This is a genomic window from uncultured Veillonella sp. (genome assembly GCF_963524655.1).
Classification (GTDB): domain Bacteria; phylum Bacillota; class Negativicutes; order Veillonellales; family Veillonellaceae; genus Veillonella.
This window is the reverse complement of the sequence record NZ_CAURHA010000015.1, coordinates 1-40,504: the sequence shown is the minus strand read 5'-3', so window position 1 is coordinate 40,504 and position 40,504 is coordinate 1. Positions and strand designations below refer to the sequence as shown.

Annotated in this window: 37 protein-coding genes; 26 read left to right on the top strand and 11 right to left on the bottom strand. The window is 39.2% G+C overall.

The window, feature by feature from the left end:
- Positions 1-3 precede the first annotated feature (3 nt).
- A complete protein-coding gene (locus tag RYM16_RS04560; protein WP_009352018.1) occupies positions 4-954 on the top strand; it encodes a 2-hydroxyacid dehydrogenase in 951 nt (316 codons plus the stop codon).
- A gap of 14 nt (positions 955-968) precedes the next feature.
- Here RYM16_RS04560 and RYM16_RS04555 read toward each other — a convergent pair whose 3' ends face one another.
- Positions 969-1,532 carry a TetR/AcrR family transcriptional regulator gene (locus tag RYM16_RS04555; RefSeq protein ID WP_009352112.1) on the bottom strand — a complete coding sequence of 188 codons (564 nt, stop codon included), beginning with the start codon at positions 1,530-1,532 and terminating at the stop codon, positions 969-971.
- Between the two features lie 200 nt (positions 1,533-1,732).
- Here RYM16_RS04555 and RYM16_RS04550 point away from each other — a divergent pair, with 200 nt between their 5' ends.
- Positions 1,733-3,628: a cation-translocating P-type ATPase gene (locus tag RYM16_RS04550; RefSeq protein WP_314982574.1), complete on the top strand. Its 1,896-nt coding sequence runs from the start codon at positions 1,733-1,735 to the stop codon at positions 3,626-3,628.
- Positions 3,629-3,747: 119 nt separating this feature from the next.
- Here RYM16_RS04550 and pflA read toward each other — a convergent pair whose 3' ends face one another.
- The 3 genes from pflA to pflB all read right to left on the bottom strand — a co-directional run bounded on the left by pflA (position 3,748) and on the right by pflB (position 6,969).
- Positions 3,748-4,524: a pyruvate formate-lyase-activating protein gene (pflA, locus tag RYM16_RS04545; protein WP_105097698.1), complete on the bottom strand. Its 777-nt coding sequence runs from the start codon at positions 4,522-4,524 to the stop codon at positions 3,748-3,750.
- A 12-nt stretch (positions 4,525-4,536) separates the two neighbouring features.
- A complete protein-coding gene (gene grcA3, locus RYM16_RS04540; RefSeq protein ID WP_005387698.1) occupies positions 4,537-4,776 on the bottom strand; it encodes an autonomous glycyl radical cofactor GrcA3 in 240 nt (79 codons plus the stop codon).
- A gap of 75 nt (positions 4,777-4,851) precedes the next feature.
- The gene (gene pflB, locus RYM16_RS04535; RefSeq protein ID WP_314982572.1) at positions 4,852-6,969 is read right to left on the bottom strand and encodes a formate C-acetyltransferase; all 2,118 of its coding nucleotides are present in this window, start codon (positions 6,967-6,969) and stop codon (positions 4,852-4,854) included.
- 376 nt (positions 6,970-7,345) lie between these two features.
- Here pflB and RYM16_RS04530 point away from each other — a divergent pair, with 376 nt between their 5' ends.
- The 11 genes from RYM16_RS04530 to RYM16_RS04480 all read left to right on the top strand — a co-directional run bounded on the left by RYM16_RS04530 (position 7,346) and on the right by RYM16_RS04480 (position 18,912).
- Positions 7,346-8,212: a DMT family transporter gene (locus RYM16_RS04530; RefSeq protein ID WP_314982570.1), complete on the top strand. Its 867-nt coding sequence runs from the start codon at positions 7,346-7,348 to the stop codon at positions 8,210-8,212.
- A 193-nt stretch (positions 8,213-8,405) separates the two neighbouring features.
- Positions 8,406-9,428, top strand: coding sequence for an ATP-binding cassette domain-containing protein (locus tag RYM16_RS04525; RefSeq protein WP_314982568.1), 1,023 nt, complete (start codon positions 8,406-8,408; stop codon positions 9,426-9,428).
- On the top strand, positions 9,428-10,099 hold the full coding sequence (locus RYM16_RS04520) for a methionine ABC transporter permease (RefSeq protein ID WP_005381510.1): 672 nt from the start codon (positions 9,428-9,430) through the stop codon (positions 10,097-10,099). Before RYM16_RS04525 ends, RYM16_RS04520 begins: the two co-directional genes overlap by 1 nt.
- 54 nt (positions 10,100-10,153) lie before the next feature.
- Entirely contained in the window at positions 10,154-10,978 is an 825-nt protein-coding gene (locus RYM16_RS04515) for a MetQ/NlpA family ABC transporter substrate-binding protein (protein ID WP_287291944.1), read from the top strand.
- Positions 10,979-11,382: 404 nt separating this feature from the next.
- A complete protein-coding gene (locus RYM16_RS04510; protein WP_227283292.1) occupies positions 11,383-12,849 on the top strand; it encodes a DASS family sodium-coupled anion symporter in 1,467 nt (488 codons plus the stop codon).
- 148 nt (positions 12,850-12,997) lie between these two features.
- Entirely contained in the window at positions 12,998-13,282 is a 285-nt protein-coding gene (locus RYM16_RS04505) for a PACE efflux transporter (RefSeq protein WP_227283291.1), read from the top strand.
- A 58-nt stretch (positions 13,283-13,340) separates the two neighbouring features.
- Positions 13,341-13,844 (top strand): ECF transporter S component, encoded by a 504-nt coding sequence (locus tag RYM16_RS04500; RefSeq protein WP_314982566.1) that lies wholly within the window; start codon positions 13,341-13,343, stop codon positions 13,842-13,844.
- Positions 13,845-13,995: 151 nt separating this feature from the next.
- Positions 13,996-15,129: a PLP-dependent aspartate aminotransferase family protein gene (locus RYM16_RS04495; RefSeq protein ID WP_314982564.1), complete on the top strand. Its 1,134-nt coding sequence runs from the start codon at positions 13,996-13,998 to the stop codon at positions 15,127-15,129.
- Positions 15,130-15,139: 10 nt separating this feature from the next.
- Positions 15,140-16,324: a MalY/PatB family protein gene (locus RYM16_RS04490; RefSeq protein WP_314982561.1), complete on the top strand. Its 1,185-nt coding sequence runs from the start codon at positions 15,140-15,142 to the stop codon at positions 16,322-16,324.
- Positions 16,325-16,403: 79 nt separating this feature from the next.
- The gene (gene metA, locus RYM16_RS04485; protein WP_314982559.1) at positions 16,404-17,363 is read left to right on the top strand and encodes a homoserine O-succinyltransferase; all 960 of its coding nucleotides are present in this window, start codon (positions 16,404-16,406) and stop codon (positions 17,361-17,363) included.
- Between the two features lie 277 nt (positions 17,364-17,640).
- Positions 17,641-18,912 carry an O-acetylhomoserine aminocarboxypropyltransferase/cysteine synthase family protein gene (locus tag RYM16_RS04480; RefSeq protein ID WP_314982557.1) on the top strand — a complete coding sequence of 424 codons (1,272 nt, stop codon included), beginning with the start codon at positions 17,641-17,643 and terminating at the stop codon, positions 18,910-18,912.
- Positions 18,913-19,361: 449 nt separating this feature from the next.
- Here RYM16_RS04480 and RYM16_RS04475 read toward each other — a convergent pair whose 3' ends face one another.
- A complete protein-coding gene (locus tag RYM16_RS04475; RefSeq protein ID WP_314982556.1) occupies positions 19,362-19,946 on the bottom strand; it encodes a PepSY domain-containing protein in 585 nt (194 codons plus the stop codon).
- 353 nt (positions 19,947-20,299) lie between these two features.
- On the opposite strand from RYM16_RS04475, the gene RYM16_RS04470 reads away from it, so the two are divergent.
- Positions 20,300-20,866: a biotin transporter BioY gene (locus tag RYM16_RS04470; RefSeq protein WP_273298700.1), complete on the top strand. Its 567-nt coding sequence runs from the start codon at positions 20,300-20,302 to the stop codon at positions 20,864-20,866.
- A 183-nt stretch (positions 20,867-21,049) separates the two neighbouring features.
- On the opposite strand, the gene RYM16_RS04465 is transcribed toward RYM16_RS04470, so the two are convergent.
- The 4 genes from RYM16_RS04465 to RYM16_RS04450 form a co-directional block, all read right to left on the bottom strand.
- Positions 21,050-21,814, bottom strand: coding sequence for a TIGR03943 family putative permease subunit (locus RYM16_RS04465; protein WP_273298701.1), 765 nt, complete (start codon positions 21,812-21,814; stop codon positions 21,050-21,052).
- 23 nt (positions 21,815-21,837) lie between these two features.
- Positions 21,838-23,373 carry a permease gene (locus RYM16_RS04460; RefSeq protein WP_314982554.1) on the bottom strand — a complete coding sequence of 512 codons (1,536 nt, stop codon included), beginning with the start codon at positions 23,371-23,373 and terminating at the stop codon, positions 21,838-21,840.
- Complete coding sequence (locus tag RYM16_RS04455) at positions 23,370-24,239, bottom strand: GTP-binding protein (protein WP_314358421.1); 870 nt, start codon at positions 24,237-24,239, stop codon at positions 23,370-23,372. Before RYM16_RS04455 ends, RYM16_RS04460 begins: the two co-directional genes overlap by 4 nt.
- A gap of 342 nt (positions 24,240-24,581) precedes the next feature.
- Positions 24,582-26,030, bottom strand: a complete 1,449-nt coding sequence (locus RYM16_RS04450) for an aminoacyl-histidine dipeptidase (RefSeq protein WP_314982577.1) — start codon at positions 26,028-26,030, stop codon at positions 24,582-24,584.
- Between the two features lie 315 nt (positions 26,031-26,345).
- Here RYM16_RS04450 and RYM16_RS04445 point away from each other — a divergent pair, with 315 nt between their 5' ends.
- The 3 genes from RYM16_RS04445 to RYM16_RS04435 are packed head-to-tail and all read left to right on the top strand — an operon-like array spanning position 26,346 to position 29,589.
- On the top strand, positions 26,346-27,797 hold the full coding sequence (locus tag RYM16_RS04445) for a nicotinate phosphoribosyltransferase (protein WP_314982552.1): 1,452 nt from the start codon (positions 26,346-26,348) through the stop codon (positions 27,795-27,797).
- Positions 27,798-27,805: 8 nt separating this feature from the next.
- Positions 27,806-28,573 (top strand): NAD(+) synthase, encoded by a 768-nt coding sequence (gene nadE, locus RYM16_RS04440; protein WP_009352127.1) that lies wholly within the window; start codon positions 27,806-27,808, stop codon positions 28,571-28,573.
- A gap of 38 nt (positions 28,574-28,611) precedes the next feature.
- Positions 28,612-29,589, top strand: coding sequence for an asparaginase (locus tag RYM16_RS04435; protein ID WP_009352004.1), 978 nt, complete (start codon positions 28,612-28,614; stop codon positions 29,587-29,589).
- 329 nt (positions 29,590-29,918) lie between these two features.
- Here the strand turns inward: RYM16_RS04435 and RYM16_RS04430 are convergent, their stop codons facing one another.
- Entirely contained in the window at positions 29,919-30,695 is a 777-nt protein-coding gene (locus RYM16_RS04430) for an adenosylcobinamide amidohydrolase (RefSeq protein WP_009351950.1), read from the bottom strand.
- Between the two features lie 165 nt (positions 30,696-30,860).
- Between RYM16_RS04430 and RYM16_RS04425 the strand changes: the two genes are divergently transcribed.
- From RYM16_RS04425 to yfbR, 3 genes are read left to right on the top strand one after another with little or no spacing between them, the layout of a single operon-like run.
- Positions 30,861-31,790 carry a mechanosensitive ion channel family protein gene (locus tag RYM16_RS04425; RefSeq protein WP_009352206.1) on the top strand — a complete coding sequence of 310 codons (930 nt, stop codon included), beginning with the start codon at positions 30,861-30,863 and terminating at the stop codon, positions 31,788-31,790.
- 23 nt (positions 31,791-31,813) lie between these two features.
- On the top strand, positions 31,814-32,671 hold the full coding sequence (locus RYM16_RS04420) for a D-alanyl-D-alanine carboxypeptidase family protein (protein ID WP_274204601.1): 858 nt from the start codon (positions 31,814-31,816) through the stop codon (positions 32,669-32,671).
- Positions 32,672-32,697: 26 nt separating this feature from the next.
- Entirely contained in the window at positions 32,698-33,288 is a 591-nt protein-coding gene (yfbR, locus tag RYM16_RS04415) for a 5'-deoxynucleotidase (protein ID WP_314982550.1), read from the top strand.
- A 466-nt stretch (positions 33,289-33,754) separates the two neighbouring features.
- Here the strand turns inward: yfbR and RYM16_RS04410 are convergent, their stop codons facing one another.
- The gene (locus tag RYM16_RS04410) at positions 33,755-34,630 is read right to left on the bottom strand and encodes a QueG-associated DUF1730 domain-containing protein (protein ID WP_314982576.1); all 876 of its coding nucleotides are present in this window, start codon (positions 34,628-34,630) and stop codon (positions 33,755-33,757) included.
- 166 nt (positions 34,631-34,796) lie between these two features.
- On the opposite strand from RYM16_RS04410, the gene RYM16_RS04405 reads away from it, so the two are divergent.
- The 6 genes from RYM16_RS04405 to yqeB form a co-directional block, all read left to right on the top strand.
- The gene (locus RYM16_RS04405) at positions 34,797-35,579 is read left to right on the top strand and encodes an FAD binding domain-containing protein (RefSeq protein ID WP_314982549.1); all 783 of its coding nucleotides are present in this window, start codon (positions 34,797-34,799) and stop codon (positions 35,577-35,579) included.
- The gene (locus RYM16_RS04400; protein WP_024065760.1) at positions 35,579-36,034 is read left to right on the top strand and encodes a (2Fe-2S)-binding protein; all 456 of its coding nucleotides are present in this window, start codon (positions 35,579-35,581) and stop codon (positions 36,032-36,034) included. The genes RYM16_RS04405 and RYM16_RS04400 overlap by 1 nt, the downstream gene beginning before the upstream one ends.
- Positions 36,034-38,328 carry a xanthine dehydrogenase family protein molybdopterin-binding subunit gene (locus RYM16_RS04395; RefSeq protein WP_287515517.1) on the top strand — a complete coding sequence of 765 codons (2,295 nt, stop codon included), beginning with the start codon at positions 36,034-36,036 and terminating at the stop codon, positions 38,326-38,328. The genes RYM16_RS04400 and RYM16_RS04395 overlap by 1 nt, the downstream gene beginning before the upstream one ends.
- A gap of 41 nt (positions 38,329-38,369) precedes the next feature.
- Entirely contained in the window at positions 38,370-39,128 is a 759-nt protein-coding gene (gene yqeC, locus RYM16_RS04390; protein ID WP_298632922.1) for a selenium cofactor biosynthesis protein YqeC, read from the top strand.
- Positions 39,129-39,134: 6 nt separating this feature from the next.
- Positions 39,135-39,857, top strand: a complete 723-nt coding sequence (locus RYM16_RS04385) for a nucleotidyltransferase family protein (protein WP_314982547.1) — start codon at positions 39,135-39,137, stop codon at positions 39,855-39,857.
- Positions 39,854-40,504: selenium-dependent molybdenum cofactor biosynthesis protein YqeB (gene yqeB, locus RYM16_RS04380; RefSeq protein WP_314982545.1), on the top strand; the 651-nt coding region annotated here is incomplete at its 3' end. The genes RYM16_RS04385 and yqeB, both read left to right, overlap by 4 nt.

Here is a 40,504-nt window from a genome sequence, read left to right as displayed (position 1 = left end):
CTCATGAGCGAACGTGTAGTAGTGGTAAATGCAAGTAAAATGAATTACGACCAAGCATTAGATTTCTCTGTATTATCTAGTGATGTACAGGTTTATGATGATAGTACAAATGAAGAGCTTATAGAACGTATTCAAGGAGCTCGCGTTGTAGTTACAAAAGAATTACCAGTAGGGGCTGATTTGCTTTCACAATTCCCAGATACTGTAAAGCTCATCGTAGAAGCGGGGACAGGTTATAATAATATTGATCTCAACGCTGCTAAGGAAAGAGGCATCACTGTGTGTAATATTCCCGCATATAGTACAGAGCGTGTAGCACATACGGTAATCATGATGATCCTCAATTTTGCGTCTACCATGCAGAAACAAATTGGCATGCTTGCTAAAGGTGATCGCAGTAATTTTACAAAATATTTACAAGTGAGTCACACAGAAGTGAATGGTAAAACATTAGGCGTTGTTGGTGCTGGTCACATTGGTATGGAAGTGATCAAAGTAGCAAAAGCACTTGGTATGAATATCTTAGTTCATACGCGCACACCAAAGGCTGATGGTGACGGTATCCGTTATGTAAGTCTTGATGAATTGCTAGAAAATAGTGATTATATTACATTGCATTGCCCATTGAATGACCAAACTAAGCACATCATTAATAAAGAAGCCATCGGCAAAATGAAACCTAGTGCAGTCATCGTAAATACTGGCCGTGGACCTCTCATTAATGAAGCAGATCTTTGTGAAGCATTATTGTCTAAACGCATTGCCGGTGCAGGTCTTGATGTACAAGAGGTAGAACCTCCAGCAGAGGATAGCCCACTCTATACATTGGATAATGTTATTATCACACCTCATATGGGCTGGAAAGGCCTTGAAACACGTCAACGCTTGGTAGGCATCATTCGTGACAATGTACAGGCCTTTTTTAAGGGCGAACCAATTAATGTTGTATCTTGATAGAATTTAAATAATTATATAATAGGTTCTATAACGGCATGGAAGTAATGGTCTAATTTTGTAGGCGATTCTTTCATGCCGTTTTTTACCCACCATAACACCATTTCGACAAAACTACCTGAAATATGATTGATGATAAAGTCATCCGGTAGATTTGTATTTGCTTTACGGTCTTGATTGATGAAATATCCTTGCACCAACTCATTTAGATGATCTCTAAAATAGCGCAAAAAGATTTCGTTATTATCACTAGCTAGTAGTTCGAGGATTTTATTTTCATTTTGCTGTAAATGTTGTAATAAATGACCAAATACTGAGACTGGGTAAATACTTTGTTGATAAAGCCCATGAGCATGAGGTAAATGATTAATACTATCTTTTATATGTAAAAATAAGTCTTCGCAGAGGGCTTCTAGCAATGCCTCTTTTGTGTCGAAATGAGCATAAAATGTGGTGCGGCCAATATCTGCGGCACTAATGACTTCTTGAACGGTGATTTTGTCATACGCCTTTTTAGATAATAATTCGTTAAAAGCTATAAATATGGCTTTGCGAGTTCTTTTCTGTCTACGATCCATATTAACTCCTGTCATACATTTAGTACAAAACATCATATATGTTCAGTAATGAACATATATGATGTTTTATATATTGTATTAAAACCATAGGTTGATACAATTAAAGTGAACAAAGTGTTCGCTATCGTAATTATTGTACTGTAAGTGTAGTCATAATTCAATTCATATTGATAGTGAAAGTTTTATAAGGGGATTGCTGTATGGTACATTGTATACATGATATATTATCTGGTTTATATATGACGATTTTAGCGGGGCTATTTTTACTGCTTGATGGGATTCCGCATTTGATAGAAGAGTTTGGTGGACAGAGTCCGTTTCAAAATATATTCCCTTTTGAGCCTTCTTGGGTTACCGTTATTATTTGTGGTTTTCCTCTTGTGTATTTATCTATTCGAAGAATTGTATATAATAAGGGAATTAGTAAAATCTCATCGGCTCTATTGATTTCCATGGCTATGTTTGCAGCCATAGCCATCGGAGATATATTTGCGGCCGGTGAGGTAGCGTTTATTATGGCTTTAGGCGCTCTCCTTGAAGAATCAACTACCGAGCGAGCAAAAAAGGGGTTAAAAAAGTTAATTTCATTAGCACCTGTTAAGGGTCGTAAAATACAAGATAACAAAGAAATAATGATTTCCGTAGAGTCTATACAAAGTGGTGATTACTTGCGAATCCTTCCAGGCGAAACAATACCTGTAGATGGGCGAATCATTAACGGTGAAACAACGGTAGATCAATCCATTATGACAGGAGAGTCTATACCTGTTGATAAAACAATTGATGATGATGTATTTGGTGGAACTATTAACTGTTTTGGTGCCATAGATATTATAGCTACTAAAGTGGGCGAAGATAGTTCTATTCAAAAAATGATTCAGCTTATTCGAAATGCAGAACAGAAACAGGCTCCGATTCAGCGCATAGCTGATACTGTTGCTAGTCGATTGGTGCCTATTGCATTGATGATTGCATGTATAGGCTACCTAGTAACTGGAAATATCATCGTCGGTGTTACTGTATTGGTAGTATTTTGTCCTTGTGCATTGGTGCTTGCCACACCTACTGCGGTTATGGCCGCTATTGGTCAAGCTACTAAACATGGCGTTATTATTAAATCTGGTGAAATTCTTGAAACTATGGGTAAAGTGGATACCATGGCATTTGATAAAACCGGCACATTAACACATGGTCAGTTATCGGTTCAATCTATTTTGGTCGTTGATACAGATTATAGTGAGGTCGATATTCTTCAATTAGCAGCATCTGCAGAGGCTAAGAGCGAGCATCCTATTGGCAAGGCTATCGTTTCTCATGCCATACATCAAGATTTACAAATACTTGCTACTACTTCGTTTACAATGTCCGTAGGAAGGGGCATTATTGCCGTAATAAACGGTGTTACATTATATTGTGGTCATGAACGTTTTCTTGAGGAAAATAATATTATTGTTGATGAAAGGGTTCAACAAAACGTTAATACATATCGAAGTGAAGGAAAGGTATCCATCATTATTGCAGATAAAGATCATATTATAGGTATTATTGCTTTATCTGATACAATGCGACGAGATACGGCAGATATGTTGTCTGCAGTCTCTAGCCTAGCTATGAAAACAGTACTTCTTACGGGGGATAGTAAAGAAACGGCTACATATATTGGCAAAAAAGCAGGTATTTCTGAAATACATGCGGAGCTTTTACCTAGCGAAAAAATGAGAATTATTGAAGAGTTGCAAGGAAAACACCACAAGGTTTGTATGGTTGGTGATGGAATTAATGATGCACCAGCTATGAAGACTGCTGATGTGAGTATTGCAATGGGGAGTATCGGTAGTGATATTGCCATAGAAACAGCTGATATTGCGTTGATGAGTGAAGATCTTAGCAAAATTCCTTATATTAAGCGACTATCAGATGCTACGATTAGAACTATTAAATTTAGTATTGCTTTATCAATGGCCATTAACTGTATCGCTATTATTCTCTCATTACTTGAGGTTTTGACACCTACTACTGGTGCGTTAGTTCATAATGTGGGGTCCTGTTTGGTTGTCCTCATTGCAGCCCGTTTGTATGATAGAAAGTTTATTTAAACACAATAAGAGCCGTCCCCGGTTGTGTGGGGGCGGCTCTATTGATTAGGGCTATCATAGATCAAGTCTTGGTATATATATGTATATATATCAAGGGAGGTAGTTATCCTCAAACTTGATTATGATTGATGTTGTGTTTTGATGGGACTCCACCAATGGCGTCGATAGGCCTTGATGCCTTCCACCACGGTTCTTGTCGCTTTGGCCGCTAAATCTTTTGTTGCGGCCGGTATGCCCTCTAGGCGATAGGTAATTCCTAACTCCTTATATTTAGCAGTACCCATAACGTGATATGGTAAGCAATCAACGGCTTGTAAGTTTTTCAGGGATCCTAGGAAAAAGCCTAGACGATAGTGATGATCTGCATTATCTGTAATCGTAGGAACTACAACATGACGAACCCAAATGGGAACTTCTACGTCTGCTGTCAATCGAGCAAAGCCGAGGATAGGCTCTAACGATTTGCCAGTTAACCACAGATGTTTATCAGGATCGATTTCTTTAAGGTCTAGGATGACGAGACTAGTGACACTGAGTAGCTTACGGTAGGCCACCTCTTGGTGGGGATCAAAACAAATTCCACTTGTATCTAAACAGGTATGGACGTTTCTTTCACGGAAATATGTGAAAAGCTCCGTAACAAAGTCAATTTGCATAAGAGCTTCCCCACCTGTGACGGTGATACCACCATTAGTATAAAATTGGCGGTTACGTTCGTACTGGTCCCACAACTCCTCAACAGTCATGAACTTAGCATCATCGCTAATTTCATTCCATGTGTCGGGATTGTGGCAATAAGCACAACGCATGGGGCATCCTTGGAGAAAAACCACCATGCGCATGCCTGGACCATCAACCGTACCCATTGTTTCGACCGAATGAATACGTCCTGTCATAGGAAACCTCGATTAGATTTGTTGATGGAATGTACGGGAAATAACTTCGTCCTGTTGTGCTTTAGTCAATTTGCTGAAGTGCACTGCGTAACCAGACACACGAACAGTCAATTGAGGGTACAACTCAGGATGCTTTTGAGCGTCTAACAATGTTTCGCGAGTGAACACGTTAACGTTCAAATGATGACCGCCTTTTTGGGAGTAGCCATCCAATAACTCTACCAAGTTATCAATTTGTTGTTGGTTGCTCATGGGTATTACCTCCTTTCAACCAAGACTAACACTCGTATCGGTGCCGGTGAAAGCAGTCCGATACTATGGAAGACGTTATTTATCTTCCTTTATAGTAACATTCGGTTCGCTACATGCGAAGTTTGTATTGGAGTTAGGCAATTGAGATGGATCTAACTCGATATCAAAATCGCTGAGGGACACAAATGTTTCACCAGATTTACCTAATGCGTCAGGAATGATAGAGAAGGTATTGGAAATACCATCGGAGCTATCACGCCATGGCATTTTTGCTACGGATGCCAACGAAGAAATAGCACCGTGAGTATCACGACCATGCATTGGGTTAGCACCAGGAGCGAAAGCTTCGCCAGCTTTACGACCATCTGGTGTGGAACCTGTTGCAGTACCATATACTACGTTGGAAGTAATTGTTAACAAGCTCATAGTAGGAACGGATTGACGATATGTAGGATGTTTACGAATTTTATTCATAAATGTGGAAACAACTTTTGCTGCCAAGCTATCTACACGATCGTCATCGTTACCATATTTAGGGAAGTCACCTTCGATTTCGAAATCAACAGCGATGCCGTTTTCGTCGCGAATAGGTTTTACCTTAGCGTATTTAATAGCAGACAAGGAGTCAGCTACTACGGATAAACCAGCAATACCAGTTGCAAACCAACGAGTTACCTTGCGGTCATGCAATGCCATTTCTAGTTTTTCATAAGCGTATTTGTCGTGCATGTAGTGAATGATATTCAATGCATTTACATATACGCCTGCCAACCATTCCATCATGTCGTCGAATTTTTCCCATACTTCGTCGAATTCTAAGTATTCGGAAGTGATAGGGCGGTATTTAGGGCCAATTTGTTTTTTCAATTTTTCATCGACGCCGCCATTGATTGCATAAAGCAAGCATTTAGCCAAGTTGGAACGAGCGCCGAAGAATTGCATCTCTTTACCAATACGCATAGGGGATACGCAACATGCGATGGCGTAGTCATCACCAGAGTTAGGACGCATTAAGTCGTCGTTTTCGTATTGGATGGAAGATGTTTCAATAGATAGTTTCGCACAGAAGCGGCGGAAGCCGATTGGCATGCGAGGGGACCACAATACAGTGAGGTTTGGTTCTGGAGCAGGACCAAGGTTAGTCAATGTATGTAGATAACGGAAGGACATTTTGGAAACCAATGTACGGCCGTCAGTACCCATACCACCGATAGATTCAGTTGTCCAAACAGGATCGCCTGTGAACAAGTTGTTGTATTCGTGAATACGTGCGAAGCGAACCATACGCAATTTCATGATGAAATGATCTACGAATTCCTGGATTTGCTCTTCTGTGTATGTGCCATTGCGAAGGTCACGTTCAGCGTAGATGTCTAGGAATGTAGAGTTACGGCCGATGGACATAGCAGCACCGTTTTGTTCTTTAATAGCGCCAAGGTAGCCGAAGTAAATCCATTGCATAGCTTCTTTAACGTCTTTAGCTGGCTCGGAAATATCGTAACCATAGGACGCAGCCATTTCCTTCAATTCTTTCAAGGAACGAATCTGCTCTTGAATTTCTTCGCGGTCACGAATTACCTCTTCAAGCATATCGCCCATAGTGATGCTGAATTGTTCTTTTTTCTCTTCAATAAGGTAATCTACACCATACAAAGCGATACGGCGATAGTCACCGATGATACGGCCACGGCTATAAGCATCTGGTAAACCAGTTACGATATGCGCTGTACGAGCGGCACGCATTTCTGGTGTATATACATCAAATACGCCATCATTGTGAGTTTTACGATGTTTTTTGAAGAAGTCTTCTGTTTGCGGATCCATTTTGAAGCCGTATTCTTCAATAGCGGATTTCGCAGTACGCAAGCCACCATAAGGGAACATAGCGCGTTTTAATGGTTTGTCAGTTTGCAAACCAATGATCGTTTCAAGGTCTTTGTCGATATATCCTGGCGCATGGGCAGTAATGTGTGTGGCCACGGAAGTATCAGCATCGAGCATGCCGCCTTTTTCACGTTCTTCTTCATAAAGCTTCATTACTTGGTCCCATAATTTTGTCGTTCTTTCTGTAGGACCAGCAAGGAAGGAATCGTCCCCTTCATAGGGGATATAGTTTCTTTGAATAAAGTCGCGTACATCAACGGCTTTATCCCACACACCTGTGTTAAAATCTTTCCATGCAGTATGTTGCATTTTGCACCTCCATAAAAGGATATAACTATAGAGTTCTATGCCTATAGTGTACAATGTTTGTCATGATTTAACAAATTTTAAATGATATATATTTTCAATACATACTATGCGATTTTCGTAAGAATGGATGTTATTTGTAATTTAATAATATTGAAAACACTATATAAATACATTGAAAGTATAACTAATTACTTGATTTATTTGAGTTTTGGTTTTGAAGAATCAATTATTATATTATCTTTAAATAATGAAAATTTATATCAATAAATAGAGAGTGTTCGATATGTTGTGATGTATCTTCTTGGAATTGTATGGCCTTATTATGGTAATATTTAGATAGTATTGATTATGGAATTGTGTAGAAAGGTAGATGCTAATGACAAATCGTATGAAAGCTGTTTTAGGGGCATCTGCCACAATCGCTGTATGGGCAACAGCCTTTCCTTTTGGTAAGTTGGCTTTGCAATCAGTAGACGCACTGACACTCTCTGTAGCGAGGGTTGTAGGTGGTGCTATACTCATGCTAATTATTGGTGTATTTAAGGGATTACACATCCCTACATCTTGGCGTGAATGGGGTATATACATTTTGTTAGGCGCTACAGGTAACTTCGTTTATCAAATTGTGTTTAATGAGGGATTGCGAACAATACCGGCCGCTACATCTAGTATTATTATGGCTTTAACACCAATGACAACAGCACTGATGGCATTGGTAGTCTATAAGGATAAAATACGCCCTATAGGTTGGATCTTCACCATAACTGCTTTTATAGGTGTGGCCGTTATTATTCTTTGGAATTCCACTCTGACCATTCCAATGGGGGCCATATGGACGTTGATTGGTATGATACTATTTGCGGTTTATAATATTCTAAATCGCGGGCTTAGTCTGAAAGGTTATGACTCTATTACTATCGCTATGTGGTCCATGTTCACAGGTGCCATTATGGCACTACCTTTTGCAGATCATGCTATTGAAATGATTGGAGCTGCACCAATTACTGCGAAGCTTGCTATGATATACCTAGCATTCTTTTCCAGTGCATTAGGATTCGTATTCTGGAGCTATGCCTTTGAACATGCTGAAAAAGTTTCGGATGTAACCAATTTTATGTATATCTCGCCAATTGTGGCAGCCGTAGTAGCAGCCTTTTTATTAGGAGAATATCCTAATATGGGACTCTATATTGGAGCGCCCATTATACTAGGATCATTGTTCTTATTTAATCGATATAGATGATAGGTTTGATGTAAAGGACCAAAAGTATATAGATACGAAAAGAACCTCAACTTTTTAATTGGTGAGGTTCTTTTTTGTGTTTGACAGTTATTATAAATTGTAGTAATCTAAGTATACAATTAAAACATACCTTAAAGATATGTTTTAGAAAAAAGATTAATTCCTACTAATATGTAGGGAAAGAGGTGGTACAGTGATTGCTATACGAAATGTAACGAAAGAGTTTGACGTTAATAAGCAAAAGGTTACTGCATTATCTGATGTAAACTTTACCATAGAAAAAGGCGATATATTTGGCATTATTGGCTTTAGTGGAGCTGGTAAATCTACACTGCTTCGCATGATTAATGCCTTAGAGGTACCTACCTCTGGTCATGTTGAAATAGATGGTGTGAATATCAATGATTTAAGTTTTAATGAGCTTAGAAAGGTGCGTAAGCGCATCGGTATGGTGTTTCAACAGTTCAATTTATTGAATGCTAAATCTGTGTATGATAATGTTGCGATTCCATTGATTCTAAATAAGGTTCCTAAATCAGAAATTGATAGGAAGGTTAAAACCTTGTTAGACTTTGTTGATTTGGGCGATAAAGCAAATGCATATCCTGGAGAATTATCTGGTGGTCAAAAACAACGCGTTGGTATTGCTCGTGCGCTAGCTACAGATCCATCCATATTGCTTTGTGATGAAGCAACTAGCGCTTTAGATCCTGATACAACAGAATCTATATTACAATTACTAGAACGTGTTAATCGGGAACTAGGAGTAACAGTTATTATTGTAACTCATGAGATCGATGTAATTCAGAAAATATGTAATCGCGTTGTAGTTATGGAGCATGGAAAGCTCATAGAGAGGGGATCTGTACTTGAGGTGTTTAGTAAACCTAAACACGAAACAACAAAGCGATTTGTTAGGACTGTAATTCCTGATGAAATTCCATCAACCGTGAAACATACATTAGCTTGTGATAAAAGGCCATACACAATTCTTAAGATGCATTTCTTAGGAAATAATACGACAGATAATGTTCTATATCATATTAATAAAACCTATGATTTAGAAACAAGTGTATTATTTGCTACGGTAACAGAGTTAGAACATACTGTACTTGGTATATTCATTGTTCAATTTATTGGCGATGATCTTGAGGTGGGCAAGGTAAAAGAGTATCTTGTTGTTCAAGGTATTGAATGGCAGGAGGTGACACTATAATGGATTTCTTCATGCAAGAACTTGGTGTTCCAGGATCGCAGTTATTATTAGCTGCAGAACAGACATTATATATGGTGTTCCTATCTCTATTCATTGGTACTGTATTAGGTCTAATTATCGCAGTTACACTAGTAGTAACAAATCCTAATGGTATCGTTAAAAATAGTATTGTTTATACCATTACAAATACAATTGTTAATATTGTGCGTTCTGTACCATTTATCATTTTGATGGTGTTTATATTACCGTTAACTAAGATGATTGTAGGTACTCGTGTTGGTACAACAGCGGCTATTGTACCACTTGTTATATTCATTGCACCTTATCTTGCTCGACTCTTTGAGAACTCTATTTTAGAGGTTAATAAAGGCATTATTGAGGCTGCACAATCGATGGGAGCCTCTCATTTTGAAGTGATTTGGCATTTCCTTTTACCAGAAGCAAAGGGTTCGCTTATTCTATCTATTACAACGGGTACTATTGGTCTGATCGGTGCTACTGCTATGGCTGGTGCTATTGGTGCTGGTGGTGTAGGTGATTTGGCCCTCACCTATGGTTATGAACGGTTGAACTTCCCATTGATGTTATTTACCGTTGTTATTTTAATTATTTTTGTTCAAATTATTCAAACAATAGGCAACTACTTTGCACGTCGTGCACGTCGTTCCTAATTTGATGAAATAGATTTTAGTTATATTGATTGTAAAAATATAGGAGAAAATACTATGAAATTTAAAAAGCTTCTTGCTCTTGGTGCAGCATTAGTATTCAGCGTAGCTTTTATCGCAGGCTGCGGTTCTAATAATAGCGATAATGGTGCTAAAAAAGAATTATCCTACAGTAAATCTCAAGGTCCTTACTCTGAATTGTTTGAAAAAGGTGTAAAACCAATTTTGGAGAAACAAGGTTATACCTTTAAAGGCGTAGATATGTCTGATTTGGTACAAGCTGACCAAGTGTTAAGTGATGGTGAGGTTGACTTTAATGTTGAACAACATACAGCATACATGAAAAACTTCAACGAAAAACAAAAGGGTCATCTTGTAGCCTTAACTCCAATTCCAACAGTACCAGCAGGTATCTTTAGCGGTTCTAAAACATCTCTAGATCAAGTGGCAGATGGCGACACAATTGCAGTGCCTAATGATGCATCCAACATGGCGCGTGCTTATGCGTTATTGCAAAAAATCGGTTGGATTAAACTTGATCCAAATAAAGATTTAGCGACAGTAACACAAGCAGATATTATTGAAAACCCTAAACATCTTAAATTTACAGAAATGAAATCCCTTACAATTCCTTCTGTACGTACTGACTTTGATTATATCGTTATTACAGGCGCTATCATTTATAATGCAAAAATTGATCCTAAATCTGCATTGGCAAATGAAGATGTACTACCACAATGGTTACTACAAGTCGTAGTTAACGAGAAAAATAAAGATGCACAATGGGCGAAAGATATTGTAGCAGCTTACAAATCTCAAGAATTTAAAGACTACATGGAAAAAAATAACAATGGCCTATGGTTCGTACCTAAAGGTGAATAGAATATAATAATGTGATATATAGGCACGAACAGCTATATAGGAATAAATAAAAGAACCTCTAATAAGTTTTTACTTATTAGGGGTTCTATTTATATGAGATAACATGAGGATATTATTGGCTGATACAAGGGGGGGCTTTGGTAGATTGACTTATACTGTCATGCCCGCCGCATAGTTTTCATAGAGTTCTTTGTAGTTACCACCACGCTCTATCAGTTCGTGATGTGTCCCTTGTTCCACAATTGTGCCGTTTTCTACTACTAGTAGGATGAAATTTATTACTAAAAGTTTATTATCAATTAATAAGTATTATGATTGAGTTTATATCATTTTATTAAAATTTTTGATATACTAAATAGGCAATTTTTGCAATTTTTGTTTTGAAGTAGTAAGGAGAGTTTCTAATGAAGTTGAATTGGAAATTATTCGCACCGCTTGTAGTAGCTATTATTGTATGGCTCATCGGTGCTCCTGAAGGTCTTAGCGCAAATTCTTGGATTTATGTAAGTATTTTCGCAGGCCTCGTGGTAGGGTTGATTTTAGAACCAATGCCACCAGCTTTTATCGGTATCATTGCTGTTACCGTGTCTATGTTGTTTAAGGTTGGTCCTGCCCCTGTGGTAGATAAAGCAACCGGTGTCGCTAAGGCGATTACTGATGCGCAAGCTATCAGCTGGGGTCTTAGTGGTTTCTCTAATGCCATCGTATGGTTGATCTTTGCCGCTTTCATGATTGGTATTGGTTATGAAAACTCTGGCCTTGGTCGTCGTATTGCTTTGTTCCTCGTAGCAAAGCTTGGCAAGTCCTCTTTAGGTCTTGGTTATGCTATCGCTATTACGGACCTTGTATTGGCGCCGTTCATCCCAAGTAATGCGGCTCGTTCTGGTGGTACCATTTATCCAATCGTATCTAGTATTTGTCCAATGTTTGATTCCTATCCAGATAAGAACCCTCGTAAAATTGGCTCCTATTTGAACTGGGTAGCGTTGGCAACTACATGTGTATCTAGCTCTATCTTTTTGACTGGTGCAGCGCCAAACCCATTGGCTCTAGAATTGTCAGCTAAATCTGGTATCGTAGCGGCGAACTGGGGCACATGGTTCCTCGCATTCTTGCCAGTAGGCCTTATCTTGTTCATCATCACTCCATTGTTGACCTATGTATTCTGCAAGCCAGAGGTGAAAGGCTCCCCTGAAATTGCAGCATGGGCAAAGGATGAGTATAAGAAACTAGGCTCCATGACACGCAGTGAAATCTTCATGGCCTTAATTTCTGTATTGGCTCTTGTGTTGTGGATTGGTGCTTCTACATTCAAAGTAAACCCTACAACAACAGCTTTGATCGTTATTATTTTGATGATTTTCACTAAGATTATGACATGGCAAGACTTCCTTGCTAACAAACCAGCATGGAATGTTTTGACTTGGTTTGCTACACTCGTACCTATGGCTTCTGGCCTTAAAAATGTAGGCTTCTTAGACTGGCTTGCTAAATCTGCTGGTGGTTCTTTGGTTTCTTTAGATCCTACAATGGCAGTTCTTGGTTTGTTATTAGCATTCTGCTTACTTCGTTACTTCTTTGCTTCTGGCACTGCTTATGTAACAGCTATGGTAGGCTTGTTTGCTACTCTAATTCTTCAAATTCCTGGCGTTGATCCAGCGCAAGTTATGTTGATTCTATTAGTACCGATGGGGATTATGGGTATCCTTACACCATATGGTACTGGTCATAGCCCAATCTGGTTTGCTAGTGGCTATAACAAAGGCCCTGAATTCTGGAAATTGGGCGCTATCTTTGGAATTATCTACCTCGCGATCTTTATCGTGGTGGGGATTCCATGGATTGAGTTCGTAATGCCACTTTTAGGATAGGCTTTCCGCCGCATTGTATCTCCTTGCGCTCCATTCGCTGCAAGTCGCTTAGTAGATACAATGCGGTTTCTTTTTATCCTGAAATGGCAATACTCACTTCAAAGGGCAAGTCGCTAGACAGACATATGGCGGCTTTTTCTATCTTAAAATGGCATGGCTCACTTCAAGTTGGAATTTTGTGTTTAACTGGATTTTTGATAAACTAGTACCAGGTGATCGATTAGCACGGGGCCCAATTATCCGCACAATCCATGCCGTATTGTTTGAAGGTCTATTTATGCTTGCTACTGTACCGATTATTATGTACATGATGCAGATGACCTTTTGGATGGCTTTTATGACGGATATAACGATGACATTGGTTATCTTAGGTTATACGTATGTGTATAATTGGGTGTATGATCGAGCGCGTCTATATTTTGTAGAGGCTTAATTTGAAATATGAGGTAGGTACCTCTTGTAAAATCTATATCGTATAGTAGGAGGTTCTTATGTCTACAAAGTCTATTACGGGCACAGGTCTATTGTTGGCCGTAGCCTTATTGGCGCAAAGTTTGCGTCTCATTTTCCCATTTATTCCTAACCAGGTGAGTATGTTCCTCATCGGTTCTATTACATCTGCTACGTTTGTACTCGCCACATGGCGCTATGGTTGGAAAAATGGCCTTGTTATTGCTTGGATTGCACCAGTAGTCGCATATTTACAAGGCATGTTGCCGTTGCCACCGTTTATTTTGATTACCGCCCTTGGCACGACAGCCTATGTATTCGTAGCGCACTGGTTACAACATAAACCGAAGGTATTGCTTATTATCGTGGCGGCCTTGGTAAAAGCAGGTGTTCTCTTTGGAGGATATTCCTTGTTCTTTTCTCTATTCCAATTCCCACCGAAGATTGTAAATACTATGTTATTTGTATCTAGTTGGCCTCAATTGGTAACATCTTCTTTGGGCATTATTTTGGCGCTACTTATTACAAAACGTACTAAAAATTAGTCTAACTTAACTTATAGTTATGGCAAGCCATTCAAAATAGATATGACTTTTTAAGGGCACTCAGGCTGTATGAGTGCCCATTTTTATTGACCTTAATCATTGTCTACTTTACAATTAACATATTGTATACAAATATGAGGAGTTGATTGGAATGAAATTTAATACAAAATGTGTTCACGGCAGTGGCAAGCCAGATAGTACTGGTGCAATTTCCCCTGCAATTTATATGTCTAGCACATTTTCTCATCCACAGTTGGGTGATACAACAGGTTACCAATATACGCGTGAGTCTAATCCGACGCGCGACCGCTTGGAACAATTGATAGCAGGCCTTGAAGAAGGTACGGATGCATTAGCATTCTCTTCTGGTATGGCCGCAGTGGATGCAGTATTCCATCTATTCTCCCCTGGAGACCATATCATCTTGGGCGATGACTTATATGGTGGCTCTATCCGTATGTTCACAAATATTTACGAACAAAATGGCATCGAGTTTACCTATGTAGGTACCTCTGATCTTGATGCGGTGAAAGCTGCTTTCAAACCGAATACAAAGGCTGTTTATATTGAAACGCCAACAAATCCTATGATGGAGATTACTGATATTCGCGCTCTCTGCGCGTTAGCCCATGAGCGTAATGCGCTTGTAATCATCGACAATACATTCTTGAGCCCATATTTCCAAAAACCTTTAACGTTGGGTGCAGATATTGTCGTTCATAGCGGTACAAAATTCATCGGTGGTCATCACGATGTAATTTCTGGTTTTACCATTGTAAAAGACGATGAATTGGCTGCGAAATTGCGCTTAATTTATAAAACTGTAGGCGCTTGTTTATCCGCTATGGATAGCTGGCTCGTAATTCGCGGCGTTAAAACATTGGCCCTTCGTATGGAGCAACACCAAAAGAATGCCATTGCTCTTGCTGAATGGCTCAAAACACAACCTAAGGTTACTAAAGTATTGTTCCCAGGTCTTCCTGAACATCCAGGCTATGAAGTCAATAAAGCCCAAACGACTGGCTTTGGTGGCATGTTATCTTTTGAAGTAGATAACGAGGAAACGGCTAAAACAGTATTGGAAGGCATTGAGCTAATTCAATTTGCTGAAAGTCTTGGTGGTACAGAGTCCTTGTTGACCTACCCTGTAACGCAAACACATCCAGATTTAAAACCAGAAGATGCTGAGCGTAAAGGTATTACACGTCGCTTATTGCGTCTATCTGTAGGTATTGAAGATACTGATGATTTGATTGCGGACTTGGAACAAGCTTTCAATAAATAAAGGAGTTCCTATGGGACAATATAATTTTGATCAAATTTTAGATAGAACCCACACAAAATCTTTAAAATACGATTTTGCTGTTAAACGCGGTAAACCAGCGGATGTGTTGCCATTCTGGGTGGCAGACATGGACTTTGAGGTTCCCCCTGAGTTAAAGCAAATCCTATTGGACCGCGTGAACCATGGCGTATTTGGTTATACCGAATCCGATGATGAATACTTTGAAGTGCTACAAAATTGGTTTACTATGCGCTTTAACTGGACGCCAGACCGAAAATGGCTCGTTAAAACTCCAGGTATCGTCTTTGCTTTGGCTATGGCTGTTCGCGCTTTCACCAAGGAAGGTGAAGGGGTACTTATCAATCAACCGGTGTATTATCCATTTAGCATGGTGATTGATGATAATGACCGTCGTCTCATCAATGTGCCATTAATCAAAGGCGAAGATAAGTACACCATTGATTTTGAGGGCATTGAACGGGCTATCGTTGAGGAAAATATAACATTATTTCTATTATGTAATCCCCATAATCCGGTAGGCCGCGTGTGGACTGAGGATGAGTTAAAACGACTTGGCGATATTTGTATTAAACATAATGTACTCATCGTAAGCGATGAAATCCACGCTGATTTTGTTTGGAAAGGGCATACTCATAAGGTCTTTGCTGACCTAGGTGAAAGCTATGCAGAGCATTGCATCGTATGTACTGCACCGAGCAAGACTTTCAACATCGCCGGCTTACAAGTAAGTAATATTTTCATTCCTAATGATTCCTTACGTCGTCGTTTTATTAAAGAAATCGACCGTGCTGGCTATAGCCAGCTAAATACGATGGGCATCGTTGGTTGTGAAGGGGCCTATAAAGTTGGTGCACCTTGGCTCGACGAGTTAAAAGAATATATTCAAGATAATATTCAATTCACCATCGACTATGTAGCAAACTATATGCCGAAGATTCATGTATATCGTCCAGAAGGGACGTATCTTATGTGGCTAGATTGCTCTAAGTTGCCATTAAGTCCTAAAGAACGTGATGAATGGATTATCAATGAAGCTAAATTGTGGCTTGATACTGGTTCCATGTTTGGCGTTGATGGGGAAGACTTTGAACGTATCAATGTAGCGTGTCCTCGTAAGGTATTAGAAGAAGGGCTCGAAGCTTGGCGACATGCCTACGAGGCTAGAGGCTTTTAATCAGATTAGTTAGATTATTTAGATTATTTAGATTATTTAGATTAGGTTATCAAATTGTTTAGTGTGTAGAGGTGATAATATGCCTATTAAAGTAATAAAAAATTTACCGGCCATAACGAAATTAGCTCAAGAGAATATTTTCGTAATGGATACAGAACGGGCGGAAAATCAACAAATCCGACCTTTGAATATTCTGTTAATCAATTTGATGCCTACTAAAGAGATTACAGAGACTCAAATTTTACGTGCTCTGAGTAATAGCCCGTTACAAGTTAATTTAACCTTAATACATACTGCATCTCGAAAAGCAAAAAATACAGATGAGCAGTATTTAGAAACTTTTTACCGTACCTTTGATGAGATAAAAGACCAGTTCTTTGATGGCATGATTATTACAGGGGCCCCTGTAGAGTTAATGCCTTTCGAAGAGGTGGATTATTGGCCTGAGCTAGTAGAAATTATGAATTGGGGCGAAGACCATGTATACTCTACGTTCTATATCTGTTGGGGCGCTCAAGCTGGTTTATATCATCACTTTGGTATTAATAAATGCATTATGGATGAAAAGCTATTTGGTGTGTATGAACATGATATCTACAATGATCGACCAGTACTCTTACGTGGCTTCGATGAAAAATTCTGGATGCCACATTCCCGTCACACCACAGTTTCCTTACAACAAATTAAGGAAAATCGCGATCTGGAACTCTTAGCGGGCTCTGACCCAACAGGTGCAGCTATTGTTCGTAGCTTAGACAATAAACATATCTTTGTATTTGGTCATGCCGAATACGATTGGGATACACTCAATCGTGAATATGAACGGGATATCAAAAAAGGTATGGATATTGCAGTTCCTGAAAATTATTTCCCTAACGACGATCCAAAACAACGTCCTATCGTACGCTGGCGTTCCGTAAGTACATTGTTATTTACAAACTGGTTAAATTATTATGTTTACCAAGAAACACCGTACATTATTGAACAAATTCAAAAAATGAAATTTGAACGCGATAAAAATTTAGGTGCCTATATCTAAACTATCGTATATAGCTATTGCCCCTAATTACTTCTGATAGTCTCTAAGATGAGCTAGTTAGTTAGAAGTAACTAGGGGCTTTTTGGTACCTTCATTTATAAAACTACTTAGCTCGATTGAGGGATTTGAAACTACTTGGTGGCTTTTAAAGTCCACCATAGCTTTAAGTTATGGATAAGTTCATATAAAAAATAGTAGACATAATTTTTAAAGCATAGTACTATACTGGGTATAAACAACGAACTAAATTCACAGTTAATATAAAGGAGTTGTCATAATGAGTAAACAATACAGATTTGAAACATTACAATTACATGCCGGTCAAACGGTAGATCCAACAGGTGCACGTGCAGTGCCTATTTACCAAACTACATCTTTCGTATTTAAAGACGCAGAAGAAGCAGCAGGTCGTTTTGCCTTAACTAATCCTGGTGGCATTTATTCCCGCCTTGGCAATCCTACTACAGATGTATTGGATGCTCGTGTGGCACAACTTGAAGGTGGTGCTGGTGGTATCGCAGTAGCATCTGGTTCCGCAGCGATTACATATTCTATCTTGAACGTAGCTAATGCGGGCGACAATATCGTAGCAGCTTCCACTTTGTACGGTGGTACTTACAACTTGTTCACAGCTACATTGCCACGTTTGGGTATTCACACTAAATTCGTAAATCCAGATAATTTGGAAGAATTCGAAGCAGCTATCGATGAAAACACTAAAGCTGTTTACATCGAGTCTATCGGTAACCCAGGTATCAACCTTATCGATGTACAAGCAGTAGCTGATATTGCACATAAACACAACATTATCTTGATCGTAGATAATACATTTGCATCTCCATACTTGTTCCGTCCATTAGAACATGGTGCTGACGTAGTTGTTCATTCTGCTACTAAATACCTTGGTGGTCATGGTACAACATTGGCTGGCGTAGTTGTAGAATCTGGTAAATTCGATTATAAAGGCTCTGGTAAATATCCTGGTTTCTCCGAAGGTGATGAACACTATAATGGTTTAGTATATGGTGATTTGCCAATTCCATTCACTGTAAAAATCCGCGCTCAATTGCTTCGTGATACTGGCGCATGCATTACTCCACTTGCATCTTGGCAAATCTTGCAAGGCATTGAAACATTGTCCTTGCGCGTAGAACGTCACGTTGAAAATACTCGTAAAGTAGTAGACTTCTTGACTAAACATCCTAAAGTGGCATGGGTAAGCTATCCAGAATTAGAAGACAGCAAATACAAAGCTTTGGCTGATAAATACTTCTCTAAAGGTGTTGGTGCTGTATTCACATTTGGCGTAAAAGGCGGAAAAGAAGCAGGTATTAAACTTGTTGATTCTTTAGAAATCTTCTCCAACTTGGCTAACGTAGCCGATGCTAAATCCCTTGTTATTCATCCAGCATCTACAACACATGCACAACTTAACGAAGAACAACAAAAATCTGCTGGCGTAACACCAGATATGATCCGTTTGTCCATCGGTCTTGAAAATGTAGATGACATCATCGAAGACTTAGCACAAGCTTTAGATAAAGCATAATCTCTCAAATCTCATTGGGAAAACTATAGAACTAACTTTCAGAACACACAAATGACATCCTTAAGCTAGACCTCGCTTAAGAAATAGAACAAAGAACTATCAAACCTATAAAACTTATACACAAGACCTCCCGATGGGAGGTCTTGTTGTTTCTAGATACTGTTTCGTTGTTACATAAAAAAAGACCTTGGATTCAATGATCCAAGGTCTTTTAAAGGGAGTATAGTGTGTGTAACGTTCGGTCTGTGGTGTGTGAACACAGACCATTTCCTATTGTGTGAGATAGGAGTTAGGGAGCCCGTGGTGAGTCCTACGGGCTCTTTGAGTTTGTGTGTTAGTTTGTGTTAGAGAGCGTATCCAGTGGATACTGTGTGTATAGTATGTGTGTTATATGTGTAGTGTGTCATCTAAGTGGGTTAGGATAGGGTTCACTTGATGAGTTTAAAATCTTAGTATTTTGTGTTTTTAACTTTAGCGCTTAAAACTTTACCGTTCATGCCATCAACTTTTACTTCAGCTTTTTTGCCGCCGCCAGTTGTCATGTCGAATTCGTATACAGCTCGGCCGTTTTCACGTTCAACAGTCCATTCCACAGTTTGGAAGTCAGCACCAACTTTTTCGATAGCTTTTGTTTCAGCTACTTCAGGGATGATGATGTTTTGAACGTTGATAGCTTTATTGCCTTTTGTGTAGCCTTTAACTTCTTTACCAACGATTTGACCAGTTGCTTCGTCTACTTTGATTTCTACTTCACGGTTGTTGTAGTAACCTTCTACTTCATAATAAGGGTTGTGTTTAGCGTCATAGGAAATAGATTTTACAGATGCGCCAGGGAATTGTTGTTGGAATACAGTAACAGCGCCCATGTAATCAACAGAATAGTTAGCTTGAGCGGATGGAGCTACGCTACCAATACCGTTCCAGTTGCTATGATGGTTGGCATGGTTGCTAGCTGCGCCAACTACACCTGCCAATAATACTGTACTAACGCCGAATGCACATAAAACTTTGGATACTTTCTTAACATTTTTCATAATGAATGCCTCCTGATACCAAATTATAAGTTTCGTTTTTTACGATTTTGTGAAAGTAGATTTTACTCAATCTACTTACGTATAATTTAATCTTGTTATATGAATAAAAGATGAAATTAATGCTTTTTTGTATGAAGATGAGTATATCTTTTAGTTATTATGAACTGTTGACAATAACTATAAGGTATAGTCAAAAAGATAAAAAGTCTTAAAAATATAGTATTTATAGTTATATATAGTATTAGACTACATAGTTAACTAAAAGTCAATAATTGAAGTTGACAATTAAAAATACAAGTGCTTTAATTTAGGTAAGTAGTAGTTTGTTATTGTCTTATTAATGGAGGTATACCATGAGTTCTACCGTATCGAAACAAACTCGAATTACCACCCGTCAGCTAACAATGACTGCACTATTTGTGGCTTTGATCGCCGTAGGTGCTTTCATACGGGTACCATTACCTAACTGTCCGTTTACATTGCAGATTTTATTTACCACATTGGCGGGCATTGTCTTAGGTAGTCGTTTAGGCGCTGCTAGCGTAGGTATTTATATTGTACTGGGCCTTATCGGCGTACCTATCTTCACCTCTGGCGGCGGTCCTGGTTATATTTTGCAACCTACTTTTGGCTATTTGATTGGCTTTATGGTTGGTGCTTATGTTGTGGGGCGTATTGCTGAATCGATGGATACCTTATCCTTTAAACGATTATTAGTGGGTTCTATATTAAATCTATTAATTGTATATGGCCTTGGTATGGTCTATCTATACTTCATTATGAACTTGTATTTAGGTAAACCAATTGGCGTTGAAGCTGTTATTATTACGTGCTTCTTAATTCCAGTAGGTCCAGATATTTTCCTATGTGCTGTAGCAGCATCTTTGGGTAAACGAATCGTTAAAGAACTACATCACTAATACAATGCGTTTATTGTGATATCTTAATTGTACAGATATTCTAATTAAATAGATATGATTATTAGCATACAGCTTGTATCTCTAAATTTACTTAAAAGTATGGAATGTAAGATCTATGTATAACTTAATCATTCTTATTAAAAACGAGGCATATAGCCTCGTTTTTATTTGCTTAATTCTGTTTTATGGATATACATAACCTAAAATTGGTTCTGCAGATTTAATTTTTGTAATTTCTACATATGGTTGTTGACGACCGTGGAAGTCTCGAGTAGATACTTTGCCTTCGATAGATACCCATTGTTCATTTTGCAAGCTGTCTCCATCTGTTTTGTATGCAGTCATGCCGATAGGGGCTACGTCAGCGATACAGCAAGCCATCGCCATGCGAGAAATAGTAAATTCGTTAGATTTTAATGTATTATCTTCACGATTTACATAGCCTGTCATATATACAGTGTAATCTTTATATTGCTCTGCATTAGATCCGACTTTTACAATGGTTTGATAGAAATTATCGGAGTTTAAAACGATTTCTTTTTTCTCTTTAGAAATGCCCGGTTCTTTGCTTTCACTATTAACCGTAATAACCTCACCAATAGCGTCGTTTGTAAAGTCAAAGTTGTTGGTATCGTCATTTACGCGAACGGCACCGTGAACACCTGTAGATGGAACGAGTACGGGTGGAACGATGAGCAATACAATAGGGATAATAATAGGAACCACAGATTTCCAATTGTGTTTGTAATATCTTGATGGAGCCCAAATAATCGTCGCTAGACCGCCTAAGATGAGGGCCACGCTACTAATTCCGAGTAAAAGCTCGTAACGCGGTGCGATATAGTTTAAATAACGACCTGTCACGATAAGGTACACACAACAAATACCTAATGTGAGATACAGCAAGCCTTTCACGATGGAAAAGCGATCTTTTAGTCTTAATGTCATGAAATCATCTCCTTTTGTAATCATTAGCTTAAAAGAAATTGATATACTAGAGCCGCTAGATAGGACATAACGGCAATGGTTATGCTTAGTCGCACAATAAATGCGGTAGGCATATATTGTTTTAATATATACACATTTTTGATGTCTAACATAGGCCCTAAAATGAGGAAGCCCATAACTGAACTAATCGGGAAGAGGGTGCTTAAGGACTTGCCGATGATAGCATCCGATGTAGAACAAATAGAGAAGAAGAAGGCTAATACTAATAAGATTGGAATGGCGGCGAAGTCTGGTAATGCAAAACCTGCCTGAAGTAGCCATGGTTTGCCATATACTTGGACTACAGATAATACGCCAGCTGCCATGGAGAAATAGAATAAGAGTTGGGAAAACTCTTTTTCCATATGGATTAACAGCCGTTTCTTATCAATATGCTTAGATTTAGCTGATTCTAAGACGATTTCTTCATAGCTAAGGCCCTGAGGCGTTCTTACTTTCATCGTAGATGTAGATAGAGGCCAGAATCGGAAGGATAGAGCCACTAATAAAGCCACACCTAGGCCTAAAACAATACGCCACAGGGAAAGCATAGGATTGTCTGGGAACGCGTACCACGTAGAGAGTATAGTAACGGGATTGATGATTGGACTAGCAAGCATAAATAGGAGTGCTACAGATAGAGGAATACCTCTATCTACGAGTGCCTTAAATAGAGGAATGATAGCACAATCGCAAATAGGTAATGCAAAACCACTAATCATAGCAGCACCATAGCTTTTCCAAGAGTGATCGCCCAAGAGTTTTAATAACACTTTTTGTGGTACGAAGTAGCGAATGATCGTTGAGCCCACGGTTCCTAGTAGGAGGAACGGAATTGCTTCGATAACGAGGCCTGTAATAATAGCAAAGCTGTGGTGTATGGAATAAGGAATATCGTGTCGAAAGGCAGTAACTAATAGTATATACGTGGTAATACCGATAACTAATAGATTAGGGATTAGGCCCCATGTTGAATTTCGACATAATTGCTCTACCTTTTCAGGGCTAGGCTGTGTAACAATCTTTGCTTCGCCGTTGTAGGTGCGCAATAAAGCGTGATGTGTAGGCGTTTCAGTGATAATACAGTCTGCACTATACAATTGACTTGCTACATCATTTCCTAAACCTGGTAATATGGTTGATACAAATTGATCTGTACAAATGTATAAGACCTTTTCTATTTGTAATAGATGGCTCAGTTTTTCACTATATAACAAGGTTTCCAATTGGTGAAAGCCGAGCATGCCGTTCCACTCAATCCAAATTTCTTTGGGGTTGACTCGCTCTATATAGTTTGCGATTTCACTAGCTATAGTGTCGTAAGAGGATGGATTCGTAGGGCTGATAGTACTCAATGTATCTGCATCGAGCTGTAACGGCTTTTTTATAAGCTCTACACTACCTTCTTCGGCACTAATAAGTGCTGTACCACCTAGTTTTTTTCGGTGTTGTACTTGTTCGTTAATGAAGGTGCTTTTTCCAGAGCCAATGAAGCCTGTAACGATATAAACAGGTATCATGATTGACACACTTCGTTATGCACCATTGGTACATTAAAATCTGTGCCGATAACGACTAAGCTATAATCGGTAGACTCAGTAGGTGTAAGGGAACAGTAATGTGTGCCATACTGAAGTTCGTGAGGTCCTTCTGTAGTTGGTACAATACCTTTTGCACGAAGTACTGTATCTGGCATGCCTTCTAATATGGTTTTCCATTGTACGAGGCTGAGAGTGCGCAAATCTTTAAAGGTATGACTCATAAATAGATGTTCATCATGCAAGCAGTTGTCGTCGTGACAATGATAGAGTCGTTTGATGTAGTCCCGCAGGGAAAGGGTATCCCATGCTTCTTCATGGATTGGCGTATTAGGTGCAAGGTCACGAATCATACGTTTTGTAATACTTGTTTGTTGAATATCCTCTGTATGGCTCAAGAAGATCGCATCGCTATGGGTAATTTGATCTTTAAAGAAGAGCCCAAAGTTTTTGATAAACATAGGTGCCTGCATTGCATCAACGGTCGTAACTGAAGCGTGTACATAGGCGGATTTTGCAATTTCTTCATCCTTACAAGTATGGATGATTTCACTTAATTTGCTGACACCAGATGGCTCGATATAGATAACATCAATTTCGTAATTTTGTAGAATATCGAGCAATGCTTGTTGAAAGTTGCCTTGCAAGCTGCAACAAATACAGCCAGATGTAACTTCACGAACGGTAGCACCTGATTTAGCGAGATTTACCGCATCGAGGCTGGTTTCGCCAAAATCATTTTCTATGATGAGAATTTTATCTGTAGATTTATGTTCTTTTAGTATATGTTGTAGGAATGTTGTTTTCCCAGATCCGAGAAATCCGGATATGATAACTATTGGAATCATATACACCTCCTGAGTAATGTAAACACAGTATACACCCATAGGATAACACAGAAAATACTCCCTGGGGTATATATAAAATTACGCATATATCAGGAATTAACTGACTTTTTTATAATTTATGGGATATATACTTTATATGAGTATACTGGCAAGTATAGTTGATATTCATAATTATTTGTAAATAAAAGGCATATGCCTTATGTAATATATATGAAAACATACTCCTATTTGGATAAATATTTATTTACATATTTTGATAAATTTATAAAAATCCCTCCTATAGATTATTCAGTGAGGGGAGCTCAACTGGATGTCCTATAGGAGGGATGGAGAGAGACTATATTATTGTAATTTTTCTAACAATGCTTTGAGGTATATATACACATTCTCTACAGATGGTAAGTGGACGCGTTCTGTTGGCGTATGTGGGCTTACGATTGTAGGACCAAAGCTGATCATTTGTGTATTTGGCAATATGCCTTTCAATAAACCACATTCAAGACCAGCGTGAACAGCATTAACATTGGCTGGTGTCTCAAACATTTCGTTATGTAAGGAAATCGCTTGCTCTTCTAATTTAGAGCCTTTGTCGTATTCCCATGCAGGGTAGCCTCCTGTGCGCTCTGCAGATACACCAAGAGCTTTAGCAAGAAGCATCATTTTCTTAGCCAAGAATTCAAGGCTATTGCTGTTGGAGCTGCGGATAGAAATTAGTATTTCTAGTGTATGTGCATTTTCACGAACAATAGCGATATTGTTAGATGTTTCTACAAGGTTTGGAATGGATTTACTTACAGAGTGAACCCCATCTTGTGCAAGATAGATATACGTGATGAGTGCTTCTGTTGTGTCATCTGCGTATACTACTTCTGGAGTCGCTACATCTTCCACTACGAATTTGAGATCTGGGTCTGCGACTTCATATTCATGTTGGTATTGTTTTTCTTGGTATGCAAGTAATGCTTTAATGGCTGCCACATCTTCGGAGCGCACAGATAAAACAGCTACAGATTTAGATGGAATAGCATTATGCTTAATGCCACCTTCGAAAGATGCCAAGCTTACAGGATATTGTTGTTGAATATCATAGAGTACGCGAGTTAATACTTGGTTGGAGTTTGCTCGCTGCTCGTTGATTTCGATACCAGAGTGACCACCTTTAAGGCCAGTTACAGTGATGGACAAGCCCGCATCATAGCCTGGTTGGTTGTTATCGCGTAACAATGGAATGTTTACATGTACGTGGCAACCGCCAGCGCAGCTAACAGTAAAATCATGTTCAACCTCTGTATCAAGATTGAGGAGGTAATCACCAGTTACTTGACCTTGTTTAAGGGCAAAAGCACCGTCCATACCTGTTTCTTCATTAGTGGTGAACAATAATTGCATAGGGCCATGTTGTTGGCTTTCATCCTCGAGGATAGCGAGCATCATAGCAGCGCCCATACCATTGTCGGCACCTAAAGTGGTGTGATCAGCACGCATCCATTCGCCTTCGATGATATTAGCAATTGGATCTTTAGAGAAGTCATGGTTAGAAGCATGATCTTTTACACATACCATGTCAATATGACCTTGAATGATGATACTTGGGCGGCTTTCGTAGCCTGGGGATGCATCCTTCTTGATAACTACATTTAAGATCTCGTCTTGATGAGCTTCAAGACCTAGATTTTTAGCAAAGTTTACGATGTAATCACTAATGCCTTTTTCATTGCCAGATTCGCGAGGAATTTGGCTCATTTCTTTAAAAATTTCTAATACGCGTTTTGCTTGAACGATTGTTTCCATAATGGTACCTTTCATTCTCTTGTAAATCATATATGTATTATCTAATAAAAGCCTTTATAACAAGTGCTATACAAGAAGGGCTTAAGTGAATGATTACTTCACTTAGATTGCTTGTTTTAGCCTCTTATAGTAACGATTTTCACAGACATACATAGGGAATATATAAATAATTAGTTTATATATATAGTTATATCACAAGAATGATTATTAGCATAGCTAATGCAGAGACTAGCTATATAGGAATTATATTGTATAATGATTGTATACGATTAACGATTTAATAAATCCATTCGATTTTAGAAGGTTGGTGAACTAATGCAACATGACAGTCGCAATATCAGTATGCTTATGGATTTTTATGAGATGACCATGGCACACGGCTACTTTACGAAACAAGAAAAAATGGATCGCGTCGCATTTGACGTTTTCTTTAGACGCAATCCAGACAAGGGTGGCTTCGCCATTTTTGGTGGTCTCGAGCAAATCGTTGAGTACATTTTGAATTTACATTTTGATGAACGTGACATTGCTTATTTGCGCGACCAAGGCATTTTTAGCGATGAATTTTTAGCCTATTTAAAAGATTTCTCCTTCACAGGCGACGTGTACGCATTCCCTGAAGGCTCTATTATTTATCCTAATGAACCGGTTATTACTATCGTAGCACCTCTCATAGACGCACAAATCGTAGAAACTGCAGTGCTTACTATGATGAACCATCAATCCTTAATTGCTACAAAAGCTAACCGTATTGTTCGTGCCGCAGATGGCCGAGTGGTAGCCGATTTTGGGGCTCGTCGAGCTCATAATGTGGATGCTGCTGTATATGGTGCGCGCGCTGCTTATATTGGCGGTGTAGGCTCTACTGCAACGGTATTAGCGGGACAACAGTTTGGTATTCCTGTGAGCGGCACTATGGCCCATAGTTGGGTTATGTATTACGGCTCTGAATACGATGCTTTCAAGGCTTATGCTGAGGTATATCCAGATAATGCTGTATTCCTTGTAGATACTTATGATGTATTAAATTCTGGTGTACCAAATGCTATTCAGGTTGCTAAAGATGTATTAGAACCTATGGGTAAACGCTTAAAAGGTATTCGCCTTGACTCTGGTGACCTTGCGTATTTGGCTAAAAAAGCACGTCGCATGCTAGATGATGCAGGATTAGAAGATTGTAAAATTATGGCTTCCAATAGCCTTGATGAATATACGATAAAATCTCTCCTCCTTCAAGGTGGTCCTATCGATATCTTTGGGGTAGGTGAAAGACTCATCACCTCTAAGAGTGATCCTGTATTTGGCGCTGTATATAAGATTGCAAGCATCGAGAAAGATGGTAAATGGGAACCTCGTATTAAGATTTCTGAGGCCGTTGAAAAAATTACAAATCCAGGTCTTAAAAAGGTGTACCGCGTATACAATGAAAAAGGTCGTGCCATTGCAGACTTAATGACTTTGCTGCGTGAGGTACCTGATACAGAGGAGCCATATCGCTATATTAACCCTGAGCAACCTTGGCGTGAATTATACTTTGAAAACTGTACTTTTAAAGAAATGAAACAGCTCATCATCAAGGACGGTAAATTAATTAAAGAGTTACCAACCCTTGAGGAAATTCGCCAATATGTTAAAGACCAATTGGCTAATGAAATTTGGCCCGAAGAACAACGTTTTGAAAATCCTCATCGTCATTACCTTGATATGAGCCCAAGCTACTATCAATTGAAACTTGATTTATTGAACCGTATTTATCGGAAAAAATAGGAGGGCTTATGTTAGAAAATCCACAAGCTATAAAGGATGCCCTCATTCAATGGATTCGAGATTACTTTAGTCAAAATGGCCCCACTTGTAGTGCCGTTGTTGGTATCTCAGGAGGTAAGGACTCAACTATTGTAGCCGCTCTTTGCAAAGAAGCCTTAGGGGCAGATAGAGTAGTAGGTGTGCTCATGCCTAACGGTGTTCAATCCGATATCGACGATGCCAAGGCTGTAGTAGAGCATTTAGGTATTCCTCATATAACGGTTAATATTGGTGCTGCTTACGAAGCCTTAACGCAAGCTATTGTTCAAGGTGAAGGCTATGACGTTGTAACGGGTAGAAACGATTTGTCTCGAGATGCAGCTATTAATACGCCGCCTCGATTACGAATGGCGACACTCTATGCAGTGGGACAAAACTTGCCGAACGGCGCTCGCGTAGCTAATACTTGTAATGGCTCGGAAGATTACGTTGGATATTCTACAAAATTTGGTGATAGTGCAGGTGATTTTAGTCCTCTTGCACGACTCGTTGTAGAAGAGGTACGTCAAATTGGTAAGCTTTTAGATATTCCCGCATATTTAGTAGATAAGATTCCTAGCGATGGTCTTAGTGGTCAGTCTGATGAAGATAAACTAGGCTTTACTTATGCTATGTTGGACCACTATATTAGAACTGGCGAAATTGAAGATTTAGCAACGAAGGAACGTATTGATCGGTTGAACCGCATCAATAAACATAAATTAGAAATGATGCCGTCCTTTAATCCAAATATTTAACAACATTAATTGCTTTATATTTATATAGTGGAGGTAATATGGAGAACAAAATCGCTTTGATAGGTACTGGTGGAACGATTGCAGGGCAAGGTGCTTCTGATACAGATTTGACAGGTTACACAGCAGGCGTACTTGGACTCGATGAAATCTTAGCCTCTGTACCTGGCACAGAACCATATGGCCCATATACATATATTCAGTTTAGTAATATTGAAAGCTCCGATATTACTGTAAAACACTGGTTAGACTTGTCTAAGCTAGTGCAACAATTAGTTGATCAAGATGATATTGGCGGTGTTGTTATTACTCATGGTACTGATAGTATGGAGGAAACAGCATATTTCCTTAATCTTACTGTACATACTGATAAGCCAATTGTCGTTACTGGTTCTATGAGACCAGCCGGTGCTATTAGTGCAGATGGTCCTATTAACCTATTACAAGCTATTCAAGTGGCAAGAACTCCTGAAACTGCAGGCAAAGGTGTAGTAGTCGTTTTAAATGGTTATATTGATGGTGCACGTGATGTGTCTAAATGTAATACGACAAATGTAGCGACCTTTGATAGTCCCTTAGTAGGACATCTTGGCATCGTACAAGATGGAATAGCTCATTACTATAAAGCTTCCACTCGTTGTCATACTAAAGATTCTGAGTTTGATGTGAGGGATCTAAAAGAATTGCCACGGGTAGTGCTTTTAACTTGCTATGGTGGTATGGATGATATGGTGCCTATGAGTGTGGTTGCTACAAATCCAGATGGTTTGATTTTAACTGGTCTCGGTCATGGCACAATTCCACAAAATGTACGCCAAATTACTCAGAATACGAAATTCCCAACGGTACGTGCTTCTCGTACGGGCAGTGGTATGGTATCTGCGGTTCCTCAAGATACATTGGCAGGGTATCTGGTAAGTGACACTTTGAGTCCACAAAAGGCTCGTATCCTATTAATGTTAGGTCTTACAAGAACTAAAAATCTTAAAAAGTTACAACAATTCTTCTATAAATATTAATGGATTGATGAATAGACAAATGAATATCTAAAGTAGCTATTTATAGTTGAAGAAATGGTCTACTATAACTAGCCTTAATATAATTATTTAGTGAAATTGAAATAGAATCTCAAAATTTAATTTGATATTCATTTTCAACTGTTATATTGTGTATAACAGTTTTATATGCAATAAACCGCACATCCCGATCGCCTAGGATGTGCGGTTTTCATTTGAGTATTATCTTTTTTCTTATAAGCAGTATATTAAATGATATATTAAGTGAGCAATGGATCCAATGATATATCGTTTCATCCAATAATATATCGTTTGTAGAGCCTGTGATATATTTATTCCGCGTCGATAGCATTTTCTAATGCTCTTTGTACGCCTACATAAACTGCTTTTGCTAAGGTGTCCCCAAACAAGGAGAAGGTGCCTGCGTCGGTTAAGACGTCACCATTTGTATCGATGGTGAGAATGACGCCATCTGTAGAGGTACCAGTAGCAGTGGTGTTGCGTTCTTTTGTGAGCGCATCAGGAATATCCTCGTTCATAAATGGATAGAGTTTCACACTTTCAGCGCCCCAATCTTGGAGGGCTGCAGTTTTAGCCTCTGTAATGGTCATCATAGCTTTCACCATGGCGCTGTCAGTTAAGGCCTTATTCGTAAAGACGAGGATATTGATTGTGCCAGGCGTTACAAACGCTCCGTCCCGTTCTTCATAGCAATACCCTGTGCCTGCACGATGGGCTGTTTTTTCGTACCCTGCAGTAACGATAGTCTCTACGATAGTATCTTTCTCCTCGACCTTAGCATAGGCGTGTAGTGTCATTGTAGCAGATGTGAGAAGCGCTGTACTAAAATGGACTGGCGTATCGATTTGCTCGAACTCTTGTGCTAAATAGTTGGCTACCGAGCCACCTGGTAAATCTTTTTCTGTTTCGATTTGATATGTTAATTGTTGGTTGCGCACGGCGAGTGTGTGGTGATAACCACCGTTTAATTGTCCGCTAGACAGAGAATAGTGAATATCGTCAAAGTGCACTGTAACGGAGTGTAGCTCCTTGGTTATATAGCCACCTGTAGCAAGCTCCTGTGGTGCTTCATATGGATTGTTTAACATGTAAGTCTCCCTAGATTTAGATTGTTATATGTGTAATATAACGATATAATAACTTTACTATATCGTTGTAAAATATATTTATTAAATTATAGCATATATGGTTATGATGACCATATTAATAGATGCGTTCAATCATTTATGTAGTTTTATTATTGGAGGTTTAATATGGGTAATATTTTTTATTCTGCATCAGAAATACTGTTTAAAGATGCGAATGTATTGATTCAATTTCGAGATTGGTTCTTTTCTCAAGCTGGCAATATATTATTAGCTCTTATTATATTTTGGGTAGGTCGTTATGCTATTAAATGGGTAAAAGCCTTTGCTGTACGTATTATGACTAAGGCCTCTTATGACTCTGCTGCGATGAGCTTTATTACGCAGATCATCAATTATACATTGCTAGTAGGTCTAATATTGATTTGCTTAAATCAAATTGGTGTTCCTACTACATCCTTTGTAGCAGCCTTTGGTGCCTTTGGTTTAGGTATTGGTTTGGCCTTACAAAGCAACTTATCCAACTTGGCATCAGGCTTATTAATTCTTATATTTAAGCCTTTTAGAGCAGGTCATGTTATTCAAGTTGGAGATACTATAGGTAGTGTTAAGTCTATTCAATTTATGTATACTATTATCACTACTAAAGATCAAAGAAATGTGTATATACCAAACTCTATCCTTACTTCCCAAGCTATAACTAATATTGCTTATACTCACGAAAGAATTATCCCGTTCGTCTTTGATATTGGTTATAACAATAATCATCATGAAGCAATTAAAATCTTAAAAAATATTTTTGCTGCTGATAAACGTGTACTCAATCCTAAAAATATGGAAATTGGTATTTCTGAATTTGGCGATAACTCTGTACGCATAGCTGCCTATGCACGCGTTAAGTCGAAAGACTTCTTAGATGTGCAATATGGAATTATGTCTGATGTAAAAGATGCGTTCGATAAATATGGTATCGATATTCCATACCCTCAACGTGTTGTATATCTTCAAAATGTAGATAACTCTACTGGTGAAATTAAGGGAACTAAGAAAAAAGCAACAGGAACGAATGTTGCCATTGATGATAGTCAAGAAAGTTAAATATAATGTAGAAAGTGAGATATATGATATCTTTAACAGCGAATTTGTTTACGATGTGGAAGAGAATTATTTTCATGATAGCCTTTATAGGGGCTACTTTACTGGGGTCTAGTATCTCCTATGCGGCATATATTGCACCGCCATCTACGGTCGGTGAGGCGGTAGTCCTCATTGATGCGGACACAAAGGAAATTTTATTTGCTAAAAATCCTGACAAATGGATGCACCCAGCGAGTACTACAAAAATGGTTACCTTGTTAACGGCACTAGAGCTTAAAGGTACTCAACTTGATGAATTAGCTACTATTAGTAGTTATGCAACGAGCATGGAAGAATCTAATTTAGGCGTTCGTGTAGGCGATCAAATTACATTAGAAGCTGTTCTCGAAGGCATGATGGTTGCTAGCGGTAATGATGCGGCCGTTGTAGTAGCAGAAAATGTAAGTGGCTCTGTAGAGAAATTTGGTAAAGATATGACTCGTATTGCTGCTAAAGCAGGCGCAAAGAATAGTGTGTTCCTAAATCCACATGGATTAACTCAAATGGGGCACCACTCTACGGCTCGTGACTTGGCGATGATTGCTGCGTATGGTATGAAATACCAAATGTTCCGCGATAAGGTTGCTAATGATTACTATAAGGTGCCATACCAAAATCGTGCACCTGTAACAATTCGTACAACGAATCACTTCATTCGCAATAAATATCCTGGTGCCAATGGTTTGAAAACAGGCTTTACGAATGCGGCAGGGGAATGTTTAATTGCATCTGCTACGCGTAATGGTCATACTATGATTGTAGTTTTGCTTAATGATGATAATCGTTGGGACGAAGCTGTACAATTCCTTGATTATGGTTTTAAACTTCGTGGAGTTATTTAGGGGAACTATTGTGTAATGGGGGTTATATGAGTTCGTTTTTTGCCTTTTTAAAACGCATGCGCTTTATTAATCGATGGAGCCTTATGCGCAATACAGAAACAGAAAATATTCAAGAGCATAGCCTTGAAGTGGCTATGGTAGCTCATAACTTGGCAGCTCTGAAGAACGAATACTTCGGTGGCAATATAGATATTAATAAAGTAGCGGTTATTGCCATGTACCATGAGGTGAGTGAAATCTTTACAGGCGATATGCCAACACCTATTAAGTACTTTGATCCAAAATTACGTGAGCTTTATGGTGAAGTTGAATCCTTGGCACAAGAGAAAATGTTGTCTACTTTGCCAGAGCGTTTACAAGGGATATATAAGCCTTTCATTGTAGATGCTGAAGAAAGTGAAGAGTGGCCTATCGTAAAGGCAGCAGATACGATTTCAGCGTATATGAAGTGTGTGAACGAACTGAAGGCAGGAAACGACGAGTTTAAAGAAGCACATGACTCCATATTAGTAAAACTAAAAGCTCTCAACATGCCCGAGGTAGATATGTTCCTTGAAACCTATATGCCAGCCCTTGGTAAGAGCTTAGATGAGCTAAACTATTACGAAATCAAATAGTAATTAAAAAAGAGACGACCTTGGTCGTCTCTTTTTATTCTGTAAAAATATCAAATCTCCTACGTGTGTGACTATTAGTGGCATATCAAATAATCATTATACTTCGTAATTTCTTGTATTTATACTTTAGTGTAGGAGGTAGTTAGATGTTGTTCTGCTCATCTCTCTCGTTCGAGGAGGTGAGACTATGAGTGATTTTGAAATATTGTCCCTAGTGGTAAGCATCATCAGCTTATTATTCACTTGTGGCGCATTCGTAGTGCTTATTTGCCGTAAAAACGAAAAATAGCCATAACATCTTAATAGACGTCACAGCCATTTTACATCTCAAATAAAGTTTTAGAGATGAGCTGGACGTTCCTAGGCATCTAGCTATCTCTGTTATATTATTATAAGTTTTTGCTAAACAGATGTCAAAGCCTGTAAAGCTTACAAAGATATTATAAAGCATAACAAATTATAATATCTATTTTTCTTCAATAATATTTTGGTTTCTCATTAATATTTTCTTCCCCCGCCATGAGAAGGCGCGCTGTCCGTATTTAGCTTTGAATTCTTTGTTCGTTAGTGAATCTAATTCATCTATATCAATGTACGGTTCTACTGATTGGAATTCAGGAATTGGTGTGGTAGGAATATCTTTGTTGTGCGGGCACACTTCTTGGCACACGTCACAGCCAAATACAAGAGGAGTTTTAGCTATGATATGCTCCTCCTCCGAAGTAAGCTCTCCTTTTTTCTGAGTTAAGTAACTTTTACAGGTATCGAATTTAAACTTATCATGCCCTAAGCATTGACCTAAACAGGCAGTAATACAGCGATTACATTCCATGCAGGATTGAGTTAGTGGAGTATTAGGTTCTAGTTCTAAGGTTGTTAAAATCGTTCCAATCATCACATAAGAACCCCATTTAGGGCTGATGAAGCAATTATTTTTGCCATAAAAGCCAAGGCCCGCTAAGTATGCCATGTAACGATCGGCTAAAGGGGAGGTGTCACAATGAATAGAGAACTGTGCGTCTGTATTCATTATTTGTAATTTTTCAATAAGCTTTTTTAAATATTCATTGATGACTAGATGGTAATCTGTGGCCCATGTATAGCGGGATAAATTTGAAGGAGATTTATGCTCTACATAGTATGGAAAAAGACAGACAATAGCACTTTTAGGTGTAAAAAGAGTTGTTCCTAATAGTCTTTCCTCTACATTGGCAGCCGTAAAGGGGCATGGATTGCTTTCATATAAAATAGACTTTGCATTCTCAGGTAGTGGCCAAGATGTGATACCAAACTCATAAATATTCAGTTCTTTGCAGATTTCTTGTAAATTTATATATTTCATCGTAGATTTCATAGCGAATTATTGGTACAATAAAAGTATAAGAAATGTGAGGAATTTCTATAGATTTTAATGAGTTCCTTCTAGGTTTGTAGTTCGATGATATTTGCATTTTTATGGTTATCATCTAAGTTCTATTAGTATTAGTATACCATTGAGAGGACAGATTATGTTAGCATTTATGAAAGTATTACAACCGAAGACGGTGGAAGAGGCTTATGAATTAGCCACAAAAAACAAAACTGCTCCAATGCTAGCTGGCGGTTGCTGGTTGCGTTTAGGTCGACGCACATGGCCATCAGTGATCGATATGGCAAGCCTTGATTTGCGTTATGTTCGTGAAGAGGAGAACGAGTTTGTAATTGGCGCTATGGCGACACAAGGAGATGTGGAACGTTTTGAGCCATTACAACAATTCTGCGGTGGTTCCGTAGTTAAAGGCGTTAAGGAAATCCTTGGCGTTCAATTCCGTAATACAGCTACTATGGGCGGCTCTGTAGCTAGTAGATTCGGCTTCTCCGATATCATTCCTGCATTGTTGGCAGTCCATGCAGACATCGTTACCTTTAAAGGTGGTCGCATGTCCATGCAAGACTATATGACGTATAGAGAACGTGATATTCTCATGGAAATTCGCATTCCTAAAGTAGATGTGCCTGTAGCTGTGGAAGCACTTCGCATTTCTCGTGGCGATTTCCCAGTGTTGACAGGTGCTCTTCGCCGTGATGACAAAGGCGTTGAAGTGTACATCGGTACAAGACCTGGCGTGCCTCAATTAGCAGAAAAAGCAAGTGCTTTGCTTTCAGAAAAAGGATTATCTGCAGCAAAAGAAGCAGGTCAATTGGCATCTGAAGAATTAGTTTATCAATCTAACTCCCATGCGTCTAAAGAATACCGCATGGAAATGGTGAAAGCAATGGTTCAACGCTTAGCTAAGGAGGTGGCACAATAATGGAACTCGTACTTAATATTAATAATAAAAATGTAACTGTTAATGTGCCAACTGATGAAATGTTATTGGATACATTGCGTAATCTTGGTTACTATAGCGTACGTTGTGGCTGTGACACAACAAACTGTGGCCTTTGCACTGTATGGGTAGATGACGAAATTATCTTGTCTTGTGCATATCCTACATTCCGTGCACCTGGTCATAAAATCACTACATTAGAAGGCTTGCAAGAAGAGGCTGAATTATTAGCGGCTTGTATTGCTAGCGAAGGCGCTGACCAATGTGGCTTCTGTACAACTGGCATGATGATGAGTGCTATCAACTTGAAACGTAAAAATCCAAAGGCTAGTGATGATGAGATTCGTGAATACCTGATCGGTAACTTGTGCCGTTGTACTGGCTATGAATCACAACTTCGAGGGGTTCGTAAATTCTTAGAAGGAGGCCTAAAATAATGAATAAGCACATTGGTAAATCTTATGACAAGGTTGACTCTAAAGGTATTTTGACGGGTAAACCGTCTTATACTGGCGATTTTGTTCCAAAAGATGCGCTCGTTATTAAGGTTCTTCGTAGTCCTCATGCACAGGCGCGCATTAAATCAATCGATACATCTAAAGCTAAATTGATTCCTGGCGTAGAAGCAATCTTTACACATGAAGATGTGCCTAATACTCGTTTTACATTGGCTGGTCAAACCTATCCAGAGCCATCTGCTTATGATGCGCTTATCTTAGACCCTGTAGTTCGCTATGTAGGCGATGAAGTGGCTCTTGTTGTTGCAAAAGATGAAGCTACAGCACTTAAAGCGATGCCTCTTATCAAGGTTGAATACGAAGTACAAAAACCTGTACTCGATATGCATACGGCTATCGACCATGAAACAGTAGTCCATCCTGAAGATGATATTCATAATAATATCCCTGTAGGTCAAGATTATAAACGCAATATTTGCGTATCTTATCATAAACGAGTAGGCGATATTGAAGCTGAACTTGCAAAATGTGATTATATAGTAGATGGCACTTACTTTGACCAGGCTACACGCCAAACAGCAATGGAACCATTCCAAAGTTATGGTTACGTTGATGCATTGGGCCGCGTAGTTATCGTATCTTCCACACAAATCGTATTCCATGTACGCCGTCATATTGCGCGTGCATTAGGAATTCCAGCTACAAAGGTTCGCGTAATCAAACCTCGTATCGGCGGTGGTTTCGGTTCTAAACAAACGGCTTGTACAGAAATTATGACAGCTTTTGTGGCGTGGACATTGAAGAAACCTTGTTACCTCTTATACGATCGTACGGAAGCTCAAACTTGCTCTACTACACGTCATGCTCGTGAATGGAAAATCCGTGTAGGTGCTACAAAAGATGGAATTATCAAAGTAATTGATATGGACTCCATTACTGATGCAGGTGCTCATGCAACTCACTGTTTCACTACTACTACAGCTGGTGAGCATAAGTCCATTCCTTTATACAATAAAGCGACAGCTATCCACTACGGTACAGAAGGCGTATACATGAACCATACACCAGGCGGTGCATTCCGTGGTTATGGTGCTACAGAAGCGCTATGGCCATTAGAGTGTGCTGTTAATAATTTGGCGGATAAAATGGGCGTTGACCCTGCTGAATTGCGTCAAAAGAACTTGATTGCTCAAGGTGAACAAAGCTTGGTATACGCTCCAGATGAATACCTTGACTCTGGTCTATTCCAAGATACAGTAAACCGCGTAAAAGAAATGGCTCGTTGGGATGAGCGCCCTCATTCTTGGGATATTGACGAACGTTATCGCGGCGGCCTTGGCATGGCATTAGCGTTACAAGGTTCTGGTGTTGCTAACATTGACGTAGCATCTGTAGAAATTCGTCTTGGCGATGATGGTAACTACACATTGTATACTGGCTCTTCCGATATGGGTATGGGTGCTAATACTGTATTGACTCAAATGGCTTGTGAAATCATTGGCTGTCCTATGGAATACATGACTGTTGTTGAATCTGATACAGACATCGTACCATTTGATCCAGGTTCCTATGCATCTAGTACAACATACGTAACTGGTACGGCGGCGAAAATGGCTGCTGAAGAATTACGCACTAAGATTATTGCTAAGTTTGCTCAATTCTTCGATACGGATATAGAAAATATCGACTTTGATGGCGTTGTAGCTACCACAAAAGATGGTTCTCAAACTATGGATATCCATCAATTAGCTCCAAAATTATTAGTAGGCGTTAATGCAGAACAATTGTCTGGTTTCGCTACATGGGGCAGTCATACGTCTCCACCTCCATTCATGGCAACTATTGCAGAGGTAAAAGTAGACAAACAAACTGGCAAGGTTATTCCGCTTCATACATATTCCTGCATCGATTGCGGTACTGTTATTAATCCTAAATTGGCTCGTGTTCAAGTTGAAGGTGGCGTAGTACAAGCTATCGGCATGGCGTTGTATGAAGATATACGCTATTCTAATAATGGTCGCTTAGAGACTAATAACCTTATGACTTATAAAATTCCAACCCGTCAAGATATTGGCGAGTTACATGTAGACTTTGTAGAGTCTTATGAGCCGACAGGCGGATTTGGTGCCAAATCTATTGGTGAAGTTGTTATTAATACGGCTAGTCCAGCTATTCAGCATGCTATTAAAAATGCAGTTGGTGCGGACGTTCGTACATTACCTATGACACCTGAGAAGGTATTTGTGGCTATGGACGAGAAATATAAAGTATAGAGATTTCTATTTACTTTTCCTTTCTAAGGAGGCCTGGTTTTATGACATCACAAACATCCTATTGGAATCGATTGATTCAGCCGGGAATCGTGGCCCTTGTTGGGGCAGGCGGTAAAACGACTGTGCTTTCAAAATTAGTAGAATATGGAAGGCTGAAAGGTCAGCCCATCGTAGTTACAACTACGACTCGACTCTATGAATCTCAAGTGGCTCATTATGAACCGATTTATACTCGAAATATTAATGAAGCTGATGAATATTGTACTGATCGTATTTTGCGTGGATATTGTGGTGCGTGGTTCTCTGGCATTACAGGAACAAAAGTGGACTCCTTAGATTGTGATCTTATCGATGGTTTAGCAAAATTGCATCCGAACTGGCAAATTGTAGTGGAAGCAGATGGGGCAAAGGAAAAATGGCTTAAGGCGCCTAAGACGACTGAGCCAGTCATCCCATCTCTCACAAAGACTACGATTGGTCTTGTGAATTTACAAATGTTAGGAGCGCCGCTTGATGATGAGCACGTGCATAACATCGAGCTCGTTCAAGATATTGTGAAACGCGATATGGGTGCCATTGTAACGCCACGCATGTTGGCTGATCTTGTGCTCCATAAACAAGGTTTATTCCAATACAGTAAAGGTAAAAAAATTCTGTTCTGTACTGGTTATGAAACGGTGCAACATCGTATCATTGATGATTTTATTGATCATATTGTGGATAGCGATATTTCTGCTATCATCTTAGCTGATGGATATAAAGCAAGTTGCGAAATCCGTCGCATCATTCAATGTCGGTAGGTACTCATGACTAATGTGAAAGCAAATTGTAATGCCGCTTTCAGTACAATGAGAGACCCCATAGACCGTCGTCCTTTGCATATTGGCATTGTCCTCCTCGTAGGAGGACAAGCCAAACGCATGGGATGTAATAAGCAGCTCTTGCCCTGGCGTGGCAAGACTGTTCTAGATGCGGTCTGTGGGGCTCTTCAATGTGGATGGGGTGGTTCGGTAGTACCTGCGATGTCATGTAAACTACCTTTTGTGGCGGTTACTGGTGATGATCATGAAAAACTAGAACCTATTGTCACATCCTATGGTTTTGAAGCGATTCGAAATGAGCATCCTGAGCTAGGACAAGGTGTGTCCATAGCGATGGGGGTACGTCATTTAGTAGAAACATCGCCTATACCGTTAGACGGTATTCTTTGTTCAGTAGGGGATCAACCTCTTCTGACGAATACTGTCGTACATGAGGTCATTAGTGCATTTAGTGAAAACTTTCATCAGAAAGCTATCGTTGTCCCACATTATGGGGAGAACTATCAATCGGGAAATCCCGTTCTCTTTGGTTCTCATTGGTTTGATTTTTTACAACAGATCCAAGGGGATCAAGGCGGTAAGACCATCATTCGTGGTGATGGCAAGGATTATGTCTTGAAATTATGGATTCGTGACGATATTGGTGACGATATCGACACACCCGATGATTTTGAGCGTTTAAAACATCGTGAAAGTGAGGCATTATGAAACCATTAGTGCTCATGCGTGGAGGCGGAGATATCGCTTCCGGCGCTGTATATAGATTGAAACGGGCGGGCTATCCCGTGGTTATTAGTGAAATTGCGATTCCTACTATGATTCGCCGAGAAGTATGTTACGGCAATGCCGTTCATCGTGGTGAAATGGTTTTGGAACGCTTTGTAGCCCGTCATGTTGCCCTTAGTGAAGTGAAAGATACTTTGGCACAAGGGATAATTCCCGTTGTGACTAGTTCATACGAAGAGTTATTAGATACACTGAAACCAGCTGTTGTAGTAGATGGTATTTTAAGTAAGAAGAATCTAGGTACAAAACGTGATGATGCAGAGCTTGTCATCGGTGTTGGGCCTGGGTTTACCGCAGGGGACGATGTAGATGTAGTCATCGAAACAATGCGTGGTCATTCCTTAGGTCGCTGTATCTATGATGGCCCTGCTCAGCCGAATACAGGTATTCCTGGCAATGTAGGTGGCTATACTCATGAACGTGTAATACACTCGCCAAAGGCTGGTCTATTTACGGCAAAGCGTCATATTGGTGATTCTGTACAGGCTAATGAGGTTATTGGTTATGTCGATGATGAACCAGTACGGGCAAAAATTACAGGTATTCTTAGAGGCATTCTAAAGAGTGGA

Coding starts and splice junctions, on each gene's coding strand:
- RYM16_RS04445 (WP_314982552.1), top strand. CDS start 26,346: ATGCAACATGACAGTCGCAATATCAGTATGCTTATGGATTTTTATGAG.
- RYM16_RS04490 (WP_314982561.1), top strand. CDS start 15,140: ATGGGACAATATAATTTTGATCAAATTTTAGATAGAACCCACACAAAA.
- nadE (WP_009352127.1), top strand. CDS start 27,806: ATGTTAGAAAATCCACAAGCTATAAAGGATGCCCTCATTCAATGGATT.
- RYM16_RS04395 (WP_287515517.1), top strand. CDS start 36,034: ATGAATAAGCACATTGGTAAATCTTATGACAAGGTTGACTCTAAAGGT.
- RYM16_RS04480 (WP_314982557.1), top strand. CDS start 17,641: ATGAGTAAACAATACAGATTTGAAACATTACAATTACATGCCGGTCAA.
- yfbR (WP_314982550.1), top strand. CDS start 32,698: ATGAGTTCGTTTTTTGCCTTTTTAAAACGCATGCGCTTTATTAATCGA.
- RYM16_RS04465 (WP_273298701.1), bottom strand. CDS start 21,814: ATGACATTAAGACTAAAAGATCGCTTTTCCATCGTGAAAGGCTTGCTG.
- RYM16_RS04500 (WP_314982566.1), top strand. CDS start 13,341: ATGTCTACAAAGTCTATTACGGGCACAGGTCTATTGTTGGCCGTAGCC.
- RYM16_RS04530 (WP_314982570.1), top strand. CDS start 7,346: ATGACAAATCGTATGAAAGCTGTTTTAGGGGCATCTGCCACAATCGCT.
- RYM16_RS04455 (WP_314358421.1), bottom strand. CDS start 24,239: ATGATTCCAATAGTTATCATATCCGGATTTCTCGGATCTGGGAAAACA.
- RYM16_RS04470 (WP_273298700.1), top strand. CDS start 20,300: ATGAGTTCTACCGTATCGAAACAAACTCGAATTACCACCCGTCAGCTA.
- pflA (WP_105097698.1), bottom strand. CDS start 4,524: ATGACAGGACGTATTCATTCGGTCGAAACAATGGGTACGGTTGATGGT.
- RYM16_RS04430 (WP_009351950.1), bottom strand. CDS start 30,695: ATGTTAAACAATCCATATGAAGCACCACAGGAGCTTGCTACAGGTGGC.
- yqeC (WP_298632922.1), top strand. CDS start 38,370: ATGACATCACAAACATCCTATTGGAATCGATTGATTCAGCCGGGAATC.
- RYM16_RS04420 (WP_274204601.1), top strand. CDS start 31,814: ATGATATCTTTAACAGCGAATTTGTTTACGATGTGGAAGAGAATTATT.
- RYM16_RS04515 (WP_287291944.1), top strand. CDS start 10,154: ATGAAATTTAAAAAGCTTCTTGCTCTTGGTGCAGCATTAGTATTCAGC.
- RYM16_RS04435 (WP_009352004.1), top strand. CDS start 28,612: ATGGAGAACAAAATCGCTTTGATAGGTACTGGTGGAACGATTGCAGGG.
- RYM16_RS04560 (WP_009352018.1), top strand. CDS start 4: ATGAGCGAACGTGTAGTAGTGGTAAATGCAAGTAAAATGAATTACGAC.
- RYM16_RS04410 (WP_314982576.1), bottom strand. CDS start 34,630: ATGAAATATATAAATTTACAAGAAATCTGCAAAGAACTGAATATTTAT.
- RYM16_RS04550 (WP_314982574.1), top strand. CDS start 1,733: ATGGTACATTGTATACATGATATATTATCTGGTTTATATATGACGATT.
- grcA3 (WP_005387698.1), bottom strand. CDS start 4,776: ATGAGCAACCAACAACAAATTGATAACTTGGTAGAGTTATTGGATGGC.
- RYM16_RS04400 (WP_024065760.1), top strand. CDS start 35,579: ATGGAACTCGTACTTAATATTAATAATAAAAATGTAACTGTTAATGTG.
- RYM16_RS04405 (WP_314982549.1), top strand. CDS start 34,797: ATGTTAGCATTTATGAAAGTATTACAACCGAAGACGGTGGAAGAGGCT.
- RYM16_RS04450 (WP_314982577.1), bottom strand. CDS start 26,030: ATGGAAACAATCGTTCAAGCAAAACGCGTATTAGAAATTTTTAAAGAA.
- RYM16_RS04385 (WP_314982547.1), top strand. CDS start 39,135: ATGACTAATGTGAAAGCAAATTGTAATGCCGCTTTCAGTACAATGAGA.
- RYM16_RS04425 (WP_009352206.1), top strand. CDS start 30,861: ATGGGTAATATTTTTTATTCTGCATCAGAAATACTGTTTAAAGATGCG.
- metA (WP_314982559.1), top strand. CDS start 16,404: ATGCCTATTAAAGTAATAAAAAATTTACCGGCCATAACGAAATTAGCT.
- RYM16_RS04460 (WP_314982554.1), bottom strand. CDS start 23,373: ATGATACCTGTTTATATCGTTACAGGCTTCATTGGCTCTGGAAAAAGC.
- RYM16_RS04495 (WP_314982564.1), top strand. CDS start 13,996: ATGAAATTTAATACAAAATGTGTTCACGGCAGTGGCAAGCCAGATAGT.
- RYM16_RS04555 (WP_009352112.1), bottom strand. CDS start 1,532: ATGGATCGTAGACAGAAAAGAACTCGCAAAGCCATATTTATAGCTTTT.
- RYM16_RS04475 (WP_314982556.1), bottom strand. CDS start 19,946: ATGAAAAATGTTAAGAAAGTATCCAAAGTTTTATGTGCATTCGGCGTT.
- RYM16_RS04505 (WP_227283291.1), top strand. CDS start 12,998: ATGGCATGGCTCACTTCAAGTTGGAATTTTGTGTTTAACTGGATTTTT.
- RYM16_RS04510 (WP_227283292.1), top strand. CDS start 11,383: ATGAAGTTGAATTGGAAATTATTCGCACCGCTTGTAGTAGCTATTATT.
- RYM16_RS04520 (WP_005381510.1), top strand. CDS start 9,428: ATGGATTTCTTCATGCAAGAACTTGGTGTTCCAGGATCGCAGTTATTA.
- pflB (WP_314982572.1), bottom strand. CDS start 6,969: ATGCAACATACTGCATGGAAAGATTTTAACACAGGTGTGTGGGATAAA.